A 56,097-nucleotide genomic window follows, 5' to 3' on the forward strand; every position below is an offset into this window, starting at 1 on the left:
GGACAACGAAAACGGTGCGCGTCTCGCAGTCGAGGAGATCAACGCGAAGGGTCTCACGATCGGCGGCCAGAAGATCACGCTGCAACTCGACCCGCAGGATGACGCGGCCGACCCGCGGCAGGCCACGCAGGTTGCGCAGAAGCTCGTCGACGACAAGGTCGTCGCCGTGGTCGGCCACCTGAACTCGGGCACGTCGATCCCGGCCTCGAAGATCTACAGCGATGCGGGCATCGTGCAGATCTCGCCGTCGGCGACCAACCCGGCCTATACGCAGCAAGGCTTCAAGACCACGTACCGCGTGGTCGCGACCGATGCGCAACAGGGCCCGGCACTGGCGAACTACGCGCACTCGAAGGGCATCAAGAGCGTGGCGGTGGTCGACGATTCGACCGCATACGGCCAGGGTCTCGCGAACGAGTTCGAGAAGAAGGCGAAGGCGCTCGGCCTGAAGGTGATGTCGCATGACGCGACGAACGACAAGGCGGTCGACTTCCGCGCGATTCTGACCAAGATCAAGGGCGAGAACCCCGACGCGATCATGTACGGCGGCATGGACGCCACCGGCGGCCCGTTCGCGAAACAGGCGAAGCAGCTCGGCCTGCGCGCGAAGATCTTCGCGGGCGACGGCGTGTGCACGGAAAAGCTGGCCGACCTGGCCGGCGATGCGACCGACAACGTGGTGTGCTCGGAAGCCGGTGCCTCGCTCGAGAAGATGGCGGGCGGCGCGGCGTTCAAGGCGAAGTACGAGAAGCGCTTCGGCCAGCCGATCCAGATCTACGCACCGTTCACGTATGACGCCGTGTACATCATCGTCGACGCGATGAAGCGCGCGAACTCGACGGACCCGGCGAAGATCCTCGCGGCGATGCCGACGACGAACTACTCGGGCGTGATCGGCACGACGACCTTCGACTCGAAGGGCGACCTGCAGCACGGCGTGATCTCGCTGTACAACTACAAGGGCGGCAAGAAGTCGCTGCTCGACGAAGTGAAGATGTAACGCGACAAGCGGTCAACAGAAGGGGTGAAAACGCGCATGCGGCAACGCATGCGCGTTTTCTTTTGGTTTTCTTTGGGCCGTTCGGGGCGGTGTGCGTCGTACCGTCAGATCTTCAGATGGGCGAGCACCCTCGGCGCGACGAGCGCGACGAGTGCCGCGCACAGCGCGACGACCGACAGGCCGATCGTCAGGTTCGCGGCCTGCGCGACCGCACCGATCACGACCGGACCGAACAGCAGTCCGAAATACGCGAGCCCCGCCACGTGCGCGAGCCCTTCGGCCGCGTGGATGCCCTTCACGCGCGCGGCGGCCGCGAACAGCACGGGCATCATGTTCGCGAGGCCGAGGCCCATCAGCGTGAAGCCGGTCAGCACTGCGGCCGGATTCGGCAGCAGCAGCGCACCGATCATCCCCGCGCATGCGAGCGACGCGCTCGCGAATACGAGCTGCGGCGCGCCGAAGCGCGCACGCACGGCGTCGCCCGCGAAGCGCGCGACGGCCATCCCGCCCGAGAACGCCGCATACGCGGCGCTCGCGAGCGCGGGGCTCGCCGCGACGACGTCGCGCATGTAGACCGTCGCCCAGTCGTACATCGCGCCTTCGGCGACCAGTGCGATCAGCGCGATGCCGCCGAGCATCCACAACGCGGGCGAGCGCCAGCGGTTGCCGCCGCCGTGCGCGTGTTCGTGGTGCGGCACGTGCGGCAGCACGGCCGGGCTGGCGGCCACGAGCACCGCCGCGCTCACGGCCGCCGCGAGTGCGAGGTGCACGGCCGGCGCCATGCCCGCCGACAGCAGCGCGCCGCCGGCGGCCGCGCCCGCCATCCCGCCGATGCTGAACATCCCGTGCAGCGACGACATGATCGGCTTGCCGAGCGCGATCTCGACCGCGCTCGCCTCGGCGTTCATCGCGACGTCGAGCGTGGCCATCGAGAAGCCGAACAGCGCGAGCACCGCGAGCAGCATCCAGTAGTCGGGCACGACGAGGATCAGCGCCGCGCACGCTGACATCACGAGCCCGCCGGCGAGGCACGCGGTGCGCGAGCCGACGCGGGTGATCCAGCGCGCGATGGTCAGCATCGCGGCGATCGAGCCGCCGGCGACCGCGAACAGCGCGATCGACAGCAGGCCGGGGCTCAGCGCGAACTTGTCGCGCACGGTCGGCACGTGCACGCCCCAGGACGCGTACATCATGCCGGCGACGAAGAACAGCGCCATCGACGCCGTGCGCGCGCGCTGGCGGGCCGGCAGCGGCAGCACGCGGTGCGCGTCGGGCGGCGCGGCGAACGGGGACGACGATTCGGGGGAGGAGGATTCGGACACGGGAAGGCTCGCCAGGAGGAAATGCGCGGACGCACGCGGCGTCCGTCGGAATCGTCCGATTCTATCGAACCGCTTACGATCGTGCCGGGGACTGCCGTTCGGCCGACGATCGGACGGCCGGGCCGCATTGGCCATTCGGTCGATGCGCGGCGCGTCGCGCCGGCGGGTAACATCGAATCGTATGCGGCATGCACGACGCGCCGCCCTTCGACCGCAGGAGTCCTCTTGAACATCGATCCCGCCCTCGCGCTGCATTTGCTGCACCGTTGCGCGCTCGGCACGCTCGCCACTCATACGCGCGAACCACAGGGTTTCCCGTATCCGACGGTCGTCCCGTTTGCACCCGATGCAAGCCATCGGCCCGTGATCCTCGTCAGCGGCCTGGCCGAGCACACGCGCAATCTCGCCGCCGATCCGCGCGCGGGCTTCCTGGTCGTCGACGCGCCGGATGGCGACGTGCTGAACGCCGAGCGTGCGACGCTGCTCGGCCGGTTCGTGCCGCTCGGCGACGATCCGCATGTCGCCGCGCGCTACCAGCGCTATGAGCCGGACGCCGCGCGCTATCTCGCACTCGGCGATTTCGCGTTCTGGGCGCTCGAGATCGAGCGGCTGCGCTATATCGGCGGTTTCGGGCGGATGGGCTGGGTCGACGGCCCGCATCTCGATGCACGGCCGCCGCTCGCGTTCGACGACGAGCAGGCGCTGTGGAACGCCTACGAGACGGGCGAGGCGCGCCGCGACGGGCTCGACCTGCTCGGCGTCGATTGCCACGGCGCCGACTGGCGATACGACGGCCGCCGGGTGCGTACGCCCTTCGATGCGCCGTCGGCCGATCTCGGCGCGCTGCGCGACCGGCTGACGGCATGCGCACGCGGTGTGACGTGACGTCGCGGGTCAGTGATTTGTCCGTTTAGCAAACCGCGTCATGTGGTTTTCGCAAAGCTGTCGTCCGATGAAAGCTTCTATTTTCCCGAATACAGGGTAATTGCGTATGTTGATAGTCCGAATAGGCAATCGCTAATGTCCTAATCTCTGTACGGAGACGTAAAAATTTGAGAAAAGGCCGCGGCCGGTCAAAATGACATGCGCGAATTACAATTGATCTCGGGATTTTCGTGAATCTCGCTTCTATCAAATCTTTTTTGTGCTAATCTCTGCCTTCGAAAATCCGAGGCACATATATTTCATGAATGGTGAGCTGGCTGCAGACCGGCGCCATTAGTCAGATAGAAAGGGAAACTATGTCTTCTTACAAGGACCTGCTGGCCCAGCGGGAGAAGCTGGAGAAGCAAATCGAAGAAGCGAAGTCGCGTGAATACGCTGAAGTGCTGAATGACGTGAAGCAGAAAATTGCCGACTACGGCTTTTCGCTCGCCGAACTCGGTCTCAGCCGCGCGAAGGCAGGCAAGGTTGGCCGTCCGCGCGCAGGCGTGGCCGCGAAGTACCGCGATCCGGAAACGGGCGCGACGTGGTCGGGCCGTGGCAAGCCGCCGCGCTGGATTGCAGGCAAGAACCGCGAACAGTTTGCGATTTAAACGTTTGTTTAAGTCGTCTGCGCTTCGAAAGAGCCGCGTGTCCGTTCAGGAGCGCGGCTTTTTTGTTTCCGGACGCAGCCGCCCTGCAAACATTGTCATGAAAATGTAATAATCGCCATGTGAATGAAAATGCGACACGTTCGTATAAGCGATTGATTTGAATAAGAAATTTTCGGGTATTGAGCGGGTTCGCGACGCGCGTTTGATAGAATTGCGTATCGCACACCGATATCTCATATTTCATGTCCACGTTTTCCGGCGACGCGCAGAGCGCAGATAAGCACACGGTTGCGCGCAAGAGCACGCTCGTCAGTATTGTGCTGAATGTGGTGCTCGCCACATTTCAGATCGTCGTCGGTACGATTGCGCATTCGCAGGCGTTGATTGCCGACGGTGTGCATTCGATATCCGATTTGATCTCGGATTTTGTCGTGCTGGTTGCGAATCGTCATAGTGGCGCATCGCCCGATGCCGACCACAATTACGGTCATAGCCGCTACGAGACGGTCGCATCATTGTTTCTCGGCGCGATCCTGATCGCGGTCGGGATCGGCATGCTCTGGCGCGCCGGCGACCGCCTCGTCAATCTCGACAATATCCCCGCCGTCCATTTTTCCGCGCTGGTCGTGGCGCTGACGGTACTCGTGTCGAAAGAGGCGCTGTTTCGCTATATGCTGCGCGAGGCGCGGCGCGTGCGTTCGGCGATGCTCGTCGCGAATGCATGGCATGCGCGTTCGGATGCCGCCTCGTCGCTGGTCGTCGCGATCGGCATCGTCGGCAGCCTGGCCGGCGTGAAGCTGCTCGACCCGATCGCGGCCGCGATCGTCGGCTTCATGGTCGCGCGGATGGGCTGGACGTTCGGCTATGACGCGCTGCAGGACCTGTCCGACCGCGCGCTCGATATGGGCGATACGGCCGAGATCCGCGCGCTGCTCGCGGCGACGCCGGGCGTACGCGACGTGCACGACCTGCGCACGCGCAAGATGGGCGATGCCGCGCTCGTCGACGCGCACATCCTCGTCGATCCGAAGATTTCCGTATCCGAAGGGCACTACATTGCCGAAACCGCGCGTGCGCGTGTGCTGTCCGACCCGCGCGTGCTCGACGCGCTGATCCATGTCGATCCGGAGAACGACGCGGCGCGCCGTCCGGCGCTCGCGCTGCCGCCGCGCGGCGAGATCGCGGCACGGCTCGAGGCCGCGCTCGCGCAGCGCGGGCTGCAGGCGGCGGCGATCAACCTGCATTACCTGAGTACGGGGCTCGAGATCGATGTGACGCTCGTCAGCGATCCGCACGATACCGATGCGGCGCTGGCCGGCCGGATCGACGTCGGTGCGCTGGAGCGCGAGTTCGGCGCGCGCCGGATCGGCTTCACGCGCGCGATGCCCGCGCGTGCGTGACCGGCGGCCGCGCACGCCGCGCACCGGCCGGGCCGGCCCGCGCGTTACAGCGGCAGTTGCGTGTCGAACTTGATTTCGCGCAGCACGACGCTCGTGCGCACCTGCGACACGGCGGGGATCTTGAAGATGCGCTCGTGCAGGAACACGTCGTATGCCTTGATGTCCGGCGCGACGATCTTGAGGATGTAATCGGCTTCGCCCGTCGTGCTGTAGCACTCGGTGACTTCCGGGCAGGTCGCGATCTCGCGCTCGAACTGCTCGACGCCGCCTTCGTTGTGGCGTGTCAGGTGCACGTGCGCGAGCGCGCAGACGTGCAGGCCGAGCTTCTCGCGATCGAGCAGCGCCGTGTAGCGCTGGATCACGCCCGACTGTTCCATGTCCTTGATGCGGCGCCAGCACGGCGTGCTCGACAGGCCGACCTGGTCGGAAATTTCCTGAACGGAACGGCGCGCGTCGAGCTGCAACAGGCGAAGGATTTTTTGCGAAAAGGAATCGAGCGTCACCTGCGCCTCCATGCGGCAGCAACAACATGCTGAATGTTAGAGGGCCGGGAAAGGAAAGGCAATCTGGCGTGGCGCTGGTGAGCGAGATTCGCTAATTTGCTCGCGGATCCGTGGGATTTTGTCCCGCCCCCGCGCGCTCCGACCGATCGGTGTCCGATACGGCGAGGCCGGCGAGCGCGGCCTGCTGGCGGCGCAGGTCGGCGAGCATGTTGCAGAACAGCGCGCCTTGCTCGATCGCGTCGTCGAGCGCGACGTGCGTGTGCGGATGGTCGTCGAACCAGTGCTTCGGAAAGCGCGGCTTGATCGCCTTGCGATACGGCAGGCCCGTCATCGCGAACGCGAGCGTCTTGATGTCGAGCGCGGACCACGAGAACGGGCAACGTCCCGCGAAGCGCATCATGTACCAGAACATGAACGTGAAATCGAAGCCGGCCGGCATCGCGACGAACACGGGCTTGCCGGGCAGCGCCTCGACCCAGTCGACGTACGCGACCAGCGCCGCCTCGGGCGCCTGCAGGTCGCGCCGGCACGCGGCCCAGGCTTCCGGTTCGGTCTTCCACCACGCTTCCTGCACCGGGTGCGCCTGCGCGCCGGGCAGCGTCTCGAGGTTGGCCGAGAACGTCGCGATCAGCTGCTTGTCCTCGGTATAGGCGGCCGACGCGAAGCTCAGCATCGAGTGCGGGCCGGGAATCGGGCCGTCGGCCTCGACGTCGGTGCTGACGTAGATTTCCGGGATGGCGGTCTGGTTCATCCGAATACCTTGTCTGACACGAACGGGTTCGTGCGGCGCTCGTCGCCGAACGTCGACACCGGGCCGTGGCCCGGCACGAACGTGACGTCGTCGCCGAGCGGCCACAGCTTCTCCTTGATCGAACGGACGAGATCCTCGTGGTTGCCGCGCGGGAAATCGGTCCGGCCGATCGAGCCCGCGAACAGCACGTCGCCGACGATCGCGATGCGGTGTGCGCGGCTGAAGAACACGACGTGGCCGGGCGTATGGCCCGGGCAGTGATAGACCTCGAGCGTTTCGTCGCCGAACCGCACGGTGTCGCCGTCGTTCAGCCAGCGGTCGGGCTCGAAGGTGTCGGCGGCCGGAAAGCCGAAGCGCTCGCTCTGCATCGGCAGCTTCTCGATCCAGAAGCGTTCTTCTTCCTGCGGCCCCTCGATGGGCACGCCGTAGTGCGTCGCGAGCGTCTTCGCGCCCGCGCAGTGATCGATGTGCCCGTGCGTGAGCAGCACTTTCTCGACCTGCACGTTCTGCCGCGCGACTTCCTGCTGGATCCGGTCGAGATCGCCGCCCGGATCGACGACGGCGGCACGGCCCGTTTTCTCGCAGACGAGCAGCGAGCAGTTCTGCTGGAACGGCGTGACCGGAATGAGCGTGACTTTCATGGAGGCACCGGCGGCTAAAAGGAGCGATTGTACCGGTCGCGCGCGCCGCCTGCCGCTCGTGCGACGCGTGCCGCGGCGCGCGGGTGAGGGCATTCCCGGAGCATGCCGATTGTTACAGCCATAGTGAGAATCAATGGTCCGTCGGGGGTGCTTTTCGAGATGGCGTTTTGATTTATGTATAATGCGCCCCATTGCGCGTGAATTTCACGCCATTCGCTGGTGTTTCGGCCCCGTTAAAAGAGGCGTCCGATTCACCGTCAAGCATCAGCCGCCGGGGAGTCCGGCGGTGTATCCAGCACCGAGCATTCGGTGCTCACGTCTTGTCCGGCCGGGTGCTGCGCGCCCGCCTGCGGCCCTGCTGCCGCGCCGCCGGATGAGGCCTGTGCCGCCGTTCCTGTGCGTTGGTCGTATCGACGCGCGCGAACGTGGAGCCATGTTCGATGGCGGCATGTGGGGTCTGGTCAGGCTGTTGGGGACAGGTTGCGCCAGACGTGAAAACTAATCAGGACGGTTGCGGCATAGACGAAAGCCGCGCCCATGCTAGCCGCCTGCTCGCATCCGAGCGGGGCGTGCACGCATTTGCCGTCCGGGCCGCGTATCTGCGTTGTGAAGCAGCGTTGTATCGGAGCGGCCCGAACCAGAAGGCGACACGTCGATGAATTTACGTTTTCCGAGTCGATTCGGAACCATTGCATTGTTTTTTGCGCTGACGGGCTGCGCGGTGCCATCCAGCCAGACCACCGGCAGCGTGAACCAGAAGAAGGCGGTCGACAAGACGGCCGCGGCCGCCAAGGCGGACGACGACAAGCAGCCGCTCAATTTCGATTCCGCGCTGGCATCGCTGCCGGCCGCGGACAGCAAGGACGCGAAGAAACCGTCGCTGGCCGACGCCGAGCCGATCGACGGCAAGGATGTATCCGACTTCCGCCAGACGGGCCGCGCTTCGTGGTACGGGCGGGATTTCCACGGCCGCCGCACCGCGAACGGCGAGCGCTTCAACATGAACGCGCTCACCGCCGCGCACCGCACGCTGCCGCTGTCGTCGTACATCAAGGTGACGAATGCGTCGACCGGCAAGTGGGTCGTCGTGAAGGTCAACGATCGCGGGCCGTTCAAGCGCGGCCGTGTGCTCGACCTGTCGTATGCCGCTGCCAAGCTGATCGGCCTCGTGCACGCCGGCACGGGCCGCGTGAAGATCGAGGGGCTGTCGCCGCAGGAAGCGCGCGAGGCGCGCGACGAAATGCTCGCGTCGATCTCGGCGAAGTAACGCGGCGGTTCGTCCGCTCACGCGTCGAGCATCAAGTACAAAGGGCTGCCTTCCGGCAGCCCTTTGTCGTTTCGGCGCGGCGTCGTTCCGCGTCAGCCTTCCTTCAGCGCGAGCGCACGCGCATACAGCGTGTTGCGCGATGCGCCCGTCAGCGCGGCCGCGAGCTTGGCCGCGCTCTTCACCGGCACTTCTTCCAGCAGCAGCCTGAGCAGCGCGTCGTGCGCGGTGTCGTCGGCTTCGCCGCTCGACGCCGGCGCGCCTTCGACGACCAGCACGAACTCGCCGCGCTGCCGGTTCGCATCGCCGGCCAGCCAGGTCTGTCCTTCGGACAGGGTGCCCTGGAACAGCTGCTCGTGTAGCTTGGTGAGTTCGCGCGCGATCAGCAGCCGGCGCGCGGGGCCGAATGCATCGGCGAGCGCGGCGACGGTTTCGGCGATCCGGTGCGGCGCTTCGTAGAACACCAGTGCATACGGGTGCGACACCAGCGCCTGCAGCGCGCTGGCGCGCTGCTTGGCCTTCGGCGGCAGGAAGCCCGCGAACGTGAACGCGCCGGCCCAGTCGCCGGCCACGCTCAGCGCGGTCACGGCCGCGCTCGCGCCCGGCAGCGGGATCACCGCGAAGCCGGCCTCGCGCACCGCGTCGACGAGCCGCGCGCCGGGGTCCGAGATGCCGGGCGTGCCGGCGTCCGAGACGTAAGCCACGCGTTCGCCGCCACGCAGCAGTTCGATCACGCGCTGCGCGGCTTCGCGTTCGTTGTGTTCGTGCACGGCCAGGAGCGGCTTCGAGATCCCGTAGCGGGCGAGCAGCTGGCCGGTGTTGCGGGTGTCTTCGGCCGCGATGCGGTCGGCGAGGCCGAGCACGTGCAGCGCGCGCAGCGTGATGTCGGCCGTATTGCCGATCGGCGTGGCGACCACGTAAAGCGCGGCGTCCGGGTAGTGCTGCGTGTGCGCGAGTTCGAGGAGGGCAGTCATGGCAGGCAATGCACGCAATCGCGGCGCAAGCGGAACAAGGTCGGCATTGTGCCACGCGGCGCCGGCCAGCCCGGGCGACGGGCGCGGATTGCCGCACGCGGGCGACAACTTTTCCGGCGCGGCACGATCCAAACCGGTCGGTGCGGCGTTCGAGCAGCGCGCGCGGCAGTTTCTCGAGCGCCGCGGCCTCGGGTTCGTCGCGGCGAACGTGACGATGCGCGGCGGCGAACTCGATCTCGTGATGCGCGAGCCCGACGGCATGCTCGTGTTCGTCGAGGTGCGCGCACGGCGCAGTGTCCGGCACGGCGGCGCGGCCGCGAGCGTCGGCTGGCGCAAGCGGCGGCGCCTCGTGGCGGCGGCGCTGCAGTTCTGGGCGCGGCACGGTGCCGGTGCCGCGTGCCGGTTCGATGTCGTCGCGTTCGAGGCCGGCCGGCTCGCGTGGCTGCGCGACGCATTTCGTACCGACGATGCGTAGCCGCGACGTGTGACGAGATGTAAAGAGTTCTTGCCGGACCCCGGGAGAGGGTGCCGGAGTACGGTGAACTCGCCGCACCCACGATGTCGCGCGAAATGTGCCACGCGCCCAGTTCACCAGGAATCGATGTCAGTCGAACGTATTCAGCAACAATTCCACGACAGCGCCGCGCTTCACGCCGAAGCGGCCGACGCGCTGTCGTTGCCGATCGCAGCCGCGGTCGATGCGATGTTCGCCGCGCTGGCGAACGGCAACAAGATCGTCGCGTGCGGTGACGGCCCGTCGGCTGCTGCCGCGCAGTATCTCGCCGCGTCGCTCGTCGGCGGCTTCGAGCGCGAGCGTCCGGGCCTGCCGGCGATCGCGCTGGCCACCGATGCGTCGCAGGCCGGCCTCATGGGGGCGGCGGCCGCCGAGCAGCTGTTCGCGCAGCAGGTGCGCGTGCTCGGCCAGACCGGCGACATCCTGCTGGTGCTCGATGCGGGCGGCGCGTCGCCGCGCGTGCTGGCGGCGATCGACGAGGCGCACGAGCGCGAGATGACCGTCGTCGCGCTGACGGGCGGCAATGGCCATGCAGTCGCGGCCGCGCTGTCCGATACCGATATTCCGATCAGCGTGCACGCCGTTCGCGCGGCACGCATCCACGAAGTCCATCTGCTGACCATCCACTGCCTGTGCGACGGCATCGACGCGATGCTGCTGGGTGAGGATTGAACGAAGGAGAGCCGTCGATGAATCAAAGCCGCGTCAAACAGACGCTCGTCAGAACCACGCTGCTCGCCGCGCTGACGGCGGGCCTCGCCGTGTCGCTGCAGGGTTGTGTGCTCGGAGTCGTGGGTGCAGCGGCCGGCGGCGGCGCGCTGATCGCGACCGATCGCCGGACGCTCGGCGCGCAGACGGAGGACCGCGAGATCCAGGTCAAGGCGCTTTCGCAGATCAACAACGGGCTGCCGGACCAGTCGCACGTGAACGTGACGGTGTTCAACCGCCGCGTGCTGCTGACGGGTGAAGTGCCGAACGATGCGTCGAAGCAGCGCGCCGAGGAAATCGTGCGCGGCATCAACAACGTGAACGGCATCGTCAACGAGCTGTCGGTCGAGCCGGCGTCGTCGTTGTCGTCGCGCGCGAACGACTCGTATCTCGAAGGGCGCGTGAAGTCCGAGCTGATCGCGACGAAGGGCATCTCGGCGAACTACTACAAGGTCGTCAGCGAACGCGGAAACCTTTACCTGATGGGCCTCGTGACGGTGGACGAAGGCAATCGCGGCGCGGAAGCCGCGAGCCAGGTGCCGGGCGTCGAGAAGGTCGTGAAGGTGTTCCAGTACGTGAAGCCGCAGGACGCGCAGGCGCTGCAGGCCGCATCGCCCGCGAGCGGCGCATCCGGCGTGCCGGCTGCCGCCGCGCCGGCGGACAGCGCGACGGTCGGCGCGGTACCCGACGCGTCGGTGCAGTCCGCGCCGCTGCAGTCGCCGGCCCCGATCTCGAATTCGTCGAGCGTGCACCCGGGCAACCCGAAGGCGCCGGCGCAATGAAGGGCGCGCGGATGAAGCAGATGAAACAGTGGATGGTGCAGGGCGCCGCCGGCGCGGCGCTCGTGGTCGGCACGCTGGGCGCAGCGCACGCGGACGTCGGCGATGGCCTGAAGGTTGCGCGCAGCAACGCCTGCATGGGCTGTCACGCGGTCGACCGCAAGCTCGTCGGCCCGTCGTTCAAGGATATCGCCGCGCGCTACAAGTCCGATCCGCAGGCCGTCGCGAAGCTGTCGAAGAAGGTGAAGGACGGCGGCTCGGGCGTCTGGGGCGCGATTCCGATGCCCGCGCATCCGCGCATGACCGACGCCGATGTCCGTTCGGTGGTCGAATGGGTGCTGGCCGGCGCGCCGTCAAAGTAACGCTTCAGGGGGATGTAACCCCTATTGCCAAGCGCAGAAATGCGTGTGTATGATGGTCGACTGTTGGGGCGGTAGCTCAGCTGGGAGAGCGTCGCGTTCGCAATGCGAAGGTCGGGAGTTCGATCCTCCTCCGCTCCACCAACGGAATTCGAAAGGCCCGATCGCGAGATCGGGCCTTTTTGTTTTTGCGGGTCCGATAGCCGGCGGACTACGTCGCCAGATCCTGAACCAACCGGAACGTCGGCACCGACAACACGGCCGCCCCCACCGTAACGACCGCGAGAATCGCCGTTCTTTTCCGCAGCAGCGCACCGACGACGATCGATAGCGCATAGAACGCGCAGGTCAGCAGGATGATCCACCATAGCGCTGCGTAACCGGCACCGCCTTCGAAATTCGATACGTTGCGCGTAATCCGAGCTGCGACATAGCTGGCGACGGTCACGCTCGCCGGCAGACACAACACCGAATACAGCATGAAGACGATGATTTGCCGAAGTGTCGGATCGGATGACGTCATGGAGAGCGTTCTTTCGCGGATGAGCGGGAGCGCCCGACCATCCGCCGCGCGGGCCGATCCGGGCAGCCGGCAGGATGCGGCCGTTTTCGGCATTTGGCAACCGCCACCCGTCATCCCGCCTTCCCCTCACCCCCGCCCGAAACTCGGCCGCTTCGGATCGTAAGCCCACCCCGGCACCAGATAGCGCATCGCGACCGCGTCATCCCGCGCGGTGCCGCCCACCGCGTTGTACAACGCATGCGCCGCCTCGACCTGCGCCATGTCGAGCTCGATCCCGAGCCCCGGCCGTTCCGGCACGGCCACCTTGCCGCCGACGATCGCGAGCGGCTCGCGCGTGAGCCGCGCGTCGCCTTCCTGCCAGATCCAGTGCGTATCGATCGCGGTGATCGTGCCGGGCGCGGCGGCCGCCGCGTGCGTGAACATCGCGAGCGACACGTCGAAGTGGTTGTTCGAGTGCGACCCCCACGTGAGTCCCCAGTCGCGGCACAGCTGCGCGAGCCGCACCGAGCCCTGCATCGTCCAGAAATGCGGGTCGGCGAGCGGGATGTCGACCGCCTGCAGCCGCACCGCGTGATCCATCTGCCGCCAGTCGGTCGCGATCATGTTGGTCGCGGTCGGGATCCCCGTCGCGCGGCGGAATTCGGCCATGACCTCGCGGCCCGAATAGCCGCCTTCGGGCCCGCACGGATCTTCCGCATACGCGAGCAGGTGGCCCTGCCCACGGCACAGCGCGACGGCCTCGTCGAGCGACCACGCGCCGTTCGGGTCGAGCGTCGCGCGCGAATCGGGGAAGCGCGCCTTGATCGCCGCGATCGCTTCCAGCTCGTCGGCGCCGGCCATCACGCCGCCCTTCAGCTTGAAATCGGCGAAGCCGTAGCGGTCGACCGCGGCTTCGGCCTGCCGCGCGATGTCGGCCGGCGCGAGCGCCGTTTCGTTGCGCAGCCGGAACCACGCGTTCGCCGCATGCGCGTCGTCGCGATACGGCAGGTCGGTGCGGCGCCGGTCGCCGATATAGAACAGGTACGCGAGCATCGGCACCGCTTCGCGCTGCTGGCCTTCGCCGAGCAGCGCCGCGACCGGCACGTCGAGGTGCTGGCCGAGCAGGTCGAGCAGCGCGGCCTCGATCGCGGTGATCACGTTGTCGAGCCGCAGGTTGATCTCGTGCGGCTGCCGCAGCACCGCGGCCTCGCCGGCCGACGTCACCTCGTGCCGGATCGTGCGGCCCGCCCCGGCACCCGCGCCGGACAGCGCCGCACGCACCGCGTTGAGGGTCGCCTGGTAGCGGCCGATCGACTGGCCGACCACGAGATCCGTCATGCGCTCGAGCGCGTGGCGAATGCCTTCGCCGCCCGGCACTTCGCCGACGCCCGTATGCCCGCTGCTGTCGTCGAGGATCACCAGGTTGCGCGTGAAGTACGGCGCGTGCGCGCCGCACAGGTTGAGCAGCATGCTGTCGCGGCCGGCGACGGGAATCACCTGCATGCGCGTGACGCGCGGCGTGCCCGCGCGGCTGGGTTCGGACATCGGTTCGCTCCTGGTTCCGGTGGCGCGCGGGCCGCCGGACGCGCCGGCGCGGCCCGCGCCGTTCATTGAAGCTCGACGCGGCGGATCTCGCCGACGACGAACAGGTAGCAGATCACGGCGACGAGCGCGTGCGCGACGACATAGACGAGCGCGCCGTTGAACGAGCCGCTGCGGTCGACGATGTAGCCGATCGCGATCGGCGTCGTGATGCTGGAGAGGTTGCCGCAGGTGTTGAGCAGCGCGCCGCTCAGCCCGGCGATCTGGCGCGGCGCGGTGTCGGCGTTGACGGCCCAGCCGAGCGCGCCGAGCCCCTTGCCGAAGAACGACAGCGCCATGAACAGCACGACGAGCACGTGCGAATCGGTGTAGTTGCAGACGATCATCGACATCGACAGCAGCATGCCGGCCACGATCGGCACCTTGCGCGCGACCGACAGCGACCGGCCCTGCTTGAGCAGCGCGTCGGACACGACGCCGCCGAGAATCCCGCCGAGGAACCCGCACACGGCCGGGATCGACGCGACGAGCCCCGCGTTGAGGATCGACATCCCGCGCGCCTGCACGAGATAGACGGGAAACCACGTGATGAAGAAATAGGTGAGCGCGTTGATGCAGTACTGCGCGACGTACACGCCGATCAGCATCCGGTTCTTCAGCAGCGCCTTCACGTGACGCATCGACGGGCCGCCGTCGCGTCCGCCCGTCGCCTGGTCGATGTTGACGAGCGCGCCGCCTTCGGCGAGGTAGTCGAGTTCCGCGCGGTTGACGTTCGGGTGGTCCTTCGGGTCGTACATCGTGCGGTTCCACACCATGACGAACGCGAAACCGAGCACGCCCATCACCGCGAACACCGACTGCCAGCCGAACGCGTGCACGAGCCAGCCCATCAGCGGCGCGAACACGACGGTCGCCGCGTACTGCGCGGCGTTGAAGATCGCGGACGCGGTGCCGCGCTCGGCAGCCGGGAACCACGCGGACACGATCCGGCTGTTGGCCGGGAACGACGGCGCCTCGGCCGCGCCGACGAGGAAGCGCAGCCCGAACAGCAGCGCGAACGCGGCCGCGCCGCCGAAGAAACCGATCGCGCCCTGCAGCAGCGTGAACAGCGACCAGAAGAAGATGCTGAACGCGTAGACGATGCGCGACCCGTAGCGGTCGAGCAGCCAGCCGCCCGGCAGTTGCGCGACCACGTACGACCAGCCGAACGCGGAGAAGATGAAGCCGATCTGCACGTGGCTCAGGTGCAGCGCGCGGGCAAGGCTCGGGCCCGCGATCGCGATCGCCGCGCGGTCCGCGTAGTTGATCGTCGTGACCGCGAACAGGACGGCCAGCACGAGCCAGCGCACGCGCGTGCGCCGGACCGTTGCCGACGCGGACGCAGGCAGCGCGTGAAGCGGATTCATGACTTGTCTCCTCCGAAGGACGGAAGGTGCCGTCGTGCGGCGGGCGCGTCGGCGCGCGCGTGATGTTGTCGTATGGGTGCCGCCGGCCGGAGGCAGGGCACCGGGCGCCGAGTCGGGCAAGGCGTCCGGGCCATTCTGTCATGTCGAAAACTTCGCTTTCATGCCAATTGCTGACTTGATCGATTCAGCATTTGAATCGATCGGTCCGGCGCGCGCGTCGTCCGCGCCAGCCGGGCAGCACGCGCGCGAGCGTGCCGGACGCCACCGCGGAGCCCCGTCGGCGGTGTCGCCGTCGCGTTGCAGCCGCCCTGGTTGCCCGTCCGGGCGGCCTGACCGGCGCCGTGGTCGCCCGAGGGGGAGGCACTGCCGCCAAATTTTTACCCGGATAATATTGACATCCAATTAATACCCGGATAAAAATAGCGCCATTCTGATCCCGGCCTGCGGGCGACCACGATGACAACCTCCACGCTTCTTCCTTCGTACACGGCCTTCGACGGCCACCGGCGGCTCGCGTCGGGCCCGCTCGCGACAGTTGCGCTCGCGGTCCGGCAGGCGGCCGGCGACGCGACGCACGGCACGATCCTGATCTTCGACGACGCGACGGGCCGCTCGATCGACCTCGACCTGCGGGGCACGGACGACGACATCCGCGTGCGCTATGCGCCGCCGTCGGGCGACGTGCCCGGCGCCGCCGGCGCGTCGGCAGGCGCGGGCGAGCAGCGCGGCCGTGGCCGGCCGAAGCTCGGCGTCGTGTCGCGTGAGGTCACGCTGCTGCCGCGTCACTGGGAATGGCTCGGCGCGCAGCCGGGCGGCGCGTCGGTCGCGCTGCGCAAGCTGGTCGAGGACGCGCGGCGCACGCATGCGGCAGCCGACCGGCACCGCGACGCGCAGGCGCGCGCCTATCACTTCATGTCGGCGATGGCGGGCGACCTGCCCGGTTTCGAGGAAGCCGCGCGGGCGCTGTACGCGAACGAGCCGGCGCGGCTGGCCGAACTGGTTGCCGGCTGGCCGGACGACGTGCGCGACCACGCGCTCGCGCTGGCGCGCGGCGACCTGCCGCCGTCCGCCGAAGACTGCTGACGGAGCGCCGACGCGATGACCGCATTCGACCTGAACCACGGCGCGATCGCGCCGGTCGCCGACGAAGTCGATGTCGTCGACCTGCGCGTGACGGGCGCCATTCCGCGCGAACTCGACGGCACGTTGCTGCGCAACGGCCCGAATCCGCCGGGCGGCCGCTTCGAAGGCAACGACATGCTGTCGTGGTGGCCGGAAGCCGCGATGCTGCACGCGATCGCGTTCGACCGTGGCCGCGCGACCGGCTACCGGAACCGCTGGGCGCGCACGCAGCGCTGGGCCGCCGTGCATGCGCCGGGGCAGGTGCCGCATCTGTCCGACACCAATCCGAACGTGAACGTGCTGCAGCATGCGGGCGAATTGCTCGCGCTGGCCGAAGGCGGCGCGCCCCTCGCGATCACGCCCGCGCTCGATTCGCTCGGCGTGGCGGCGCGGCACGCGGGCTTCGGCGGCGGAATGACCGCGCATCCGAAGGTCGATCCGGTGACCGGCGAACTGATCGCGTTCCGTGCGGACTGGCGCGCGCCCTGGCTGCGCTACGGCGTGATCGACGCGCACGGCGTGCGGCGCGTCGACGTCGAAATCGAGCTGAATGCGCCGTCGATGATGCACGACCTCGCGATCACCGAAACCCGCAGCCTGCTGCTCGACCTGAACGTCGGCTACGACTTCTCGCTGCTGAAGCAGGGCCACCGGATGCCGCTGCGCTGGCACGACGACCGGCCCGCGCGCATCGGCGTGATGCCGCGGCACGGCGGCGCCGTGCGCTGGTTCGGTGTCGAGCCGTGCTTCATCCAGCACGTCGTAAACGCATACGACTGCGACGCGTCGTGCATCGTGCTCGACGTGGTGCGCTATCCGTCGTTCCTGCGGCTCGATGCGCGCACGGGCCGCTTCGCTGACAACCCGGTCGGCGAGCTGTGGCGCTACGTGATCGACACGGCGAACGGGCTGGTCGACGAAGGGCCGCTCGCCGACGGCGGCATCGAATTGCCGCGCATCAACGACAGCCGGACGGGGCGCCGCTACCGCTACCTGTATGCGGTCGAGCAGCCGAACAACGCGGAAATGCGCGGCGTGATGCGCTTCGATCACGCGCGCGGCACGACGACGCATTACGCCGTGCCGCCCGGCGACCAGAACGGCGAGCCGGTGTTCGTGCCGCGCCCGGGCGGCACCGACGAGGACGACGGCTGGCTGCTGGTGATGGTCTACCGCGCGGCGACCGACACTAGCGACGTGGTGATCCTCGATGCGCGCGCGATCGATGACGAGCCGGTCGCGACCGTGCACCTGCCGCGCCGCGTGCCGGCCGGGTTCCACGGCGCATGGGTACCGCGCGAGCGTTGAACGTGAGCGGCGGCGCGCGTCACTGCGCGCGCAGCGCGTCGACGATCTTCAGCCGCGCGGCGCGCATCGCCGGCAGGAACCCGCCGACGAGCCCCATCACGAGCGAGAACAGCAGCGTCTTCACGACGATCGCGGGCGTCAGCACGAAGCGGAACGACAGGTCCGAGAAGGTCTGGAAGTTGGTGGTCGAGAACGACGCGAACTGCATCAGCGACGCGCACGCGAGCCCCGCGACGCCGCCGACGAAGCCGAGCAGCAGCGCTTCGAGCAGGAACGCGGCGAGCACGTTCCTGCGCTTGAAGCCGAGCGCGCGCAGCGTGCCGATCTCGGCCACGCGGTTCGCGACCGACGCATACATCGTGATCATCGCGCCGATCATCGCGGCGATCGAGAAGATCGTCGACAGCGTGATGCCGAGGATGTTGATGAACGTCGACAGCGACTTCGACTGGTCGCCGTAGAACGTCTGCTCGCGTTTCGCCTCGTCGGTCAGCCGCGGGTCGACGTCGATGTCGGCCTTGAAGCGCGCGAAGCCGTCGGCGCCCGGGATGCGCAGCACCATCGACGAATAGCTGGTGCGCCGGAACGACTGCATCAGCTGGTCGACGTCGCCCCAGATTTCCGAATCGAAACCGCTGCCGCCCGCGTCGAAGATGCCGACGATGGTCCAGTCGCGCTGCGCGAAATGCAGGCTGTCGCCGAGCTGCGTGCCGCTGAAGCCTTTCGCGATCGCGCTGCCGACGACGATCTCCGACGAGCCCGGCGCGAACATCCGGCCGGCCACGCGCTTCACGTGCGGGCGCAGCGCGAGCCCGGCCGGCGACACGCCGCGGATCACGACGTTCGACGGCTTGCCGCTCGACGTCTTCACGAGCGAGATCAGCACGACCGCTTCCTTCGACACGAGCGGCCGGCCGTCGGGGCCGAGCGCGACGGCCGGGTGCATCTCGAGCGCGTTGGCCTGCTGGTGGTCGATCGAACTCTGGATCTCGGTCTCGGCGCCCTTGCGGATCACCACCGCGTTGTCGGCTTCGCCGGTCGACACGAGCGTCTGCGTGAGCCCCGCGTCGAGCATCTGCACGGTCGCGAACACGAAGATCACGAGCGCCATCCCGCCGGCGGTGAGCGCGGTGGTGAGGCGCCGGGTCCACAGGTTGCGCGCGATGTAGGTGAGCGGGATCGCCATGCGCGTCGTTACCCGATCGCCCGCAGGCCTTCGACGACGCGCACGCGTGCGGCCTGCCACGCCGGCACGAGCGCGGCCGCGAGGCCGACCGCGACCGAGCACGCGGCCTGCAGCGCGACCGTCCCGGCCGACACCCTGAACACCGGGAAGATGCCGCCTGCCGCCTGCTTGAACAGGCTCGCGGCGGGCGGTGTCGCGAGGATCCCGAGGCCGCCGCCGGCCAGCGCGATCACGACCGATTCGCCGAACACGAGCAGCGCGAGAAAGCCGGGGCCGAAGCCGAGCGCCTTCAGCGTCGCGTACTCGGCCGTGCGTTCGCGCGCGCTCATCGCCATCGCGTTGGCCATCACAGCCATGATGATCAGGATCACCACGTAGGACACGAGGCGAATCGCCGCGATGATCTGGTTCGACATCGCGACGAAGCCGAGCTGGAACGCCTGTTCGGTCTCGGTCAGCGTCTCGGCGAGCGAGTTCTTGAACACCGCGTCGACGTTGCGTGCGATCGACGCGCCGTCGTCGGGGTTCGCGACGCCGAGCACGAACACGCCGACCTGGTCGGCCTGCTTCGGCGTGCGCTGGCGCACCGTCTCGTTCAGGTAATCCCAGTGGAACACCAGTTGGCGCGTGATCGTCGAGTCGTCGCGGCCGTCGAGGATCCCGCGCACGACGAAATCCCACGTGCCGGGATAGATCGTGCCCTTCAACGGGATCACGTCGCCGATCTTGAAGCCGAACTGCGTGGCGAGCTGGCGGCCGACCAGGCAGCCGCGGCGGTCGCGGTCGTAGTCGGCGCGCTGCTGCGCCGGGATGATGAATTCCGGATACAGGTCGAGGTAGTTGTCCGACACCGCGAAGCTCGCGAAGAAGTTCTTCGGGTCGCGGTAGATGCCGCCGAACCAGTTCGAGCGGACCACGGCCGTCACGCCGTCGACGCCGCGGATCCGGTTCTCGTAGCTGACGGGCAGCGGAAACACCAGCGAGATCGCGTTGCGCGTGACGAGCCGCCCGCTGGACGCGGCGGCCGCGCCCGCGTACCACGCGTCGACCACCGTATGCAGCAGCCCGAACGCCAGTACGGCGATGGTCAGCCCGAGCACGGTCAGCAGCGTGCGCAGCCGGTGGCGCAGCGCGTTGCGTGCGATCAGCTTCAGCACGTACATCGCGCGCGCTCTCGCCGCCGCTCAGCCGGCGTGCCCATCGATCAGCTCCCCTTTTTCCAGATGCACGAGCGACTGGGCGGCGCCGGCCGCGTGCGCGTCGTGCGTCACCATGATGATCGTCTTGCCGAGCTCGGCGTTCATCCGCTGCAGCATCGCGAGCACGTCGGTGGCCGACGCGCGGTCGAGGTCGCCGGTCGGCTCGTCGGCGACGATCAGCACGGGATCGGTGATCAGCGCGCGGGCGATCGCGACGCGCTGCTGCTGGCCGCCCGACAGCTCGGACGGATAGTGGCTGGTCCGGTCGCCGAGGTTCACCATGTCGAGCACGAGCTCGACGCGCTCGCGCCGCTCGCGGCGCGACAGGTGCGTGAGCATCAGCGGCAGCTCGACGTTCTCGAACGCGGTGAGCACCGGCATCAGGTTGTAGAACTGGAAGATGAAGCCGACGTTCGCCGCGCGCCATTCGGCGAGCTGCGCCTCCGCGAGCTGCGAGATGTCGAGGCCGCCGACGCGCAGCTCGCCGCTGTCGGGCCGGTCGATGCCGGCCACCAGGTTCAGCAGCGTGCTCTTGCCGGAGCCCGACGGCCCCATCAGCGCGACGAAGTCGCCTGCGCCGATGTCGAGCGTGATGTCGGTCAGCACGGGCACGATCTGGTTGCCGCGCCGGTACGACTTCGCGACGTGGCTGATCTCGACGAGGGGCGGCGGTGCGTCGTTCACGCGCGCTACTTCTTCGCGACGGTCACTTTCGCGCCGTCCTTCAGCTTCGCGCCCGGCGCGAGCACGACCGTGTCGCCGGGTTTCACGCCGCGGATCGCCACCAGTTCGCCGATCCGCAGGCCGCGCGTCACGGCCGCCGCGTGCACGGTGTCGTCCTTCACGACGAACACGACCGGCCGGCCGTCGCGCTCGACCACCGCGCTCGCCTGCACGGCCGTGACGGGCTGCCGGTCCTGCGCCGACACGGGTTTCGACAGGAATGCGATCTTCGCGCTCATGTCGGGCAGCACGCGCTCGTCGCGGTCGACGAAACGCACCTTCACTAGCACGGTGGCCTTCGAGCGGTCGACGGTCGGCACGATGCGCGACACGCGGCCCGCGAAGCGCATGTCGGGCAGCGCGTCGAGCTGGATCTCGCACGGCTGCTCGGCGCGGATCTTCGCGATGTTCGATTCGGCGACGTCGGCCTCGACCTCGAGCGTGTCCATGTCGGCGATCGTCACGACCGCGCCCTTGCTGTCCGACGCGGACGAGAACGGCGTGATGTTGTCGCCGACGTTCGCGTGCTTCGCGAGCACGATGCCGTCGAACGGCGCGCGGATCACCGTCTGGTCGACCGCGACCTGCGCGGCCTGCGCATTCGCTTCGGCCGACGCGATCGCCGCCTGGTCGCTGCCGACCGACGCGCGCGCCTTGTTCACGCGGGCCGTGTCGATGTCGAGCTGCGCGGCCGGCACGGCGCCCTTCGGCGCGAGCGCGGCGGTGCGGCGCAGCGCGATTTCGGCGTCCCTCTGCTCGGCCAGCGCCACGCCGAGGTTGGCGCGGGAGACCTGCACCTGCGCGCGCGCCTGCGCGAGCGACGCTTCCACGTCGCGGCTTTCGAGGCGCGCGATGATGTCGTCCTTCTTCACGCGCGTGCCTTCGAGCACGCCGAGCCATTCGACGCGCCCCTGGCCCTTCGACGCGACCGCGGCCTTGCGCTGCGGCACGACGTAGCCGGTCGCATTGAGCTGCGTGTCGTTCTGGTACGGGTAGGCGGACGTGACGGACGTGGTTTCGACCGTCGGCCGGCCGCTGAGCGCGATGCCGGCGGCGATCGCGACGACGACGGCCGCGGCGGCGGCCGCCAAGCGGACCCACCGGCGCCGACGGGGCGCCGGTGCGATCGGACGCCGGTCGATTTTCAGTTTGTCCAGATTGTGATCGGGCAATTTGAGCGCCTCGAGACGGCGGCGGTCTGGCGACCGGCCGCGATCCGGTTTCCGGGGAAAGGGACGGATGGACGCCAGTATAAGCGCCGCCCCGACGGTGCGCGAGCCGGTTTGCGGCGCGACGCGGCGGCAGCCGGAGCGGCTCGCCGGTGCGGGACGACGAGCCGGCCCCCGGGGAAACCCGAAGGTGCAAGCAACGTGTCAACTTGCCGCGAACACGGTGCGTTATGGAACCAGTGCGTCAGGTTTTGTCGCGGCGGACCGGCGAAAGCCGGCCTCGCGGCCTGGGGCTCCGATGCGAATGCCTCGCATCTTTACTTACCGGTACGTTTGATTTTTTCTCCGCTAAAGGAAGAACAATGAAGAAGACGCTCGCTTCGATCATCGCCGCGGCATTCGCGCTCGCATCGGTTTCGGCATTCGCACAGGCGTCCGCGCCGGCAGCCGACACGTCGGCAGCCGCTCCGGCACCGGCCAAGAAGGATCACAGCAAGCCGAAGCACCAGCTGAAGCACCACGGTTCGAAGAAGGGCCAGGCGAAGGCTGCAGCCGCATCGGCCGCCGGCACGAACGACGCAGGCACGCAGAACTAAGCACGCTGCCTGGGGACGGCAGGCTTAGCCTGCCGTCCGTCGAACAACCCCGCATGCTCCGGCATGCGGGGTTTTGTTTTTTCAGGCGCCGCGTTCGCCGGACGGCAGTGGCGATGGCCGTGACGGCGTACGCATCGCGTCGACCACCGCACGCATGCGCCGCCAGTGCGAGCCTTCCCAGAACACGCGCCGGCACACGTCGCACGCGGCGAAGCGCCGGTGCCGCTGCCGGACCCCGTCCGGCACGCGCGGCGCGGCGGCGGCCGCGTCGAGCGGGTGCAGCGGCGCATTGCAGCGCAGGCACAGCCGGAACGGCCGCATGTGCGGCGCGAGATCGAGCCGCTCGAACAGCTCGCGCAACTGGTCGGCCGGCTGCAGCGCATGCAGGTAGCAGCCGCGCACGACCGCGCGCCGCTTGAGCAGCTCGCGGTCGCGCGTCAGCACGATCCTGCCCTCCCGCTCGGCCAGCGCCGCGAGTTCGTCGTCGCGGTAGTGGTTGTCGTAGCAGGTGTCGAAGCCGGCGAGGCGCAGCAACTGAGCGAGGCCGCCGAGATGCGCGTCGGCGACGAAGCGCCACGGCACCGGCGGCGGCGCGGTGGCCCCGTTCGCCGCCGGCCGGGCGCGTTCCGGAAAGGCTTCGACGAGGTCGCCGTCGCAAAGCGGCCGGTCGAGCGCGGCGGGCAGATCGTTCACGCAAAGCCGGCCGATTTCGGTATGCGGGATACCGAGCGCCTCGATCGCATGCTTCACCGTCGCGTCGCGCGCGCAGGCGCGCCCGAACGCGCGGTCGCGCCGCGCGCGCGGGAGAAACGCGTTCAGTTCGCCATGGAAGCGGAAGGTCGCGGTCGCCATCCGTGCAGTATCGCACCGCGTCCGGCCGGCGGCAGGCGCTGCAGACGGCCGGCATCTGTGTTTAACTCGCGGCTTCACGGAGCGAAGGAGCGGGCAATGGATCTCGGGTTTATCGGGCTGGGCGAAATGGGGCAGGCGATCGCGACGAACCTGCTGAAGGCGGGCCACACGGTGCGGGTCTGGAACCGGTCGCGCGAGCGCGCCGAGCCGCTCGCGGCGTTCGGCGCGCAGATCGTCGACACCCCGGCCGATGCGTTTCGCGGCGACGCGGTGTTCTCGATGCTCGGCGACGATGCCGCCGCGCGCGCGGTGTTCGACGACGCGCTGCTCGCGCAGGCGCCGCGCGGGCTGATCCACGTCAACATGGCGACGGTGTCGGTCGCGCTCGCCGAATCGCTCGCGCACGCGCACGCGTCGCGCGGTATCGACTACGTCGCCGCGCCGGTGATGGGGCGGCCCGACGTGGCCGCCGCCGCACGCCTGACGATCATGGCCGGCGGCCCGGCCGAGGCGATCGACCGCGTGCAGCCGCTGTTCGACGCGATCGGCCAGAAGACCTGGCGGTTCGGCTCGCTGCCGCAGCACGCGAACGTCGCGAAGATCGCCGCGAACTTCACGCTCGCGTCGGCGATCGAGACGCTCGGCGAGGCGTCGGCGCTGCTGGGCGCGCACGGCGTCGCGATGCGCGACTTCCTCGACGTGATCACCAACAGCGTGTTTCCGGGGCCGGTCTACGAGGGCTACGGCTCGATGATCGCGGAGCGGCGCTACGAGCCCGCGCGCTTCAAGGCGCGCCTCGGGCTGAAGGATGTCCGCCTCGCGCTGGAAGCCGGCGACGCGACGTCGGTGCCGCTGCCGGTGGCGAGCGTCGTGCGCGACAGCCTGCTCGACGCGCTCGCGCATGGCGGCGGCGACCAGGATTTCGCGGTGCTCGGCGAGGTCGCGCTGCGCCGCGCCGGCCGCTGACGCGCGACAGAAGCGCCATGCTCGCGGCATAATCGACATTTCGTTTTCCCTGCATTCCCTACATTCAGAGGCGGTCATGAACCTGCATACGTGGTGGCTTTTCGTGGCGACGGTGTTCGTCGTATCGGCGATCCCGGGCCCGAACATGCTGCTCGTGATGACGCACGGCGCGCGCCACGGGCTGCGCCGCTCGGCGTCGACGATGGCCGGTTGCCTGAGCGCGCTGGTGCTGATGCTGTCGGTGTCGGCGGCGGGCCTCGGCGCGGTGCTCGAGGCGTGGCCGGCGATGTTCAACACGCTGCGCTTCGCGGGTGCGGCTTACCTGATCTACCTCGGCGTGAAGGCATGGCGCGCGCGTGCCGACGATGTCCCGGCGGCCGGCGCCGAGCCGGCGGCGGGCCAGACGGCGGCCGCATCGCGCGGGACGCTGTTCCGCAACGGTTTCCTGGTCGCGGGCAGCAACCCGAAGGCGATCCTGTTCGCGGCCGCCTTGCTGCCGCAGTTCATCAACGCGGCCGAGCCGACGCTGCCGCAATTCGGCATCCTCGTCGTCACGTTCGCGGTGATCGAGGTGAGCTGGTATCTCGTCTACGCGTCGTTCGGCACGCGCATCGGCACGACGCTGAAGAGCCAGAGCGTCGCGAAGGTGTTCAACCGGCTGACGGGCGGGCTGTTCGTCGGCTTCGGCGCGATGATGGCGCTCGTGCGTCACTGATTTCGACCCGACCTGATTCCGGCGCGCCGAACGCCCCGTCTCTTGCATGAGGGCGGGGCGTTCGGCTTTTCGGGGCCGCTTCAGGCCCGCTGCACCGCCGCTCATGCACGCGGGCGAGTCAATGCCGCCGCGCCGGCCCCGCGCCCGGCCGCGAGACCGAACCCGGCGGCCGTGCCGGCGAACGCGAACCCCACGCCGCACACCGCGTTCCATCCGCCCCAGGCCCAGGCGCTGCCCGCGAGCGCCGCGCCGAGTGCGCCGCCGACGAAGAACAGGCCGACGAACAGCCCGTTCAGGCGGCCGCGTGCGGCCGGGTCCAGCAGGTTGATCGCGCGGCGGCCGATCGTCTGGTCGACGATGACGCCCGCGTCCAGCAATGCCGCACCGCCGGCCAGCAGCGCGAGTGCGACGCCGCGATGCGCATGTGTGTCGAAACCGAACCAGCCGGCCCCGGCGATGCCCAGCACGACGAGCGCCGCGAGCATCGTGCCGTGCGCGATCCGCTGCGCGGCCGGGCCGTGGCCATGGTCGCCGGCGCGGCCGGCCAGCGGCGTGACGATCGCGCCGCTGGCGCCCGCGAACGCGAACAGCGCGATTCCGTGCAGGTCGAGCGCGAACGGCGGCTGCGCGAGCCGCAGCCCGACGGCCGTCCAGAACGCGCTGAACGCGGCCATCGCGAGCGCGGCCGACAGCGCATGCCGGCGCAGCACCGGTTCGTCGGCGAGCAGGCGCCCCAGCGACGCGAGCAGCGTGCGGTAGCCGGCCGTGATCGACGGCGTGCGCGCCGGCAGGCGCAGCGCGAGCACGACGGCGATCGCCGCATTCGCGACCGCGGCCAGCAGGTAGAACGCGCGCCACCCGGCCGAACCCGCGATCAGGCTCGCGAGCGGCCGCGACAGCAGGATGCCGAGCATCAGCCCGCTCATCACGTTGCCGACCGAGCGGCCGCGCTGCGTTTCGGGCGCCATCGACGCGGCCATCGGCACGAGCATCTGGATCACGCTCGACGCCGCGCCGGCCGCCAGCGTCGCCAGCAGGAACACGGTGCCCGATTGCGTGAACGCGGGCAGCGCGAGCGCCGCGGCACACGCGGCGAGCGTCGCGACGATCAGGCGGCGGTTCTCGAGCAGGTCGACCAGCGGCACGAGCAGCACGAGCCCGGCCGCGTAGCCCAGCTGCGGCAGCATCGCGACGAGGCCGGCGAGGCCGGGCGGCAGGTGCAGGTCGGCGCTGATCGGGCCCGTCAGCGGTTGCGCGGCGAACAGGTCCATCACGATCACGCCGACCGTCGCGGCGAAGAACAGCGTCATCCCGGTGCTCAGCGCGGGCGGCGCGGCGACAGACGGGGGAACGGAGGCGGGACAACGGTGGGCAGGGCAGTTCATCGGAAGCCTGGGAGAGGGAGCGAAGGAATCCCCATCGTAGGTGTCCGATGTTTATGCGACAATTGAAATATGTCTAACATGATTATGCGAGTTTGTTTTGAATACGCGTGATCTCCTGGCGTTCGTGGCGGTGGTCGACAGCGGGTCGATGGTCGCCGCGGCCGCGAAGCTCCACCTGACGCAGCCGGGCCTGACGCGGCGTGTGCAGAACCTCGAAACGCTGCTCGGCGTGCCGCTGCTCGAGCGGCAAAGCAAGCCGCTGAAGCCGACCGCCACCGGGCGCGACGTCTACGCGCTCGCGCGCAACGTGCTGGGTGCGGTCGACGAACTGATGGCGGCGGGCGCGCCGGACAGCGAGCCGTCCGGCGAGCTGCGCATCGGCGTGCCGCCGTTCCTGTCCGAGCTCGCGCTCGAGCGGCCGATCGACCGGCTGCGCGACGCGTTCCCGCGCCTCACGCTGCGCGTGACGGCCGGCTGGTCGCCGGCGCTGATGCAGGGCATCGAGCGCGGTGCGCTCGACGTCGCGGCCGTGATGGTGCCGGCCAGTACGGTGCTGCCCGACGCGTTCGCCGCGACGCTGCTCGCGACGCAGCCGACGGTGCTCGTTGCCGCGCGCGACTTTCCGCTGCCGGACGGTCCGCTGTCGCTCGACACGCTGTCGGGTTTTTCGTGGGTGTTGAGCCAGGACGGCTGCGGGATGCGCTCGGCGCTGAGCCGCGCGCTCGGCGCGGCCGGGCTGCCGTTCGACGTCGCGGTCGAGGCGTTCGGCTCGGAGCTGCAGCTCTCACTCGTCGCGCGCGGCGCCGGGATCGGCATCGCCGCGCCGAATGCGCTGGCGCGCAGTGCGCATCGCGACGCATTGAGGGTGGTGGAAACGGCGGGGCTGGAAACGCGGATCAACGTGTGGATCGTGCACGGCACGCTGCCGGGCCGGCTGGTGCGGCCTGTCGCGCTGCTGCGCGACGCGCTGGGCGAGGTGCTCGACCGCGAGAACGGGGGAGGGTCAGATGCGGCAATGGCGAACTAGAGGCAGCGTTCGAGGGAAAATCCTTATTTTCTCTACGGAAATGTTGCAATGCGGAAATCGATTCGATATAGTGACACCTGTCTCCTCCATGTCTCCTCTGATATGGATTCAGCCCGCCGGTTAGGCGGGCTTTTTTTTGCCTGCGATTTTGCCGCGGCGATCCATTCGTCGGCGCGCGCCGGCGTCAGAACTTGTACGTCATCCCGACGTAGCTGATGATCGGGTCCGCCTTCAGGTCCGATTTCGATTCCGCGAGCACCGAACCGTCGGCCGCCTTGATCGTCACCGTCGACGTCGTCTTCAGCGGGATGTACGTCACCGATGCGATCAGCCCGAAGTGCTCCGTCATGTTGTACTGCAGGCCCGCGTTGAACACCGGTTGCCATGACGACGACGCCTTCGCTTCCACCGATGTCGTCCCCGGCTTGCCCGCGCCCGCCGCGAGGATCGCGCCGAGGTTGTCCTGCGTCTGCTTGATGAAGTTCGTGTTGAGCTGCAGGTCGCTGAACCAGTTGTACGACACGCCGAGGCCGAGGAACGGCCGGAACTTCGCGGTCGCCTGCCCGAAGTAGTACTGCAGGATCACCGCCGGGCTCCACTGCCGCACGCTCTTCACGATCGGGTTGACCGACGCCAGCCCGATGTTCTGCGTGCCGAGCGCGCCGGCAGGTCCCGGCGGCTTGATCGTGCCCTGGCCCGACACCTTGAACACCGGCGGCACGCCCGCCACCGACGTGACCGCGATGTGGTCGGTCAGGAAGTGGCTGACCGTCAGGCCGACGGTGTCGGCGCCGCTCGTGTGCAGCCCCGTGCCCGCCGACGTGAACGACGGCGGCAGCCGCAACGGCGTGTTGATCGGCGTCGGCGCGACGTTGGTCGTCATCGGCGTGCTGCTCTGCTGCGGCATGATGTGGAACCAGCCCAGCGTGACGACGTTGCTGCCGGCGCTCTGCGCGTGCGCCGCGAGCGGCGCCAGCACGGCGGCGCCGGCCGCCGCGCGGAGAAGGGTTGTCTTCATCACGGCTTTTCCCTCCGCTTACTGGACGAATGCGCCGATCGTGAAATACGGCGTCGATCCCGCGTTGTCGAGGAAACCGAACACGCCACCCGAGAAGATGAACTTGCCGGTCGGCGACGTGCTGCTTGCGCCCGTGTGGGTCGTCGTGACCGTGCCCGGCACCTTCTGCGTGTAGTCGAGGTCGAGCACGCGCGTGAGCGACGCCTGGGACGGCTGGAACGGATCGAGCAGCGTCGCCTGGGTGTTGATCAGCGCGGTGGTCCGGTAGTTGAACTCGCTGTCGACGCCGATGTACTCGCCGTTCTGCGAACCGGCCGCGATCGCCGTCTGCGGCGCGAGGATCGAGATGCTCGATTCGTCGTCCGCGGTGAGGCCCGGCACGCCGTTGCTGTCCGGCGTCGGGTTCGGGTTCGCGACGCCCGTGCGCACGAGGATCGGCACGAGCTGGTTGCGCAGCTTGCCGACGATCATGAAGCCCTTGCCCTGCGGCGTGGCCGACAGCGTCGGCTTCAGCTGGCTCTGGTAGTTGTTCGACTGGAACGCGCCGCTGCCGTCCGCGGACAGCGCGAAGTTCGAGCCCTGCTGCGTGCACGCGCCGCCGGCGAACTGGCCGGTCGAGTCGCACTTGGTCCACGAGCCGTCCGCGTTGATCGTCACCTTCGCGTCGATCGATGCCGGCGCGAACTTCTGCGACGGCACTTCGCCGAAGCCGGTGTGGCTGTACGTGCCGGCGACCTTCGTGATGTCGGTCTCGATCGACGAGAAGCCGATGAACGGGTAGTACGGGAATTTCGTGTCGGGCACCGCGGCCTGGCCGAGCACGCCGTCGAACTGGATTTCCTTGCCGGGGATCGTGCCGCCCGCGACGCCGAAGCCGACGAAGATCCGCGCCGGGCGCGATGCGTCGAGGCTCGCGCCGTTCAGCCGGAACGCGCACTGGTTCAGCTTGTTGGTCGGCAGCAGCGTTTCCTGCGTGAGCGTGCCGCTGTCGACGGTGCCCGCGCGGGTCGGCGTGACCGTGCCGGTCGTGCGCGGCACGGCCGATTCGACGTACGTCACCTGCCAGGTCATCTTGGTCGTGTCGAGCTGGACCTTCGCGAGTTCGCCGCTGCCCGCGCCGCCCGTGAACACGGTGCTGTAGTCGAGCGTGGCGGGACAGAGCCGGTCTTCGACGAGCGGCGGCGGGTTGTCGCTGCCGCCGCCGCAGGCGGAAAGAAGGGGGGCGGCAAGGGCCGCCGCCAGAATGAGGTTGCGCTTCATGTTGCTCCTCCAGATTTGTCTTGTACGGCGGCCAGCTCCCTGTCGGCCGCTTCTGTTCGTCGTGCTCGTCCTGCTCGCGCCGTGCCGCGCGCGTCGTGCGTTACGCGACGGCGGACGGGCCGCCGCCGCGTCCCCGTTCGCTACTTGCTGATCTGCGCGCCCACGCCGAAGTACGGTGTCGACGAAGTCGTCGAGTTCGCCGACGTCGACGTGACGCCGCCGTTCACCGTGCCCTGGATCAGTGCCGCGTACAGGCCGCCCGTCGCGATCACCACGCCCGATGCGGACGGGTAGTTCGTGCCGGACGGCGGCCTCGGTGTCGTCGTCGCGTTCAGCAGGCCCGGCGTCGTCTGGCCGTAGTCGAGCGTGAAACCGTCTTCCTCGACCTGCGTGGACGGATTGATGAACGACGCGTTGCCGCCGCGGATCAGCGCGGCCGTGTACTTGAAGTTCGAGTCCGCGCCCGCGTAGCCGCCGTCGATCGTGCCCGACTGGATCGCCGTCGCCGCACCGAGCACCGCGATGCCCGATTCGTCGTCGACCTGCGCGTCGACGTGCAGCGGCGGCGTGCCGAGGTTCACGTTGCCCGTGCGCACGATCACCGGCACCGTCGCGCCGTTGAGCTGGCCGATCACCATGTGCGCGGTCGCCGACTTGCCGGTCGCGCCGACGATCGGCAATTGCGTCTGCGGCAGCGTCTGCGGCGCCTTCGTGCTGTCGAAGTAGCCGCCGTTCGCGCTCGTCTTCCACGGGTCGCCGGTCGTCTGGCAGCCGCCCGAGCCGCTCGACGTGCACGCGCCGTTCGCATCGAACGTCTCGCTCGAATTCGTGCCCTTCGTCGCGTAGTCGCCCGACGGCACGAGGTGGTAGATCAGCGCGTTGTACGTGCCCGGCAGCTTCGACAGGTCGGTCGTCGTGTTCGCGAAGCCGAGGAACGGATAGAAGTCGAAGTGACGGTTGGGCACCTTGCCGACGTCCTTTGCCACCACGATCGGGCCGACGGCGATCGTCAGTCCGTCGTACTGGATCGTCGCGCCCGGAATGCCGCCGCCCGCGACGCCCATGCCGACCAGCAGCATCGGCGGGTTCGCCTGGTTGAAGTCGGCGGCCGTCGAATAGGTCGAGCCGTCCGGCGCGGGGCCCGTGCCCGGCGTGAGGACGAATGCGCAACGCGTCTGCTCGGCGGTCGGCAGCGTGCCGGTCGGCGGGTGGATGACCTTGCCGGTGATGGTCGTGCCGACGCGGCTCGGCGTGACGGTGCCCGTCTTCAGCGGAATCGGCGATTCGAGCCACTTGAGCGTGTACGTCATCGCGACCGCGTCGATGTTGACGCTGACGATCTCGCCGCTACCGGCGCCGCCGAGATACGTGCTCTTCACGATGTCGGCGTTGGCCGGGCACAGCGCGCCGTTGATGGGCTGCGACGGCGGCGGCCCTTGCGTGCCGCAACTCGATCCGGAACATTGGGGCGCGTTGATCGGCGCGAGCGCGCCGCCGGAGTCCCCTCCACCACATGCAACCAGGAAAGGGGCGATGGCAAAGGCCGTTGCCACCCCCTTCGATAAGGCGTGCGACATGCCGCTGTCTCCAATCGTTTAATTGTGCGAGCTAATGTCGCTGCCTGGGTTTTTGCTGTCAATTGATGAACCCGTCTAAAAAAGGCGATTGAAACGGGAATCGTGTTTTGAGTCCTTGCCTGACATGGCATTCGGTAAGAATTTAAACGTGCGGCAGGCCGAGAAAAGCTTCCTGAGTGGGGGATGCGCGACGCCCGGCACGCTCTCGGCGCGCCTTCCTGCGGATAACGGCAGCGTTTAAAGCGACGGTATCCGGTTTATCCCTATTCGGGATTGACTGGAGCAGGATCGGGGGATTTAATTCGCCGGTAATCGCGCAATGGAAAGCTTGTAAATATTTGTAAATGCGCGATCAGGGATTTTTTATTTATTGCCTGATATGGATAAATAAAAAGCCGGCCACTGGCCGGCTTTGCATTGCATGCGATGCTGAATCAGCGTTTGAGACCTGCGTCCTCGGCCGCGCCGATGTTCAGGTTCATGCACTGGATCGCGGCGCCCGACGCGCCCTTGCCGAGGTTGTCGAGGCGCGCGACCGTGACGAAGCGCTCGGCATTGCCGAACACGAACAGGTCGACACGGTTCGTATCGTTGTTCGCCTGTACGTCGAAGAAGCCGCCGTCGAGGTTCGCGTCCGCATCGAACGGTGCGACGCGCACGAACGCTTCGTCCGCGTAGTACTCGGCGAACACACGCTGCACGTCCTGCGGCGTGGCGCGCTTCGCGAGCTGCTCGGGCGTGAAGTAGGTCGTCACCGCGAGCCCCTTCAGGAACGGGCCGACGATCGGCGTGAAGATCGGTGCGTTCGCGAGGCCCGTGTGCGCGGCCATTTCCGGCAGGTGCTTGTGCGTGAGGCCGAGCGCATACGGGCGCGGGCTCGCGAGCTTGCCGCCGGGCGCCGCGCTTTCGTATTCGGCGATCATCGACTTGCCGCCGCCGCTGTAGCCGGTGATCGAGTAGCTGTGCGCGGCGAACGTCGGCGCGACGATCCCTGCGTCGACGAGCGGGCGCATCGCGAGCACGAACGCCGAGGCGTGGCAGCCGGGCACGGCGATGCGCTTCGACGTCCGAATCTTCTCGCGCTGCGCGCGGGTCAGCTCGGGCAGGCCGTAGGCCCAGTCGGCGCTCGTGCGGAATGCGGTGCTCGCGTCGATCAGCGTCGTGTTCGGGTTCTCGACGAGCGAGGCCGATTCGCGCGACGCGACGTCCGGCAGGCACAGGAACGTGACGTCCGACGCGTTGATCAGGCGGCGGCGCTCGTCGACGTCCTTGCGCTTCGCTTCATCGATACGCAGGATCTCGATGTCGTTGCGTGCCGACAGGTATTCGAAGATCTTGAGGCCGGTCGTGCCTTCCTGGCCGTCGACAAAAACTTTGGTGCTCATTTCGCTCTCACTGGATGAAACGCGGGCCCGCGCCCGGAAACCGCCATTTTAAGACGCGATCCGATGGGTCTGCGCCGCGCGGGGCGAAAAAAGACGGCCGCCGGCCGTCTTGTGTCCCTTTGCGACGCCCGCCGGTGCGGGCGTGCGGGCGTCAGGGGCGTGTTCAGCGGGCGCCGGCGTCCCAGCGTGCGGTCGCTTCGGCCACGCGCCGGCCGAATGCCTTGCCGGTCTCGAGGTCGCCCGGCAGCGGGCCTTCGTCGGGCGTCGCGTCGGCCGGCGATTGCGCGAGCAGGCCCGTGGAGCCGCCGAGGTAGTTGATGTCGTTGCGCGTGGCCGCCTTCGAGTTGGCCGGCATCAGGCTCGTGCCGACCCACACCATCCCGTGCTGCATCGCCAGCGTGACGAAATATTGAATCGTCGAGAACTTGTCGCCGTTCATCGTCGCGGAGTTCGTGAAGCCCGCGGCGACCTTGTCCTTCCACTTCTGCGTGAACCACGCTTTCGACGTGGCATCGGCGAATTGCTTGAACTGCGCCGACGGGCCGCCCATGTAGGTCGGCGCGCCGAAGATGATCGCGTCGGCCGCGTCGAGGGCGGCCCAGCCCGCGTCGTCGAGGTCGCCGACGGCGATCAGGCGCACGTTCGCGCCGGCGTCCTGCGCGCCGGCATGCACGGCCTCGGCCAGTTTCTGCGTGTGACCGTAGCCGCTGTGATAGACGATGACGATGTTCGACATGAAGCGTTCTCCGGAAAGGGACGGGAACGGCGGACCGCAGGCTCGCCGCGTCACGCGCCGCCTGCCGGCGGCGCGACGGTCGCGCGGCAGGGATTGCCGCGGCCGGTGACGACGAGTCTAGCAAGCCGAAATGACGAGACAACGTGCGCGCGCGGCGCACTGAAATTCGCGGCGGACGGCCATCGCGGCGGCGCCGTCTGGCGGCGCATGGCGCCGCTACTGGCCGTAAGTGACCGTGAATTGCGCGGTGCCGATCGCCAGCGTGCCGATCTCGTGCTCGAACATCGGCGCGGGGCGGCCCTGCGACACGCGCAGGTCGGTGCCTTTCAGCGCGTAGACGGTGATCACGTAGCGGTGCGGCTTGCCGGGCGGCGGGCACGGGCCGCCGTAGCCGTCGCTGCCGAAGTCGTTGCGCGCCTCGCTCGCGCCGATGCGCCGCAGGAAGCCGGATGCGCTCGCGTCGGCCGGCAGGCTCGTGACGGTGGCCGGGATGCCCGCGACGGCCCAGTGCCACCAGCCGTGGCCGGGCGCATCGGGATCGAAGATCGTGACCGCATAGCCGCGCGTGCCGGCCGGCGGGTTGTGCCATGCGAGCTGCGGCGAGCGGTTCGCGCCCTTGCAGTCGCCGCGGTCGAATACGTTCGCGGCGCGCACGCGCCCGCCGGGCGTCAGGTCGTCGCTCGTCACGGTGAACGGGCTTTCCGCGTGTGCGGGCAGCGCCGCGAGCACGGCGGCGCAGAGCAGGACGAAGCGGATGGACGGAGACGGGTGACCCGATGGCGCAGGCGGAGTGGTCCGGCGATCCACACGCATATGGCGCTTCTCCCGTCACGTGGGCCGGCCCGATGCTCCCGGCGTTGTTGGCGTTGTGTGTTGCCCGCGCAGCTGATGGCGGCGATGGTTCAAGTCTAGCATTAGGGTTCGATGAACGACGCACGCCGCAGCCCGCGATTGCGCCCGGTCATCGTGCGGATCGGCGGACGAAAAAAAACCGCCCGCGATCGGGCGGGCGGTTTTTCGGCCAGGACGCCGGCATGCAGGCCGGCGCGGCGTCATTCCTTCGGGGCCGTCGCGCCGCCGTGCGCCGCCGACCACTCGGCCGGCGCGTGCAGGAATTTCTCGACTTCGTCGAGCGTCTTCGTTTCGAAGTAGCCGGAGGCCTTCGCGACGCGCAGCACGTCCCACCACGTCGCCAGCGCATGCAGGTCGACGTCGATATCCTTCAGGACCGACACGCTTTCCTTGAAGATGTTGTAGTGGAACAGCACGAAGCAGTGGTTCACCGTCGCGCCCGCGGTGCGCAGCGCGTTGACGAAGTTGATCTTGCTGCGGCTGTCGGTCGTCAGGTCTTCCACCAGCAGCACGCGCGAGCCTTCTTCCAGATGGCCTTCGATCTGCGCGTTGCGGCCGAAACCCTTCGGCTTCTTGCGCACGTACTGCATCGGCACCATCATCCGGTCCGCGATCCAGGCCGCGAACGGGATGCCGGCCGTCTCGCCGCCCGCCACCGCGTCGATCTGCTCGAAGCCGATGTCGCGCGTGATCGTCGTTTCCGCCATTTCCATCAGCGCCCGGCGCACGCGCGGGTACGAGATCAGCTTGCGGCAGTCGATATAGACGGGGCTTGCCCAGCCGGACGTGAAGATGAACGGTTTTTCGGCGTTGAAGTGCACCGCCTGCACTTCGAGCAGGATTTTGGCGGTCGTATCCGAGATCGACTGACGATCGTAGCCTGTCATGGGCATTCCTTGGGTGATGAGCGAGGAGCGGGCGCGGGCCCGGTGGCGCAGCAAGGGGAACCTGCCCAGGGGGCCGGGGCGCGATCGGAGGACCAATCGCATCGCTGCGCGCGTAGCCGGCTATTTTACCCGATTCAGGCCGGTTTTCGGCGGAATTCGCGCAGGTTCGCGTGGCCCCTCACCACCGGCGAAACAAACGGGGCGCGACCGACCCGGTGCCGATGCCTGGGATGCGGCGCTGCACCAACGGGCGTCATTTAGGGGGTGTACACTAGGCGACCCTTAGAAATCGTTCAGTACTTTGTACTTTCCTCTTGCCACCCGCCAAGGTTCGATGGCGTGCCGACCCGGCGCGTCGCGTGCCGTCTCGCAGTCGACCACCCCCTCGATTCAAGCAGACGCGGCCGAAGGTGCTGTGTACTGAGCCGTCAATATTTCGCATGTCTCTCGCAGGTCAATCATGGACGAACAACTGAAGCAGGCCGCTCTCGCTTATCACCTGAATCCGAAACCCGGCAAGATTTCGGTCACCCCCACCAAGCCGCTGTCGAACCAGCTCGATCTGTCGCTCGCATATTCGCCGGGCGTCGCCGCCGCGTGCGAGGCGATCCACGCCGATCCGCTCGACGCGCAGAAGTACACGTCGCGCGGCAACCTGGTCGGCGTGATCACGAACGGCACGGCCGTGCTCGGCCTCGGCAACATCGGCCCGCTCGCCGCGAAACCGGTGATGGAAGGCAAGGGCTGCCTCTTCAAGAAATTCGCGGGCATCGACGTGTTCGACATCGAGCTGTCGGAGTCCGACCCCGACAAGCTCGTCGAGGCGATCGCGATGCTCGAGCCGACGCTCGGCGGCATCAACCTCGAGGACATCAAGGCGCCGGAATGCTTCTACATCGAGCAGAAGCTGCGCGAGCGCATGAAGATCCCCGTCTTCCACGATGACCAGCACGGCACCGCGATCATCGCGTCGGCCGCGATCCTGAACGGCCTGAAGGTCGTCGGCAAGAAGCTGTCCGACGTGAAACTCGTGTGCTCGGGCGCCGGCGCCGCGGCCATCGCGTGCCTGGACCTGCTGGTGAACCTCGGCCTGACGAAGTCGAACATCCTGGTCGCCGATTCGAAGGGCGTGATCTACGAAGGGCGCGGCAACCTCGACCCGTCGAAGCAGCGCTACGCGGCCACCACCGACGCGCGCACGCTTGCCGACGCGATCGTCGGCGCGGACGTGTTCCTCGGCTGCTCGAGCGCGGGCGTGCTGAAGCAGGACATGGTCAAGACGATGGGCGAGCGCCCGCTGATCCTGGCGCTCGCGAATCCGGAACCGGAAATCCGCCCGGAAGACGCGAAGGCCGTGCGCCCGGACGCGATCGTCGCGACCGGCCGTTCGGACTACCCGAACCAGGTCAACAACGTGCTGTGCTTCCCGTTCATCTTCCGCGGCGCGCTCGACGTCGGCGCGACGACGATCACGGAAGAAATGAAGCTCGCGTGCGTGCGCGCGATCGCCGAGCTGGCGCAAGAAACCGACCAGAGCGAGGAAGTCGCGAAGGCGTACGAAGGCCACTCGCTCGAATTCGGGCCGGATTACCTGATCCCGAAGCCGTTCGACCCGCGCCTGATCATCAAGATCGCGCCGGCCGTCGCGCAAGCCGCGATGGATTCGGGTGTCGCCACGCGCCCGATCCAGGACATGGACGCGTACCGTGAGCAACTCGGCGCGACCGTCTACCGCACCGGCATGGTGATGCGCCCGGTGTTCGCGACCGCGAAGCAGAAGCAGGCCCGCATCGTGTTCGCCGAGGGCGAGGACGAGCGCGTGCTGCGCGCCGCGCAGTTCGTGCTGCAGGAAAAGATCGCCAGGCCGATCATCGTCGGCCGTCCGTCGGTCGTCGACATGCGCCTGCAGAAGATCGGCTCGAAGCTGAAGGCCGGCGTCGATTTCGAAATCGTCGATCCGGAAGACGATGCGCGCTACCACCGCTACTGGCAGGCGTATCAGGAAATCGGCGCGCGCGACGGCGTGACGCCGGAAGTCGCGAAGGCCGCGATGCGCAAGTTCAACACGCTGATCGGCACGATGCTCGTGCACCTGGGCGACGCGGACGGGATGATCTGCGGGATGATCGACACGTTCCACAGCCACCTGAAGTTCATCGAGCAGGTGCTGGGCCGCGCGAAGGGCGCCGAGCACTTCGCCGCGATGAACCTGCTGATGCTGCCGGGCCGCAACCTGTTCGTGTGCGACACGTACGTGAACGAGCTGCCGAGCGCCGAACAGCTGGCCGACATGACGATCCAGGCCGCGGCCGAGATCGAGCGCTTCGGCATCGCGCCGAAGGCCGCGCTGCTGTCGAACTCGAACTTCGGCAGCGCGCCGTCGGCGTCGTCGCGCCGGATGGGCGAGGCCCGCAAGCTGATCGTCGAACGCGCACCGAACCTGGAAGTCGACGGTGAAATGCACGGCGACGCGGCACTGTCGGAAGTGATCCGCAAGCAGGCGTTCCCGGGCACGACGCTGTCGGGCGAAGCGAACCTGCTGATCATGCCGAACGTCGAGGCGGCGAACATCGCGTACAACCTGCTGAAGATGGTCGGCGGCGAAGGCGTGACGGTCGGCCCGTTCCTGCTCGGCGCGGCGAAGCCGGTCCACATCCTGACGCCGGCCGCGACCGTGCGCCGGATCATCAACATGACGGCCGTTGCCGCCGCGAACGTGAACACGAAGTAAGTTCGCGCCCGCGTGTGCCGCGCTCGATGCGCGGCGCAATGAAAAACGCCACGGAACCTGCGTTCCGTGGCGTTTTTTTTCGCATGAACCGCAACGGCGGGGCGGGCGGGGCGTCCCGAGCGCGAACGCCTCGCCTGCCGCGTCCCGTTACGCGACCTGCTGGTGCGACTGGCCGCCTGCCGGCGAACGCCACTTCGTCAGCAGCGTGTCCCACTTCCGGCGTACCGCGCGCAGGTTGTTCTCCTTCACGTGGCCGTAGCCGCGAATGCCGTCCGGCAGCGCCGCGAGCTCGAGCGCGAGCGGGCGGTTGGCCGCGTTCAGTTTGCCGAGCACCTCGCCGATCAGCGCTTCGTACTCGCCGATCAGCGCGCGCTCGGTGCGGCGCTCCTCGGTGCGGCCGAACGGATCGAGCCCCGTGCCGCGCAGGAACTTCGCTTTCGCGAGCAGCCGGAACGCCGACATCATCCACGGGCCGTACGCCTTCTTCACGAGATGGCCGTGAGCATCCGTCTTCGCGAACAGCGGCGGCGCGAGGTGGAATTTCAGCTTCCAGTCGCCTTCGAACTGCGCGCTCAGGCGCGCGAGGAACGCGGGGTCGGACTGCAGTCGCGCGACCTCGTATTCGTCCTTGTACGCCATCAGCTTGAACAGGTTGCGCGCGACCGCTTCGGTCAGTTGCTCCTGCACCGTGTCGCCGTCCGCCAGCGCGCGTTCGGCGGCGCGCACCTTGTCGACGAAGGCCGCATAACGCGAGGCGTACGCGGCATCCTGGTACGCGGTGAGGAATTCCACACGCTTCGCGATCAACGCGTCGACCGCCTTCTTCGTGTGCAGCGCGATCACCGTGGCGCCTTGCGCGGGACGTGCGTCGCCGGCCGCGGCCTGCTTCACGCTGGCGAGGTCGTACGCGGCGCGGCGGCCCCAGTCGAATGCCGCACGGTTCTTCTCGACCGACACCGCATTCAACTCGATCGCCCGTTCGAGCGACGCGAGCGTGAGCGGCAGCCAGCCTTTCTGCCACGCGTAGCCGAGCACGAACGGGTTCGTGTAGATCGCGTCGCCGAGCAGCGCGACCGCGAAGCGGTTCGCGTCGATGAAGTCGACCGCGGTGCCTGCCGCCGCGCGGATGTCGTTCTCCGCGGACAGCCCCGGGAATGCCCAGTTCGGGTTCTTGATGAACTCGGCGGTCGGCGTCTGCGCGCTGTTGACGACCACGCGCGTCGTGTCGTGCCGCATCCGCGACGTGCACTCGTCGCCGGCCGTGACGATCGCGTCGCAGCCGATCACGAGGTCGGCTTCGCCCATCGCGATCCGCGTCGCATGGATGTCGGTCGGCGCGTGCGAGATCTGCACGTGGCTCATCACGGCGCCGCCCTTCTGCGCGAGGCCGGTGACGTCGAGCACGGTCACGCCCTTGTTTTCCAGATGCGCGGCCATCCCGAGCAGCGCGCCGATCGTGACGACGCCCGTGCCGCCGACGCCCGTCACGAGCACGCCGTACGCACGGTCGATCTCGGGCAGCGTCGGTTCCGGGATCGGCGGCAGCGCGTTGCCGTCGACCGAAACCGCCTTCGGCTTCTTCAACTGGCCGCCCTCGACCGTGACGAAGCTCGGGCAGAAGCCCTTCACGCACGAGAAATCCTTGTTGCAGCTCGACTGGTTGATCTGGCGCTTCGTGCCGAATTCGGTTTCCAGCGGCTCGACCGACAGGCAGTTCGACTGCACCGAGCAGTCGCCGCAGCCTTCGCACACCGCGTCGTTGATCACGACGCGTTTGGCCGGATCCGGATACGTGCCGCGCTTGCGGCGACGGCGCTTCTCGGTCGCGCAGGTCTGGTCGTAGATCAGGATCGTCGTGCCCTCGATCTCGCGCAGCTCGCGCTGCACATCGTCGAGCTGGTCGCGGTGATGGACCGTCACGCCCGGCGCGAGCAGCGCCTTCTGGCTGTCGTACTTCTCCGGCTCGTCGGTCACGATCACGATCTTCTTCGCGCCTTCGGACGCGAGCTGGTGCGTGATCTGCGGCACCGTCAGCACGCCGTCGACCGGCTGGCCGCCCGTCATCGCGACGGCGTCGTTGTAGAGGATCTTGTAGGTGATGTTCGCCTTCGACGAAATCGCCGCGCGCACGGCCAGCAGGCCCGAGTGGAAGTAGGTGCCGTCGCCGAGGTTCGCGAACACGTGCTTCTCGTCCGTGAACGGCGCCTGGCCGATCCACGGCACGCCTTCGCCGCCCATCTGGCTGAAGGTACTCGTGCTGCGGTCCATCCACACGGTCATGTAGTGGCAGCCGATGCCGGCGATCGCCCGCGAGCCTTCCGGCACGTTGGTCGACGTGTTGTGCGGGCAGCCCGAGCAGAACCACGGCTTGCGCTCGGTCTGCACATGCGGCTTCGCGAGCGCCATTTCCTTCGCGTTGATCACCGCGAGCCGCGCGGCGATGCGCGCGCGCACGTCGGACGGCAGCTCGAACTTCTCGAGGCGCGTCGCGATCGCCTTCGCGATGATCGCCGGCGACAGCTCGTAGTGCGCGGGCAGCAGCCAGTTGCCCATCGGCACCGACCATTCGCCGCCGGCGCCGTCCTTCTCGTCGAACTTGCCGAACACGCGCGGGCGCTGGCCGTCCGGCCAGTTGTACAGCTCTTCCTTGATCGCGTATTCGAGAATCTGGCGCTTTTCCTCGACGACCAGGATTTCGTCGAGGCCGCGCGCGAACGCCTGCGCGCCCTGTGCTTCGAGCGGCCATACGCAGCCGACCTTGTAGAGCCGGATGCCGATCCGCGCGCAGGTGTCGTCGTCGAGGCCGAGATCGGTCAGCGCCTGGCGCACGTCGAGATACGCCTTGCCGCCCGTCATGATCCCGAAGCGCGCGTTCGGCGAATCGATCTCGATCCGGTCGAGCTTGTTCGCGCGCACATAAGCGAGCGCGGCATACCACTTGTAGTCGAGCAGCCGCGCTTCCTGCACGAGCGGCGGGTCGGGCCAGCGGATGTTCAGCCCGCCTTCCGGCAGGATGAAATCGGTCGGCAGCACGATCTCGGTGCGATGCGGGTCGATGTCGACCGACGCCGACGATTCGACGACATCCGTCACGCACTTGAGCGCGACCCACAGGCCCGAGTAGCGGCTCATCGCCCAGCCGTGCAGGCCGAAATCGAGATATTCCTGCACGTTGGACGGGAACAGCACGGGCAGGCCGCACGCCTTGAAGATGTGTTCGGACTGGTGCGCGAGCGTCGACGATTTCGCCGCGTGGTCGTCGCCGGCGAGCACCAGCACGCCGCCGTGCTGCGACGAGCCGGCCGAGTTCGCGTGCTTGAAGACGTCGCCGGTGCGGTCGACGCCCGGGCCCTTGCCGTACCACATGCCGAACACGCCGTCGTGCTTCGCGCCGGGGTACAGGTTCACCTGCTGCGAGCCCCATACGGCGGTGGCGGCGAGATCTTCGTTGAGGCCGGGCTGGAAGACGATCTGGTGGGCCGCCAGATGCTGCTTGGCTTTCCAGAGCGACAGATCGAGGCCGCCGAGCGGCGAGCCGCGGTAGCCGGAGATGAAGCCGGCCGTATTGAGACCGGCGGCGCGGTCGCGTTCCTGCTGGAGCATCGGCAGGCGCACGAGGGCCTGGATGCCGCTCATGTACGCGCGACCGCGCTCGAGTGTGTATTTGTCGTCAAGCGTGACGGACTTCAGCGCGGCTTCTAGCGACGCGCGTTGGTCTGCGTCTAGCGGGGCATTCATTAACTGTCTCCTCCACCCGGTCTGGGATCACCAAAACTTCGGTTGCGTCGGCATCTTTTGGATGCGTCGGCAGTGGCCGGCATGTTCGCCGGTTTTAAGCGATGGTAGCACTGGGGCAAACCCGCCGCCCATCGGTTCGAATGCGCTTGGAAGGCAGGTGGAATGGCCGCGGCGCACCGAAAAAAGGGGCGTGATGATGCGTTACATCATGTAAAAGCATGTAAAGCCGCGTCCATCTGCGAGCAAATGCCGTTAATCTTGTCGGCCTGCCGGAGGTGCCCGGTCGCGTTGGCTCGTTTCGACGCAATCGGGGAGGCGCCGGCAGTTTTACAGGAGGTGCAATGAACACACGTCATATCCAGAGTTTCCTGATCGTGTCCGCCGCGTTTTTCGCGATGACCGGCCCGGTGCGCGCGCAAGGCGCGAGCGCACTGGCGGCAGCCGGCGCGCAGATGCGTCAGATCGTGCCGGCCCAGGACGCCGCCGCGCAGCCGTCGGCCGAGCGCGCCGTCGAGTCGAAGGCGAACGCGCGTTGATCCGGTCGCGCGGCCGGCAGGCCGCGCCGGAATGAGAGAAGGGCGGGAATCCTCGGATTCCCGCCCTTTTTCTTTGCGCCGCCGGATCGTGCGGCCGGCCCGGTTGCCCGAGGCCGCCGCTTGCCGAGTGCGTCAGGCCTTGTCCTGCACGACGCCGCGGCGGATCTGGTCGAGTTCGATCGACTCGAACAGCGCCTTGAAGTTGCCTTCGCCGAAGCCCTGGTTGCCCTTGCGCTGGATGATCTCGAAGAAGATCGGCCCGATCTGGTTCTCGGTGAAGATCTGCAGCAGCAGGTCGTCGCGCGCGCCGTCGATCAGGATCTTGCGCTTCTTCAGTTCGTCCAGCGATTCGCCGTGGTTCGGCACGCGGCGGTCGACCAGCTCGTAATACGTGTCGATCGTGTCGAGCAGTTTCACTTCCTTGCTGCGCAGGCCGTCGACCGCCTGGTAGATGTCGCTCGCGCCGAGCGCGATGTGCTGGATCCCTTCGCCGTGGTACGCGTCCAGGTATTCCTGGATCTGGCCGGCCGTTTCCGAGCCTTCCTCGTTGATCGGGATGCGGATCTTGCCGCACGGCGACGTCATCGCCTTCGACTTCACGCCCGTCACCTTGCCTTCGATGTCGAAGTAACGCACTTCGCGGAAGTTGAACAGGCGCTCGTAGAACTCGGCCCATTCCTGCATGCGGCCGCGGTGCACGTTGTGCGTCAGGTGGTCGATGTACGTCAGGCCGTGGCCGACCGGGTTCGGGTTCGCGCCGGCGATCGGCTCGAAGTCGACGTCATAGATGCTGATGTCGCCGATCGCGCCCGGCTGCGCGCCGTTCTTGCCGCGCCAGCGGTCGACGAAATAGATCAGCGAATCGCCGATGCCCTTGATCGCCGGGATGTTCAGCTCCATCGGGCCCGTCTTGTTGTCGAAGCCCCACGCGCCGAGGTCGAGCGCGCGCTGGTACGCCTTCGCGGCGTCCTGCACGCGGAATGCGATCGCGCAGATCGACGGGCCGTGCAGGCGCGCGAAGCGTTGCGCGAACGAGTCGGGTTCGGCGTTGATGATGAAGTTGATGTCGCCCTGGCGGTACACCGTCACGTCCTTGTGGCGGTGGCGTGCGATCGCGGTGAAACCCATCCGCTCGAACAGTTGTCCGAGCGCTTTCGGGTCCGGCGCCGTGTATTCGATGAATTCGAAGCCGTCGGTGCCGACGGGGTTGTCCCAGTTGGGGATCTGCATGTCGTGTCTCCTGTGCGGGGCGGTCGGCCCGGGGCGACGTCCGCCTGCCTGGCCTGGTTCGATGTCGACGGCCGCACATGCCCGGGCGTGCGCGGCGAATCGATACATGCGACAGAGTGTAGCGGGCGGGCACGAGCGGAAACTTGCGAACTTAATCGCCGTCCCCTACGATGGCGCAATTTCCAGCCTTGAAACAATCATTGGAGGGCAGAAGATGGCGCAAGCCGAACTGGATGCCATCGACCGGCGGATTCTCGCGATTCTTCAGGAGAACGGGCGCCTGTCGAACCAGGAGATCGCCGAGCGCGTGAACCTGTCGCCGAGCCCGTGCCTGCGGCGGATCCGGCGGCTCGAGGAGATCGGCGTGATCACCGGTTATGTCGCGCTGCTGAACCCGCAGAAGCTCGGGCTCGACCTGCTCGCGTACGTGAGCGTGCGGCTCGAGAAGCGCGGCGGCCTGGCGCCGATGCGGGTCGACGAGACGTCGGCGCGCGCGGGCGCGACCCATGCGGAGCTGTTCCGCGCGGCCGTGCAGACCTGGCCGGAAGTGGTCGCGTGCCACGCGATGACGGGGGACATGGATTACCTGCTGCGCGTGCAGGTGGAGGACATGGCGCATTTCTCCCGCTTCGTGCAGGAGCACTTGCTGCATCATCCGTCGGTGATCGACGTGAAGACGAGTTTTTCGCTCGAATGCTTCAAGGAGACGACGGCGTTGCCGATTCGCTCGGTGCGCTAGTGTGGAGGGAAGGGCGGGAACCGGGCGCGCCGCTGGCGCACCCGGCCGGCCGATGTCAGGCCGTCAGTGCGGCGGGCATCAGCGATTCGATGAACTTCGTCGTGCGGCGCGCCTGGCGCTTCATCGCGTAGTCGAACACCGCGGCCTGTTCCTGCAGCATCTCGGCGATGATCGTCGAGTGGTCGGCCGGCGGCAGCGACAGGTACGCATCGGCTTCGCCGTACGCGTACTCGATTCGCATCCCGGACTTCTTCGCGATGTGCATCATCGTCGCGTTACGCGACAGGCAATGCATGTACAGCATCGTCACGTGCGTATTGCGGCTGCGGATCGCCGCGCGCTCGAACAGCTTCGAGCCGACGCCGCGGCCGCGTGCGCTTTCGAGCACCGACACGCCGAATTCGGCCGTGCGCTTGTCGCCCTCGGCCGGCAGGTAGGCCAGGTGGCCGACGCCGATCAGTTCGAGGTCGTGGTCGAACACGCCGAACACGGTGTCGCGACCGAAGTCGATCGTGCGGACATAGTTCTCGATCACGTGGTCGGGCACCATCTGGCCGAAGCGCAGCAGGCGGTCCTCTTCGCCGAGCGAGAGAAAGTGGGTGAGCATCTGCTCACGGTCTTTGGAAGCCAGTTCCCTGACGAGAACCGGCGCACTGCCGACCGTGCCGGCGACTGCGGCGGGGCCGTTGAATTGCGTGTTCATCGTGGGTTCCTCAGTGTGTGGCTGCACAAGCGGGTTGTGCAATGCAACAGCATTTTACCCGACAGGGGTTGGGGAAAACCCGTATTTGACGTTGTTTGTGCCGAGGAGAAATTCTAAACCCGCTTAGTTCATTTGCTATCTATTTGATTTTTAACGGATTTAAAATTCATCATATGAAACGCGCGACGGGTGATCGCAGTGTACCCATCACGCAACGCATGCTGCTGCGCGGCAATCAAGCCGCCGTCGACAGCCCGCGTTCGATCAGGTCGATCACCTGCTCCGCGAAGTCTCGATAGCCGAGGCGGCCGCCCGGCTTCAGCCACGTGAACGTCCAGTTGATCATTCCGAACACCATCATCGTCACCGACGTTTGGTTTTCCTTCGAGATGCGGTCCGGGTACGCGCGGGCGAGCTGCCGCGTGAATGCCGCGACGATGTCGCGCTGGCGGTCGAGCACGATTTCGCGCTGCGCGTCCTCGAGATACTTCACGTCGTTGAGCAGCGCGACGTGCCGGCTGTGCGACGTCTCGTATTCGGCGAGGAACGCGCGCACGAGCTCGGCGAACGCGTCGCGTTCGCTCAGGCCGCGCCGCTGGCTCGCGCCTTCGACCTCGGCGATGATCAACATCAGCCGTTTGGTATAGCGGTCGAGCAGGTCGAACAGGATCGCTTCCTTGCTCTCGTAATAGTGATAGAGGCGTGCCTTCGACGTGCCGCTCGCGGTCGCGAGATCGGACATCGACGTGCTCGGATAGCTCGTCTGCGCGAATTTCTCGGCGGCCAGATCGAGGATCTGTTCGCGCTGGGATTCGTGGTCGGGCGCTCGGGTACGGGCCATGGTCGAATGGGGAAGATTAGCGGTGCGCGAAAGCCGCGCGGGCCGCGCGCACCTGCGTGGAAGAGAGGGCGTCGGGCGCGTCGTCCTGCAACTCGAGCCGGCCGGCTGCCGCCAGTGCGCGGCAGCGCCACCAGGCGATCGAATCGCTGACGAACAGCCCGCCGCGGTCGGCGGCGGCCATGATGCTGCCGACGAGGCGCCGCGCGGGCAGCCAGTCGGTTTCGGCGTGCGAGACGATAAGCGCGTCGAGATCGGCATAGTAGCCGCTCTTGATCGTGTTGCTGACCCAGTAGCGCAGTTCGGCGTTCAGGTGTTTCGCCTCCTGCCATTCGAGTGCGAGGCGGCCGATGCGCAGTACCGAGACCGGCGCGGCCGCCGGGCGTTTGCGCGCCAGTTCCGCGGGCGAGAACATCCCGGTCGAGCATGCCTGGTCGGTGCGCGACAGCGCCCTGCGCTGCGCCGGGTCGAAATCGGCGGCCGACAGCCGTACCTCGTTCAGGCGCTGCGGCACGTTGCGCAGGTGGTAGGCGACGCGGCGCAGCAGCAGCTTGTCGCCGACGCTCGGCGCGTGCCATACGACCACCTGGCCCGTGTCCATCGCGAGTTGGTCGAGACGCGCGAATTCGCCCTCGATTTCCGCGTTCCAGTCGGGGATCTGGTCGCCGAGCACGTCGTGCCAGAAGGCGGCGCGCGTGTCGGGCGTCTCGTCGGCGCCCTTGAGCGGTCCGACGCCGAGATCGTCGAGCAAACCGACGACGTGCTCGTCGCGCCCGGCTTGCGCGAGTGCCTCGCGCAGCGACGCGGCGGCGGTGCCGCCCTGAATCACATGAATGGTACTCATCGGCCTGTCGTCAACAAAAGAAAACCGCCGGCCGGGCGGACGTCGCGATGTCCAGCCGGCCGGCGGCCCCTAGTGTAAGCGAGATGTGTGACGGCGAGAAACCGCCCGGCGCCGCGGCGCAATGCCGCTCAACGCTCGTCGTAGCTCACGACGACCTTGTCGCTGATCGGGTGGCACTGGCACGTGAGCACGAAACCGTCCTTCACTTCGTGCTCTTCGAGCGTGTAGTTCTTCTCCATGCGCACCTCGCCTTCGATCACCTTCGCGCGGCACGTGCAGCACACGCCGCCCTTGCACGCGTACGGCAGCGCGAGGCCCGCGCGCAGGCCGACATCGAGCAGGCTCACGCCTTCGTACGGCAGGCGCAGCTTGCGCTTCTTGCCGTCGAGCACGATTTCGAGGTCGGCGGCCGGCGTCTGCTCGGTGATTTCGACGGCCGGCGCGCCGGCTTGCGGCAGCGGCGTGCCGAAGCGCTCGACATGCACCTTCGCCTGCGGCACGCCGGCCGCCTTCAGCGCGGCTTCCGCCGCGTCCATCATCGGCGCCGGGCCGCAGATGAACGCTTCGTCGATCGCGTCGGCGGGCGTCAGCGTGCGGAGGAATTCCGCGCATTTCGCCTGGTCGAGCACGCCGTTGAACAGCTCCACGTCCTGCAGGTCGTCCGACAGCACGTGATAGAGGACGAAGCGGTTCATGTAGCGGTTCTTCAGGTCCTTCGAGCTCCTCCGCGAACATGATCGCGTCGACGCTGCGGTTCCCGTAGATCAGCGTGAAGGTGCTGCGCGGCTCGAGTTCGAGCGTCGTCTTCACGATCGCGAGCACCGGCGTGATCCCCGAGCCGCCGGAAAACGCGACGTACTGCTTGCCGTGGTCGGCGTTCAGGTGCGTGAAGAAGCGGCCGTCCGGCGTCATCACGTCGATCGTGTGGCCGGGCTTCAGCGTGTCGAACGCGAAGTTCGAGAAGCGGCCGCCGCGCACGCGCTTGATGCCGATGCGCAGTTCGCCGTCGCGGTCGTAATCCGTCGTGCCGACGCAGATCGAATACGAGCGGCGCGTTTCCTCGCCGTCGATGTGGGTCTTCAGCGTGACGAACTGGCCCTGCGTGAAGCGGTACGCGTCGCGCAGCTCGGGCGGCACGTCGAACGAGACGGTGACGGCGTCGGCGGTCTCGGGCCGCACGTCGCGGATACGCAGCGGATGAAATTGCGGGGTCGCCATATTCAGTAGGGTTTGAAGTAGTCGAAGGGTTCGCGGCAGTCGACGCAGCGATACAGCGCCTTGCAGGCCGTGGACGCGAATTGCGCGAGACGCTCGGTGCGGGCGGAGCCGCAGCGCGGGCAGGCGGGCGCCGCGACCGGCCGCGGCACGAAGCGCACGACGTTTTCCCGTGGCGCGGCGCTGCCGCACTGGCCGACCGGCGGCGCGATGCCGTACGCGCGCAGCTTGTCGCGCGCCTCCTGCGTGATCCAGTCGGTCGTCCACGCGGGCGCGAGCACCGTCTCGATCCGGTGCGGCGGCAGGTCGGCGGCCTGCAGCGCGGCGGCGATGTCCTCGGCGATCTGCGACATGGCCGGGCAGCCCGAGTAGGTCGGCGTGATCACGACCTCGAGCTGGCCGTCGTCCGCGCGGCGGACGTCGCGCAGGATGCCGAGTTCGCGGATCGACACGACCGGAATCTCGGGATCGGGCACGGCTTCCAGCACGTCCCATGCGCGGGCGAGCAGCGGATCGTCGTGGCGCGCGGCGGGTGCGGCGTGGGAGGGGGCAGCGGTCTGGACGGACATCGTCGGGCTCCGTGGCGTTGGCCGGTTACCAGGTTGCGCCGGGATGCTGGCGCGCGAGGCTCTGCATTTCGGCGAGCAGGTAGCCCATGTGCTCCGAGTGCTCGCCCTGCTTGCCGGTCGTCACGTGCTTCACGGGCGCCGGCAGCGCGAGCGTCGCCTCGGCGAGCGCATCGTCCACGTCCGCGCGCCACGCGGCTTCGAGCGCGGCCGGCGCCGGGCCGATGCCCGAAGCGGCGATCGCGTTGTCGATCGCATCGGCCGCGAAGCATTCGCGCGTGTACGGCATCAGGTAGTCGAGCGCATCCTGCGCGCGGCGATGCGATGCGTCGGTGCCGTCGCCGAGGCGCACGAGCCACTCGCGGGCGTGCTGCACGTGATAGCGGGTTTCCTTCACCGATTTCGCGGCGATCGCGGCGAGCTGCGTGTCGGTCGACGTTTCCAGTGCGCTCCATACGTGCAGCATCAATGCCGCGTACAGGAAGTTGCGCACGATCGTCACCGCATAGTCCTTGTCGGCGTGCGCGGTGCCGGAGACCGGCCCGTAGTGCGGCAGCTCGGCGAGCGTGAAGTTCGCGAATTCGCGCTCGGTACGGAAGTACGCGTAGTCGTCCTCGGTCTTCGTCGTGCCGTTGAGCTGGCGCTCGAGCTCGGCCGCGTGCGTATACAGCATGCGCGCCTGGCCGATGAGGTCGAGGCTCATGTTGGTGAGCGCGATGTCTTCCTCGAGGATCGGGCCGTGGCCGCACCATTCGGCGTTGCGCTGACCGAGGATCAGCGCGTTGTCCGCGAGGCGCAGCACGTAGGAGAGGTGTTCGGGCGTGATCGTCATGGCGCGGGCGTTACATGTGGTTGACTTCGTCGGGCAGCGTGTAGAACGTCGGGTGACGGTAGATCTTGTCGCCCGCCGGTTCGAACAGCTCGGCCTTCTCGTTCGGGTCCGACGCGGTGATCGCCGACGACGGCACCACCCAGATGCTCACGCCTTCCTGGCGCCGCGTGTAGACGTCGCGCGCCATGCGCAGCGCCATCGTCGCGTCGGCGGCGTGCAGACTGCCGCAATGCTTGTGGTCGAGGCCCTGCTTGCTGCGCACGAACACTTCCCAGATCGGCCATTCCTTGTTCATCACTTTCTCCTGATTCCTGAATTCGGGTGTTGCCGCTCAGGCGGCGTGCTGTTCGGCGCGGGCGCGGCGCTTCGCTTCGTGCGCGAGCGCGGCTTCGCGTACCCATGCGCCGTCCTCGTGCGCTTTCACGCGGGTCGCGAGGCGTTCCTTGTTGCACGGGCCGTCGCCGTTGACCACGCGCCAGAATTCGTCCCAGTCGATCGTGCCGTAGTCGTGGTGGCCGCGCGCTTCGTTCCATTTCAGGTCGGGGTCGGGCAGCGTCACGCCGAGCACCTTCGCCTGGTCGACCGTCGCGTCGACGAATTTCTGCCGCAGGTCGTCGTTCGAGATCCGCTTGATGCCCCATTTCGCGGACTGGCTGCTATGGACCGAGTCGGCGTCGCTCGGGCCGAACATCATCAGCACCGGCCACCACCAGCGGTCCACGGCCTGCTGGACCATCGCGCGCTGGGCGTCGCTGCCCTTCATCATCGACAGCAGTGCGTCGAAACCCTGACGCTGGTGGAACGACTCTTCCTTGCACACGCGGATCATCGCGCGAGCGTAGGGGCCATACGTGCAGCGGCATAGCGGGATCTGGTTCATGATCGCGGCGCCGTCGACCAGCCAGCCGATCACGCCGACGTCGGCCCAGGTCGGCGTCGGGTAGTTGAAGATGCTCGAATATTTCGCCTTGCCGGCGTGCAGTGCGTCGATCAGCGAATCGCGCGACACGCCGAGCGTTTCGGCCGCGCTATAAAGATAGAGGCCGTGGCCGGCTTCGTCCTGGACCTTCGCGAGCAGGATCGCCTTGCGCTTCAGGCTCGGCGCGCGCGAGATCCAGTTGCCTTCCGGCAGCATGCCGACGACTTCCGAATGCGCGTGCTGCGAGATCTGGCGTACCAGCGTCTTGCGGTATGCGTCGGGCATCCAGTCCTGCGGTTCGATCTTGCCGTCGGCTGCCATCACCGCGTCGAACCGCGCCTGCTCGGGCGACTCGGCTGCGGCGTCGAGCGGTGCGACGTTGCCGGGGATGTCGAGGGATTGCGTGTACATGGCGAGACTCTCGTCCGGTTGAATGTGTGCGAAGTATAAACCAACCGACCGGTCGGTTAATAAATTTCTTGCGGATTTGCGGCGAGACTCGGGTAAACGAGGGACGTCGGGGCGCGATCGGGCGACGCAGCGCGTTCCCGCACGCGAGCCTCGCGCCTTCTGCGGCACAATGCCCGCTTTCCGATGAGGATTTTGCCGATGTCATTCCGAAGCAGTTTCGCCGCGGCCATGCTGGGTGCGGCCGTTCTCGTGTCGCCGCTTGCTGCGTTCGCCGCGCCGGCCGGATGGGTTGCCGCGTGGGCCACCGCGCTGCAGCCGATTCCCGACCTTGCTGCGCCGCCGCCGCTCTACCGCGCGCCCGACGTGGCCGGGCGCGCTGTGCGCCAGATCGTGTACCCGACGGTGTCGGGGCGCGCCGCGCGGATTCGCGTCAGCAATGCGTACGGCCGTGCGCCGCTGGTCATCGAGGCCGCGAGCCTCGCGCGCGCCGGCGAGGGGGCGGCGCTCGCCGGCGGCGCGGTCGCGCCGGTCCGGTTCGGCGGCAAGCCGTCCGTGACGCTCGCGCCCGGCCAGGAGATCGAAAGCGATCCGGTGGCCATCGACGTGGCGTCCGCGCAGCCGTATGCGATCAGTCTCCAGATGGGGCCAAACCAGCGGATGACGGTCTGGCACCGCGTGTCGAACCAGTTCAACTATGTGTCTGCGCCGGGCGATCACGTGAACGATCCCGGCGCCGCCGCGTTCCGTACCCGTTTTACTCAATATGCCTGGGTGACCGAGCTGGCAGTCGAAACAGGTCCCGCGCGCGCCAGTATCGCCGCGATCGGCGACTCGATCACCGACGGGCTGCGCTCCAGCGTGAACCGGAACCGCCGCTGGCCTGACGCACTCGCGCGCCGGCTGACGGCGTCGGGGGCCGATTCGGTCGGTGTCGTGAATCTGGGCATCAGCGGGAACCGGCTGCTCAGCGATTCCGCGTGCTACGGCACGTCGCTGGCGTCGCGGTTCGAGCGCGATGCGCTGTCGCGTGCGGGTGTGAAGGCGGCGGTCGTGCTGATCGGCATCAACGACATCAACTTCGCGGCGATGCCGCCGCGCGTGGGGCTCGATTGCGACCACCCGCATACGCAGGTGACGGCCGCGTCGCTGATCGACGGCTACCGCCGGCTGATCGAGGCGGCGCACCGCCAGGGCGTGAAGGTTTACGGCGCGACGCTCACGCCGGCGGCGTTGCCGGCCGGGCGTGAAGCGATCCGGCTCGAGGTGAACCGGTGGATCCGGAGCGGCGGCGGGTTCGACGGCGTGGTCGATTTCGATGCGGTGCTGCGCGATCCGGCGCGCCCGAGCGTGCTGCAGCGCCGATATGACAGCGGCGACGGTATTCATCCGAGCGACGCGGGCTACACGGCGATGGCCGACGCGGTGCCGATCGAGCAGCTGCAGGCTGCGGCCGGCGGCAAGTGATGAGGCTCTATATATAGAGAGAAGTGTGGTCGGCGACGGTGCGGGCGTCGTTGTCGCGTCGCCCGTCGAACCCCCAGCCCCCGTGCGCGGCAGCGCACGGGGGCTTTTTCAAACTTTTTTCACAAAGGGCTTGCGTGGGCGGCGCGAGGTGCATAGAATCACGCCTCTTTCGCGCTCACGGAAACGCGGCGCGGAAGGGAGGGAAGCAGTGCGGTTGGGGCTTGGCAGGAACGGCCTCGGCGGTACGGAAGTTGAGCCCCGCGGTCGCAACGACGTAGTGCAAAAAGTTGTTGACGAGCTGCGAAACACGGTTCATAATCTCGCTTCTCTGCTGCTGAAAACGCAGCGCTGCCGGGAAACACGATGTTCCTCGCAGATTGCTCTTTAAAAATTAACAGCCGATAAGTGTGGGCGCTTGATGACAGCGAGCTGATCCTCGGATCAGATAGCGAAAGTATCAAGAGTCTCACACTAAAGTAAGTCAGGTTTATGAAGTGATTCATATTCCTGTCAGCTTTGAGTGAGCGACCGGTTCTTAACCGAACCGAAAACAGTAACAGGTTTGAACTGAAGAGTTTGATCCTGGCTCAGATTGAACGCTGGCGGCATGCCTTACACATGCAAGTCGAACGGCAGCACGGGTGCTTGCACCTGGTGGCGAGTGGCGAACGGGTGAGTAATACATCGGAACATGTCCTGTAGTGGGGGATAGCCCGGCGAAAGCCGGATTAATACCGCATACGATCCATGGATGAAAGCGGGGGACCTTCGGGCCTCGCGCTATAGGGTTGGCCGATGGCTGATTAGCTAGTTGGTGGGGTAAAGGCCTACCAAGGCGACGATCAGTAGCTGGTCTGAGAGGACGACCAGCCACACTGGGACTGAGACACGGCCCAGACTCCTACGGGAGGCAGCAGTGGGGAATTTTGGACAATGGGCGAAAGCCTGATCCAGCAATGCCGCGTGTGTGAAGAAGGCCTTCGGGTTGTAAAGCACTTTTGTCCGGAAAGAAATCCTTGGCTCTAATACAGTCGGGGGATGACGGTACCGGAAGAATAAGCACCGGCTAACTACGTGCCAGCAGCCGCGGTAATACGTAGGGTGCAAGCGTTAATCGGAATTACTGGGCGTAAAGCGTGCGCAGGCGGTTTGCTAAGACCGATGTGAAATCCCCGGGCTCAACCTGGGAACTGCATTGGTGACTGGCAGGCTAGAGTATGGCAGAGGGGGGTAGAATTCCACGTGTAGCAGTGAAATGCGTAGAGATGTGGAGGAATACCGATGGCGAAGGCAGCCCCCTGGGCCAATACTGACGCTCATGCACGAAAGCGTGGGGAGCAAACAGGATTAGATACCCTGGTAGTCCACGCCCTAAACGATGTCAACTAGTTGTTGGGGATTCATTTCCTTAGTAACGTAGCTAACGCGTGAAGTTGACCGCCTGGGGAGTACGGTCGCAAGATTAAAACTCAAAGGAATTGACGGGGACCCGCACAAGCGGTGGATGATGTGGATTAATTCGATGCAACGCGAAAAACCTTACCTACCCTTGACATGGTCGGAATCCTGCTGAGAGGTGGGAGTGCTCGAAAGAGAACCGGCGCACAGGTGCTGCATGGCTGTCGTCAGCTCGTGTCGTGAGATGTTGGGTTAAGTCCCGCAACGAGCGCAACCCTTGTCCTTAGTTGCTACGCAAGAGCACTCTAAGGAGACTGCCGGTGACAAACCGGAGGAAGGTGGGGATGACGTCAAGTCCTCATGGCCCTTATGGGTAGGGCTTCACACGTCATACAATGGTCGGAACAGAGGGTTGCCAACCCGCGAGGGGGAGCTAATCCCAGAAAACCGATCGTAGTCCGGATTGCACTCTGCAACTCGAGTGCATGAAGCTGGAATCGCTAGTAATCGCGGATCAGCATGCCGCGGTGAATACGTTCCCGGGTCTTGTACACACCGCCCGTCACACCATGGGAGTGGGTTTTACCAGAAGTGGCTAGTCTAACCGCAAGGAGGACGGTCACCACGGTAGGATTCATGACTGGGGTGAAGTCGTAACAAGGTAGCCGTATCGGAAGGTGCGGCTGGATCACCTCCTTTCCAGAGCTTCTCGCAAAGTTGAGCGCTCACGCTTATCGGCTGTAAATTTAAAGACAGACTCAGGGGTCTGTAGCTCAGTCGGTTAGAGCACCGTCTTGATAAGGCGGGGGTCGTTGGTTCGAATCCAACCAGACCCACCATTGTCTGGCGGTAGGTACCTGAGGCATCTGTACTCATGGGGGCATAGCTCAGCTGGGAGAGCACCTGCTTTGCAAGCAGGGGGTCGTCGGTTCGATCCCGTCTGCCTCCACCAATCTTCAATGACAAGCGTTCGACTTGCGTCGAATCTTTGTCATTGGCGATTGAGCCAGTCAGAGGATATCAACAGATATCGGCTGTCGTTCTTTAACAATCTGGAAGAAGTAAGTAATTTGGATAGCGGAAGCGTCTCGAGATGGACGTGGAAACTATCCGGGTTGTGATTGTATCGATGTATCTCAAGATGATTCGAACTCTATGTTTGACTCAATTGGAATACGGCACAACGCGAGAACTCAACCTGTAGCGACTGTCGATGAGACAGACTCGTTATAGGGTCAAGCGAACAAGTGCATGTGGTGGATGCCTTGGCGATCACAGGCGATGAAGGACGCGGTAGCCTGCGAAAAGCTACGGGGAGCTGGCAAACGAGCTTTGATCCGTAGATGTCCGAATGGGGAAACCCGGCCCTTTTGGGTCATCCTGGACTGAATACATAGGTCCAGTGAAGCGAACGCGGTGAACTGAAACATCTAAGTAACCGCAGGAAAAGAAATCAACCGAGATTCCCAAAGTAGTGGCGAGCGAAATGGGATGAGCCTTGCACTCTTTATTTGTATTGTTAGCCGAACGCTCTGGAAAGTGCGGCCATAGCGGGTGATAGCCCCGTAGGCGAAAACAGTATGAAAGAACTAGGTGTGCGACAAGTAGGGCGGGACACGTGAAATCCTGTCTGAAGATGGGGGGACCATCCTCCAAGGCTAAATACTCGTGATCGACCGATAGTGAACCAGTACCGTGAGGGAAAGGCGAAAAGAACCCCGGGAGGGGAGTGAAATAGATCCTGAAACCGCATGCATACAAACAGTCGGAGCCTCGTAAGGGGTGACGGCGTACCTTTTGTATAATGGGTCAGCGACTTACGTTCAGTAGCAAGCTTAACCGTATAGGGCAGGCGTAGCGAAAGCGAGTCCGAATAGGGCGTTCAGTTGCTGGGCGTAGACCCGAAACCAGGTGATCTATCCATGGCCAGGATGAAGGTGCGGTAACACGTACTGGAGGTCCGAACCCACTAACGTTGAAAAGTTAGGGGATGAGCTGTGGATAGGGGTGAAAGGCTAAACAAACCTGGAAATAGCTGGTTCTCTCCGAAAACTATTTAGGTAGTGCCTCGTGTCTCACCTTCGGGGGTAGAGCACTGTCATGGTTGGGGGGTCTATTGCAGATTACCCCGCCATAGCAAACTCCGAATACCGAAGAGTGCAATCACGGGAGACAGACATCGGGTGCTAACGTCCGGTGTCAAGAGGGAAACAACCCAGACCGCCAGCTAAGGTCCCCAAATATAGCTAAGTGGGAAACGAAGTGGGAAGGCTAAAACAGTCAGGAGGTTGGCTTAGAAGCAGCCACCCTTTAAAGAAAGCGTAATAGCTCACTGATCGAGTCGTCCTGCGCGGAAGATGTAACGGGGCTAAGCTATATACCGAAGCTGCGGATGCGTGCTTTGCACGCATGGTAGGAGAGCGTTCCGTAAGCCTGCGAAGGTGCGTTGAAAAGCGTGCTGGAGGTATCGGAAGTGCGAATGCTGACATGAGTAGCGATAAAGGGGGTGAAAGGCCCCCTCGCCGTAAGCCCAAGGTTTCCTACGCAACGTTCATCGGCGTAGGGTGAGTCGGCCCCTAAGGCGAGGCAGAAATGCGTAGCTGATGGGAAGCAGGTCAATATTCCTGCACCATTGTTAGATGCGATGGGGGGACGGATCGCGGAAGGTTGTCCGGGTGTTGGAAGTCCCGGTCGCTGCATTGGAGAAGGCACTTAGGCAAATCCGGGTGCGCAATTCAAGGGTGTGGCGCGAGCTCCTTAGGGAGCGAAG

49 protein-coding genes, 3 tRNA genes, 2 rRNA genes and 1 pseudogene (2 of these 55 running past the window's edge) are annotated in these 56,097 nt (G+C 66.8%); 24 read left to right on the plus strand and 31 right to left on the minus strand.

All coding sequences use genetic code 11. The features are described 5' to 3' along the window. Positions 1–1,000, plus strand: partial view of a branched-chain amino acid ABC transporter substrate-binding protein gene (locus VXM69_RS20440; protein WP_034188065.1) — the 3' portion only. Its footprint begins 143 nt before the window's first position; the window shows 1,000 of its 1,143 coding nt (coding positions 144–1,143); its start codon lies off the left edge, out of view; the stop codon is at positions 998–1,000. A gap of 104 nt (positions 1,001–1,104) precedes the next feature. Here VXM69_RS20440 and VXM69_RS20445 read toward each other — a convergent pair whose 3' ends face one another. Then, a complete protein-coding gene (locus VXM69_RS20445) occupies positions 1,105–2,322 on the minus strand; it encodes an MFS transporter (protein WP_034188064.1) in 1,218 nt (405 codons plus the stop codon). A 225-nt stretch (positions 2,323–2,547) separates the two neighbouring features. On the opposite strand from VXM69_RS20445, the gene VXM69_RS20450 reads away from it, so the two are divergent. The 3 genes from VXM69_RS20450 (at position 2,548) to VXM69_RS20460 (ending at position 5,257) form a co-directional block, all read left to right on the plus strand. Further along, positions 2,548–3,207, plus strand: a complete 660-nt coding sequence (locus VXM69_RS20450; RefSeq protein WP_034188063.1) for a HugZ family protein — start codon at positions 2,548–2,550, stop codon at positions 3,205–3,207. 356 nt (positions 3,208–3,563) lie between these two features. Next, positions 3,564–3,857, plus strand: coding sequence for an H-NS histone family protein (locus tag VXM69_RS20455; protein ID WP_006491875.1), 294 nt, complete (start codon positions 3,564–3,566; stop codon positions 3,855–3,857). Positions 3,858–4,099: 242 nt separating this feature from the next. Beyond that, positions 4,100–5,257, plus strand: a complete 1,158-nt coding sequence (locus VXM69_RS20460; RefSeq protein ID WP_034188062.1) for a cation diffusion facilitator family transporter — start codon at positions 4,100–4,102, stop codon at positions 5,255–5,257. A 44-nt stretch (positions 5,258–5,301) separates the two neighbouring features. Here VXM69_RS20460 and VXM69_RS20465 read toward each other — a convergent pair whose 3' ends face one another. From VXM69_RS20465 to VXM69_RS20475, 3 genes are all read right to left on the minus strand, one after another. Continuing rightward, entirely contained in the window at positions 5,302–5,772 is a 471-nt protein-coding gene (locus VXM69_RS20465; protein WP_006477376.1) for an Lrp/AsnC family transcriptional regulator, read from the minus strand. Between the two features lie 79 nt (positions 5,773–5,851). Then, complete coding sequence (locus VXM69_RS20470; RefSeq protein WP_049030364.1) at positions 5,852–6,511, minus strand: exonuclease; 660 nt, start codon at positions 6,509–6,511, stop codon at positions 5,852–5,854. Further along, positions 6,508–7,152: an MBL fold metallo-hydrolase gene (locus tag VXM69_RS20475; RefSeq protein ID WP_226254387.1), complete on the minus strand. Its 645-nt coding sequence runs from the start codon at positions 7,150–7,152 to the stop codon at positions 6,508–6,510. Before VXM69_RS20475 ends, VXM69_RS20470 begins: the two co-directional genes overlap by 4 nt. Positions 7,153–7,807: 655 nt before the next feature. Here VXM69_RS20475 and VXM69_RS20480 point away from each other — a divergent pair. Then, complete coding sequence (locus VXM69_RS20480) at positions 7,808–8,419, plus strand: septal ring lytic transglycosylase RlpA family protein (RefSeq protein WP_034188059.1); 612 nt, start codon at positions 7,808–7,810, stop codon at positions 8,417–8,419. Positions 8,420–8,511: 92 nt separating this feature from the next. On the opposite strand, the gene rsmI is transcribed toward VXM69_RS20480, so the two are convergent. Then, complete coding sequence (gene rsmI, locus VXM69_RS20485) at positions 8,512–9,390, minus strand: 16S rRNA (cytidine(1402)-2'-O)-methyltransferase (protein ID WP_034188058.1); 879 nt, start codon at positions 9,388–9,390, stop codon at positions 8,512–8,514. A 46-nt stretch (positions 9,391–9,436) separates the two neighbouring features. On the opposite strand from rsmI, the gene VXM69_RS20490 reads away from it, so the two are divergent. From VXM69_RS20490 to VXM69_RS20510, 5 genes are all read left to right on the plus strand, one after another. After that, on the plus strand, positions 9,437–9,865 hold the full coding sequence (locus VXM69_RS20490; RefSeq protein ID WP_175028547.1) for a YraN family protein: 429 nt from the start codon (positions 9,437–9,439) through the stop codon (positions 9,863–9,865). Positions 9,866–9,991: 126 nt separating this feature from the next. Then, on the plus strand, positions 9,992–10,576 hold the full coding sequence (locus VXM69_RS20495) for an SIS domain-containing protein (protein WP_059559351.1): 585 nt from the start codon (positions 9,992–9,994) through the stop codon (positions 10,574–10,576). 17 nt (positions 10,577–10,593) lie between these two features. Beyond that, on the plus strand, positions 10,594–11,394 hold the full coding sequence (locus VXM69_RS20500) for a BON domain-containing protein (RefSeq protein WP_069707016.1): 801 nt from the start codon (positions 10,594–10,596) through the stop codon (positions 11,392–11,394). Next, on the plus strand, positions 11,391–11,753 hold the full coding sequence (locus tag VXM69_RS20505) for a c-type cytochrome (protein WP_034188054.1): 363 nt from the start codon (positions 11,391–11,393) through the stop codon (positions 11,751–11,753). Before VXM69_RS20500 ends, VXM69_RS20505 begins: the two co-directional genes overlap by 4 nt. 65 nt (positions 11,754–11,818) lie before the next feature. Next, a tRNA-Ala gene (locus VXM69_RS20510) sits at positions 11,819–11,894 on the plus strand. A 67-nt stretch (positions 11,895–11,961) separates the two neighbouring features. On the opposite strand, the gene VXM69_RS20515 is transcribed toward VXM69_RS20510, so the two are convergent. The 3 genes from VXM69_RS20515 to VXM69_RS20525 all read right to left on the minus strand — a co-directional run bounded on the left by VXM69_RS20515 (position 11,962) and on the right by VXM69_RS20525 (position 15,200). Then, positions 11,962–12,366, minus strand: a complete 405-nt coding sequence (locus tag VXM69_RS20515) for a hypothetical protein (RefSeq protein ID WP_245169453.1) — start codon at positions 12,364–12,366, stop codon at positions 11,962–11,964. Positions 12,367–12,399: 33 nt separating this feature from the next. Beyond that, positions 12,400–13,797, minus strand: coding sequence for an enolase C-terminal domain-like protein (locus tag VXM69_RS20520; protein ID WP_175028534.1), 1,398 nt, complete (start codon positions 13,795–13,797; stop codon positions 12,400–12,402). 62 nt (positions 13,798–13,859) lie between these two features. After that, on the minus strand, positions 13,860–15,200 hold the full coding sequence (locus VXM69_RS20525) for an MFS transporter (protein ID WP_059559349.1): 1,341 nt from the start codon (positions 15,198–15,200) through the stop codon (positions 13,860–13,862). Positions 15,201–15,656: 456 nt separating this feature from the next. Here VXM69_RS20525 and VXM69_RS20530 point away from each other — a divergent pair, with 456 nt between their 5' ends. Together VXM69_RS20530 and VXM69_RS20535 are read left to right on the plus strand one after the other, a co-directional pair. After that, positions 15,657–16,283 carry a DUF2239 family protein gene (locus tag VXM69_RS20530; RefSeq protein ID WP_034188042.1) on the plus strand — a complete coding sequence of 209 codons (627 nt, stop codon included), beginning with the start codon at positions 15,657–15,659 and terminating at the stop codon, positions 16,281–16,283. A 15-nt stretch (positions 16,284–16,298) separates the two neighbouring features. After that, the gene (locus tag VXM69_RS20535; RefSeq protein WP_226254376.1) at positions 16,299–17,630 is read left to right on the plus strand and encodes a carotenoid oxygenase family protein; all 1,332 of its coding nucleotides are present in this window, start codon (positions 16,299–16,301) and stop codon (positions 17,628–17,630) included. A 19-nt stretch (positions 17,631–17,649) separates the two neighbouring features. Here the strand turns inward: VXM69_RS20535 and VXM69_RS20540 are convergent, their stop codons facing one another. From VXM69_RS20540 to VXM69_RS20555, 4 genes are read right to left on the minus strand one after another with little or no spacing between them, the layout of a single operon-like run. After that, positions 17,650–18,816 (minus strand): ABC transporter permease, encoded by a 1,167-nt coding sequence (locus VXM69_RS20540; protein WP_124608570.1) that lies wholly within the window; start codon positions 18,814–18,816, stop codon positions 17,650–17,652. 8 nt (positions 18,817–18,824) lie between these two features. Next, a complete protein-coding gene (locus tag VXM69_RS20545; protein WP_034188039.1) occupies positions 18,825–19,979 on the minus strand; it encodes an ABC transporter permease in 1,155 nt (384 codons plus the stop codon). Positions 19,980–20,000: 21 nt separating this feature from the next. Continuing rightward, on the minus strand, positions 20,001–20,699 hold the full coding sequence (locus tag VXM69_RS20550) for an ABC transporter ATP-binding protein (protein WP_059559346.1): 699 nt from the start codon (positions 20,697–20,699) through the stop codon (positions 20,001–20,003). A gap of 5 nt (positions 20,700–20,704) precedes the next feature. Then, positions 20,705–21,910, minus strand: a complete 1,206-nt coding sequence (locus tag VXM69_RS20555) for an efflux RND transporter periplasmic adaptor subunit (RefSeq protein WP_367190121.1) — start codon at positions 21,908–21,910, stop codon at positions 20,705–20,707. 359 nt (positions 21,911–22,269) lie between these two features. On the opposite strand from VXM69_RS20555, the gene VXM69_RS20560 reads away from it, so the two are divergent. Beyond that, positions 22,270–22,503 carry a hypothetical protein gene (locus VXM69_RS20560; protein WP_006494172.1) on the plus strand — a complete coding sequence of 78 codons (234 nt, stop codon included), beginning with the start codon at positions 22,270–22,272 and terminating at the stop codon, positions 22,501–22,503. 81 nt (positions 22,504–22,584) lie between these two features. On the opposite strand, the gene VXM69_RS20565 is transcribed toward VXM69_RS20560, so the two are convergent. Beyond that, positions 22,585–23,355, minus strand: a complete 771-nt coding sequence (locus VXM69_RS20565) for a Mut7-C RNAse domain-containing protein (protein WP_367190122.1) — start codon at positions 23,353–23,355, stop codon at positions 22,585–22,587. Between VXM69_RS20565 and VXM69_RS20570 the strand changes: the two genes are divergently transcribed. Both VXM69_RS20570 and VXM69_RS20575 read left to right on the plus strand, forming a co-directional pair. After that, positions 23,329–24,321, plus strand: coding sequence for an NAD(P)-dependent oxidoreductase (locus VXM69_RS20570; RefSeq protein ID WP_260435786.1), 993 nt, complete (start codon positions 23,329–23,331; stop codon positions 24,319–24,321). The genes VXM69_RS20565 and VXM69_RS20570 overlap by 27 nt on opposite strands. 76 nt (positions 24,322–24,397) lie before the next feature. Further along, positions 24,398–25,036 carry a LysE family translocator gene (locus tag VXM69_RS20575; protein ID WP_049030686.1) on the plus strand — a complete coding sequence of 213 codons (639 nt, stop codon included), beginning with the start codon at positions 24,398–24,400 and terminating at the stop codon, positions 25,034–25,036. A gap of 101 nt (positions 25,037–25,137) precedes the next feature. Here the strand turns inward: VXM69_RS20575 and VXM69_RS20580 are convergent, their stop codons facing one another. Then, entirely contained in the window at positions 25,138–26,421 is a 1,284-nt protein-coding gene (locus VXM69_RS20580; RefSeq protein WP_367190123.1) for an MFS transporter, read from the minus strand. A gap of 97 nt (positions 26,422–26,518) precedes the next feature. Between VXM69_RS20580 and VXM69_RS20585 the strand changes: the two genes are divergently transcribed. After that, complete coding sequence (locus tag VXM69_RS20585; RefSeq protein ID WP_367190124.1) at positions 26,519–27,448, plus strand: LysR family transcriptional regulator; 930 nt, start codon at positions 26,519–26,521, stop codon at positions 27,446–27,448. A gap of 184 nt (positions 27,449–27,632) precedes the next feature. Here VXM69_RS20585 and VXM69_RS20590 read toward each other — a convergent pair whose 3' ends face one another. The 7 genes from VXM69_RS20590 to VXM69_RS20620 all read right to left on the minus strand — a co-directional run bounded on the left by VXM69_RS20590 (position 27,633) and on the right by VXM69_RS20620 (position 35,163). After that, positions 27,633–28,466 carry an OmpW family outer membrane protein gene (locus tag VXM69_RS20590; RefSeq protein ID WP_034188031.1) on the minus strand — a complete coding sequence of 278 codons (834 nt, stop codon included), beginning with the start codon at positions 28,464–28,466 and terminating at the stop codon, positions 27,633–27,635. 18 nt (positions 28,467–28,484) lie between these two features. Then, positions 28,485–29,726 (minus strand): DUF2957 domain-containing protein, encoded by a 1,242-nt coding sequence (locus VXM69_RS20595; protein WP_034188030.1) that lies wholly within the window; start codon positions 29,724–29,726, stop codon positions 28,485–28,487. A 140-nt stretch (positions 29,727–29,866) separates the two neighbouring features. Beyond that, positions 29,867–31,303 (minus strand): DUF2957 domain-containing protein, encoded by a 1,437-nt coding sequence (locus VXM69_RS20600; RefSeq protein WP_034188029.1) that lies wholly within the window; start codon positions 31,301–31,303, stop codon positions 29,867–29,869. Positions 31,304–31,737: 434 nt separating this feature from the next. Beyond that, positions 31,738–32,688 (minus strand): N-acetyl-gamma-glutamyl-phosphate reductase, encoded by a 951-nt coding sequence (argC, locus tag VXM69_RS20605; protein WP_034188028.1) that lies wholly within the window; start codon positions 32,686–32,688, stop codon positions 31,738–31,740. A 163-nt stretch (positions 32,689–32,851) separates the two neighbouring features. Next, complete coding sequence (locus VXM69_RS20610; RefSeq protein WP_034188027.1) at positions 32,852–33,424, minus strand: flavodoxin family protein; 573 nt, start codon at positions 33,422–33,424, stop codon at positions 32,852–32,854. Positions 33,425–33,640: 216 nt separating this feature from the next. Further along, entirely contained in the window at positions 33,641–34,237 is a 597-nt protein-coding gene (locus VXM69_RS20615) for a YbhB/YbcL family Raf kinase inhibitor-like protein (RefSeq protein WP_034188026.1), read from the minus strand. Between the two features lie 239 nt (positions 34,238–34,476). Next, the gene (locus VXM69_RS20620) at positions 34,477–35,163 is read right to left on the minus strand and encodes an orotate phosphoribosyltransferase (protein ID WP_006482887.1); all 687 of its coding nucleotides are present in this window, start codon (positions 35,161–35,163) and stop codon (positions 34,477–34,479) included. Between the two features lie 460 nt (positions 35,164–35,623). Here VXM69_RS20620 and VXM69_RS20625 point away from each other — a divergent pair, with 460 nt between their 5' ends. Further along, complete coding sequence (locus VXM69_RS20625) at positions 35,624–37,894, plus strand: NADP-dependent malic enzyme (RefSeq protein ID WP_034188025.1); 2,271 nt, start codon at positions 35,624–35,626, stop codon at positions 37,892–37,894. A gap of 147 nt (positions 37,895–38,041) precedes the next feature. Here VXM69_RS20625 and VXM69_RS20630 read toward each other — a convergent pair whose 3' ends face one another. Continuing rightward, positions 38,042–41,632, minus strand: a complete 3,591-nt coding sequence (locus tag VXM69_RS20630) for an indolepyruvate ferredoxin oxidoreductase family protein (RefSeq protein ID WP_367190125.1) — start codon at positions 41,630–41,632, stop codon at positions 38,042–38,044. A 341-nt stretch (positions 41,633–41,973) separates the two neighbouring features. Between VXM69_RS20630 and VXM69_RS20635 the strand changes: the two genes are divergently transcribed. After that, positions 41,974–42,168 carry a hypothetical protein gene (locus VXM69_RS20635; protein ID WP_049028196.1) on the plus strand — a complete coding sequence of 65 codons (195 nt, stop codon included), beginning with the start codon at positions 41,974–41,976 and terminating at the stop codon, positions 42,166–42,168. A 132-nt stretch (positions 42,169–42,300) separates the two neighbouring features. Here VXM69_RS20635 and hppD read toward each other — a convergent pair whose 3' ends face one another. Further along, positions 42,301–43,398, minus strand: coding sequence for a 4-hydroxyphenylpyruvate dioxygenase (gene hppD, locus VXM69_RS20640; RefSeq protein WP_034188022.1), 1,098 nt, complete (start codon positions 43,396–43,398; stop codon positions 42,301–42,303). Positions 43,399–43,612: 214 nt separating this feature from the next. Here hppD and VXM69_RS20645 point away from each other — a divergent pair, with 214 nt between their 5' ends. After that, positions 43,613–44,137, plus strand: a complete 525-nt coding sequence (locus VXM69_RS20645; RefSeq protein WP_034188021.1) for an Lrp/AsnC family transcriptional regulator — start codon at positions 43,613–43,615, stop codon at positions 44,135–44,137. Positions 44,138–44,192: 55 nt separating this feature from the next. On the opposite strand, the gene VXM69_RS20650 is transcribed toward VXM69_RS20645, so the two are convergent. From VXM69_RS20650 to paaA, 8 genes and pseudogenes are all read right to left on the minus strand, one after another. Continuing rightward, positions 44,193–44,840: a GNAT family N-acetyltransferase gene (locus VXM69_RS20650; protein WP_059559326.1), complete on the minus strand. Its 648-nt coding sequence runs from the start codon at positions 44,838–44,840 to the stop codon at positions 44,193–44,195. 235 nt (positions 44,841–45,075) lie between these two features. After that, a complete protein-coding gene (locus VXM69_RS20655; RefSeq protein WP_006482923.1) occupies positions 45,076–45,681 on the minus strand; it encodes a TetR/AcrR family transcriptional regulator in 606 nt (201 codons plus the stop codon). A 16-nt stretch (positions 45,682–45,697) separates the two neighbouring features. Continuing rightward, positions 45,698–46,522, minus strand: coding sequence for a DUF1835 domain-containing protein (locus tag VXM69_RS20660; protein WP_049030972.1), 825 nt, complete (start codon positions 46,520–46,522; stop codon positions 45,698–45,700). A 128-nt stretch (positions 46,523–46,650) separates the two neighbouring features. Next, positions 46,651–47,740 (minus strand): annotated as a pseudogene (gene paaE, locus VXM69_RS20665) (1,2-phenylacetyl-CoA epoxidase subunit PaaE). Between the two features lie 2 nt (positions 47,741–47,742). Continuing rightward, positions 47,743–48,306, minus strand: a complete 564-nt coding sequence (paaD, locus tag VXM69_RS20670; protein ID WP_069245527.1) for a 1,2-phenylacetyl-CoA epoxidase subunit PaaD — start codon at positions 48,304–48,306, stop codon at positions 47,743–47,745. A 25-nt stretch (positions 48,307–48,331) separates the two neighbouring features. Continuing rightward, positions 48,332–49,135, minus strand: coding sequence for a 1,2-phenylacetyl-CoA epoxidase subunit PaaC (gene paaC, locus VXM69_RS20675; protein WP_034188016.1), 804 nt, complete (start codon positions 49,133–49,135; stop codon positions 48,332–48,334). 10 nt (positions 49,136–49,145) lie between these two features. Then, a complete protein-coding gene (gene paaB, locus VXM69_RS20680) occupies positions 49,146–49,430 on the minus strand; it encodes a 1,2-phenylacetyl-CoA epoxidase subunit PaaB (protein WP_034188015.1) in 285 nt (94 codons plus the stop codon). A gap of 36 nt (positions 49,431–49,466) precedes the next feature. Then, complete coding sequence (paaA, locus tag VXM69_RS20685; protein WP_006477414.1) at positions 49,467–50,465, minus strand: 1,2-phenylacetyl-CoA epoxidase subunit PaaA; 999 nt, start codon at positions 50,463–50,465, stop codon at positions 49,467–49,469. Positions 50,466–50,663: 198 nt separating this feature from the next. Here paaA and VXM69_RS20690 point away from each other — a divergent pair, with 198 nt between their 5' ends. The 5 genes from VXM69_RS20690 to VXM69_RS20710 form a co-directional block, all read left to right on the plus strand. Continuing rightward, complete coding sequence (locus VXM69_RS20690; RefSeq protein ID WP_049029601.1) at positions 50,664–51,929, plus strand: SGNH/GDSL hydrolase family protein; 1,266 nt, start codon at positions 50,664–50,666, stop codon at positions 51,927–51,929. A gap of 564 nt (positions 51,930–52,493) precedes the next feature. Further along, positions 52,494–54,026 (plus strand): 16S ribosomal RNA (locus VXM69_RS20695). Between the two features lie 63 nt (positions 54,027–54,089). Then, a tRNA-Ile gene (locus tag VXM69_RS20700) sits at positions 54,090–54,166 on the plus strand. Between the two features lie 37 nt (positions 54,167–54,203). Continuing rightward, positions 54,204–54,279 (plus strand) — tRNA-Ala (locus VXM69_RS20705). A gap of 281 nt (positions 54,280–54,560) precedes the next feature. Next, positions 54,561–56,097: ribosomal RNA gene (locus VXM69_RS20710) — 23S ribosomal RNA — on the plus strand; it runs 1,345 nt beyond the window's last position. Together the 16S and 23S rRNA genes with 2 tRNA genes alongside form the textbook arrangement of a ribosomal RNA operon.

Source organism: Burkholderia sp. Ed8, from assembly GCF_040761425.1.
GTDB lineage: Bacteria > Pseudomonadota > Gammaproteobacteria > Burkholderiales > Burkholderiaceae > Burkholderia > Burkholderia seminalis.

Bases quoted from the DNA above. Each gene is read 5' to 3' on its own strand.
- VXM69_RS20475 (WP_226254387.1), bottom strand. From the start codon at position 7,152: ATGAAAGTCACGCTCATTCCGGTCACGCCGTTCCAGCAGAACTGCTCG.
- VXM69_RS20460 (WP_034188062.1), top strand. From the start codon at position 4,100: ATGTCCACGTTTTCCGGCGACGCGCAGAGCGCAGATAAGCACACGGTT.
- paaD (WP_069245527.1), bottom strand. From the start codon at position 48,306: ATGTCCGTCCAGACCGCTGCCCCCTCCCACGCCGCACCCGCCGCGCGC.
- rsmI (WP_034188058.1), bottom strand. From the start codon at position 9,390: ATGACTGCCCTCCTCGAACTCGCGCACACGCAGCACTACCCGGACGCC.
- paaA (WP_006477414.1), bottom strand. From the start codon at position 50,465: ATGTACACGCAATCCCTCGACATCCCCGGCAACGTCGCACCGCTCGAC.
- paaB (WP_034188015.1), bottom strand. From the start codon at position 49,430: ATGAACAAGGAATGGCCGATCTGGGAAGTGTTCGTGCGCAGCAAGCAG.
- VXM69_RS20660 (WP_049030972.1), bottom strand. From the start codon at position 46,522: ATGAGTACCATTCATGTGATTCAGGGCGGCACCGCCGCCGCGTCGCTG.
- VXM69_RS20615 (WP_034188026.1), bottom strand. From the start codon at position 34,237: ATGCGTGTGGATCGCCGGACCACTCCGCCTGCGCCATCGGGTCACCCG.
- VXM69_RS20690 (WP_049029601.1), top strand. From the start codon at position 50,664: ATGTCATTCCGAAGCAGTTTCGCCGCGGCCATGCTGGGTGCGGCCGTT.
- VXM69_RS20470 (WP_049030364.1), bottom strand. From the start codon at position 6,511: ATGAACCAGACCGCCATCCCGGAAATCTACGTCAGCACCGACGTCGAG.
- VXM69_RS20565 (WP_367190122.1), bottom strand. From the start codon at position 23,355: ATGGCGACCGCGACCTTCCGCTTCCATGGCGAACTGAACGCGTTTCTC.
- VXM69_RS20455 (WP_006491875.1), top strand. From the start codon at position 3,564: ATGTCTTCTTACAAGGACCTGCTGGCCCAGCGGGAGAAGCTGGAGAAG.
- VXM69_RS20520 (WP_175028534.1), bottom strand. From the start codon at position 13,797: ATGTCCGAACCCAGCCGCGCGGGCACGCCGCGCGTCACGCGCATGCAG.
- VXM69_RS20590 (WP_034188031.1), bottom strand. From the start codon at position 28,466: ATGAAGACAACCCTTCTCCGCGCGGCGGCCGGCGCCGCCGTGCTGGCG.
- VXM69_RS20595 (WP_034188030.1), bottom strand. From the start codon at position 29,726: ATGAAGCGCAACCTCATTCTGGCGGCGGCCCTTGCCGCCCCCCTTCTT.
- VXM69_RS20495 (WP_059559351.1), top strand. From the start codon at position 9,992: ATGTCAGTCGAACGTATTCAGCAACAATTCCACGACAGCGCCGCGCTT.
- VXM69_RS20540 (WP_124608570.1), bottom strand. From the start codon at position 18,816: ATGGCGATCCCGCTCACCTACATCGCGCGCAACCTGTGGACCCGGCGC.
- VXM69_RS20545 (WP_034188039.1), bottom strand. From the start codon at position 19,979: ATGTACGTGCTGAAGCTGATCGCACGCAACGCGCTGCGCCACCGGCTG.
- VXM69_RS20505 (WP_034188054.1), top strand. From the start codon at position 11,391: ATGAAGGGCGCGCGGATGAAGCAGATGAAACAGTGGATGGTGCAGGGC.
- VXM69_RS20500 (WP_069707016.1), top strand. From the start codon at position 10,594: ATGAATCAAAGCCGCGTCAAACAGACGCTCGTCAGAACCACGCTGCTC.
- VXM69_RS20525 (WP_059559349.1), bottom strand. From the start codon at position 15,200: ATGAATCCGCTTCACGCGCTGCCTGCGTCCGCGTCGGCAACGGTCCGG.
- VXM69_RS20630 (WP_367190125.1), bottom strand. From the start codon at position 41,632: ATGAATGCCCCGCTAGACGCAGACCAACGCGCGTCGCTAGAAGCCGCG.
- argC (WP_034188028.1), bottom strand. From the start codon at position 32,688: ATGAGCACCAAAGTTTTTGTCGACGGCCAGGAAGGCACGACCGGCCTC.
- VXM69_RS20530 (WP_034188042.1), top strand. From the start codon at position 15,657: ATGACAACCTCCACGCTTCTTCCTTCGTACACGGCCTTCGACGGCCAC.
- VXM69_RS20635 (WP_049028196.1), top strand. From the start codon at position 41,974: ATGAACACACGTCATATCCAGAGTTTCCTGATCGTGTCCGCCGCGTTT.
- VXM69_RS20580 (WP_367190123.1), bottom strand. From the start codon at position 26,421: ATGAACTGCCCTGCCCACCGTTGTCCCGCCTCCGTTCCCCCGTCTGTC.
- VXM69_RS20570 (WP_260435786.1), top strand. From the start codon at position 23,329: ATGGAAGCGGAAGGTCGCGGTCGCCATCCGTGCAGTATCGCACCGCGT.
- VXM69_RS20610 (WP_034188027.1), bottom strand. From the start codon at position 33,424: ATGTCGAACATCGTCATCGTCTATCACAGCGGCTACGGTCACACGCAG.
- VXM69_RS20645 (WP_034188021.1), top strand. From the start codon at position 43,613: ATGGCGCAAGCCGAACTGGATGCCATCGACCGGCGGATTCTCGCGATT.
- VXM69_RS20515 (WP_245169453.1), bottom strand. From the start codon at position 12,366: ATGCCGAAAACGGCCGCATCCTGCCGGCTGCCCGGATCGGCCCGCGCG.
- VXM69_RS20650 (WP_059559326.1), bottom strand. From the start codon at position 44,840: ATGAACACGCAATTCAACGGCCCCGCCGCAGTCGCCGGCACGGTCGGC.
- VXM69_RS20620 (WP_006482887.1), bottom strand. From the start codon at position 35,163: ATGACAGGCTACGATCGTCAGTCGATCTCGGATACGACCGCCAAAATC.
- VXM69_RS20655 (WP_006482923.1), bottom strand. From the start codon at position 45,681: ATGGCCCGTACCCGAGCGCCCGACCACGAATCCCAGCGCGAACAGATC.
- VXM69_RS20575 (WP_049030686.1), top strand. From the start codon at position 24,398: ATGAACCTGCATACGTGGTGGCTTTTCGTGGCGACGGTGTTCGTCGTA.
- VXM69_RS20535 (WP_226254376.1), top strand. From the start codon at position 16,299: ATGACCGCATTCGACCTGAACCACGGCGCGATCGCGCCGGTCGCCGAC.
- VXM69_RS20465 (WP_006477376.1), bottom strand. From the start codon at position 5,772: ATGGAGGCGCAGGTGACGCTCGATTCCTTTTCGCAAAAAATCCTTCGC.
- VXM69_RS20560 (WP_006494172.1), top strand. From the start codon at position 22,270: ATGAAGAAGACGCTCGCTTCGATCATCGCCGCGGCATTCGCGCTCGCA.
- VXM69_RS20625 (WP_034188025.1), top strand. From the start codon at position 35,624: ATGGACGAACAACTGAAGCAGGCCGCTCTCGCTTATCACCTGAATCCG.
- hppD (WP_034188022.1), bottom strand. From the start codon at position 43,398: ATGCAGATCCCCAACTGGGACAACCCCGTCGGCACCGACGGCTTCGAA.
- VXM69_RS20600 (WP_034188029.1), bottom strand. From the start codon at position 31,303: ATGTCGCACGCCTTATCGAAGGGGGTGGCAACGGCCTTTGCCATCGCC.
- paaC (WP_034188016.1), bottom strand. From the start codon at position 49,135: ATGACGATCACGCCCGAACACCTCTCCTACGTGCTGCGCCTCGCGGAC.
- VXM69_RS20480 (WP_034188059.1), top strand. From the start codon at position 7,808: ATGAATTTACGTTTTCCGAGTCGATTCGGAACCATTGCATTGTTTTTT.